General features: G+C 71.9%; 53 protein-coding genes and 2 pseudogenes (2 of these 55 cut by a window edge). 16 read left to right on the plus strand and 39 right to left on the minus strand.

What is annotated here, in order from left to right:
* Positions 1-433 carry the end of a multicopper oxidase family protein gene (locus VT52_RS06370; protein WP_071387414.1) on the plus strand. The gene continues 1,142 nt to the left of window position 1, outside the view, so only the last 433 of its 1,575 coding nucleotides appear in the window; its start codon lies off the left edge, out of view; it ends in the stop codon at positions 431-433.
* A gap of 60 nt (positions 434-493) precedes the next feature.
* Here the strand turns inward: VT52_RS06370 and icmF are convergent, their stop codons facing one another.
* On the minus strand, positions 494-3,724 hold the full coding sequence (icmF, locus tag VT52_RS06375) for a fused isobutyryl-CoA mutase/GTPase IcmF (protein ID WP_071387415.1): 3,231 nt from the start codon (positions 3,722-3,724) through the stop codon (positions 494-496).
* Between the two features lie 282 nt (positions 3,725-4,006).
* On the opposite strand from icmF, the gene VT52_RS06380 reads away from it, so the two are divergent.
* The 5 genes from VT52_RS06380 to VT52_RS06400 all read left to right on the plus strand — a co-directional run bounded on the left by VT52_RS06380 (position 4,007) and on the right by VT52_RS06400 (position 9,643).
* On the plus strand, positions 4,007-5,155 hold the full coding sequence (locus VT52_RS06380) for an acyl-CoA dehydrogenase family protein (protein WP_046425666.1): 1,149 nt from the start codon (positions 4,007-4,009) through the stop codon (positions 5,153-5,155).
* 77 nt (positions 5,156-5,232) lie between these two features.
* Positions 5,233-6,456: a TetR/AcrR family transcriptional regulator gene (locus VT52_RS06385; protein ID WP_053055647.1), complete on the plus strand. Its 1,224-nt coding sequence runs from the start codon at positions 5,233-5,235 to the stop codon at positions 6,454-6,456.
* A gap of 744 nt (positions 6,457-7,200) precedes the next feature.
* Complete coding sequence (locus VT52_RS06390) at positions 7,201-7,803, plus strand: nitroreductase family protein (RefSeq protein ID WP_046425692.1); 603 nt, start codon at positions 7,201-7,203, stop codon at positions 7,801-7,803.
* Positions 7,804-7,860: 57 nt separating this feature from the next.
* On the plus strand, positions 7,861-8,724 hold the full coding sequence (locus VT52_RS06395; RefSeq protein WP_143070840.1) for a hypothetical protein: 864 nt from the start codon (positions 7,861-7,863) through the stop codon (positions 8,722-8,724).
* Between the two features lie 103 nt (positions 8,725-8,827).
* Positions 8,828-9,643: a class I SAM-dependent methyltransferase gene (locus VT52_RS06400; RefSeq protein ID WP_079174871.1), complete on the plus strand. Its 816-nt coding sequence runs from the start codon at positions 8,828-8,830 to the stop codon at positions 9,641-9,643.
* A 6-nt stretch (positions 9,644-9,649) separates the two neighbouring features.
* Here the strand turns inward: VT52_RS06400 and VT52_RS39520 are convergent, their stop codons facing one another.
* The 3 genes from VT52_RS39520 to VT52_RS06415 all read right to left on the minus strand — a co-directional run bounded on the left by VT52_RS39520 (position 9,650) and on the right by VT52_RS06415 (position 11,975).
* The gene (locus VT52_RS39520) at positions 9,650-9,865 is read right to left on the minus strand and encodes a hypothetical protein (RefSeq protein ID WP_053055645.1); all 216 of its coding nucleotides are present in this window, start codon (positions 9,863-9,865) and stop codon (positions 9,650-9,652) included.
* Between the two features lie 676 nt (positions 9,866-10,541).
* Positions 10,542-11,489 carry an amidohydrolase family protein gene (locus tag VT52_RS06410; protein ID WP_079174872.1) on the minus strand — a complete coding sequence of 316 codons (948 nt, stop codon included), beginning with the start codon at positions 11,487-11,489 and terminating at the stop codon, positions 10,542-10,544.
* 33 nt (positions 11,490-11,522) lie between these two features.
* Entirely contained in the window at positions 11,523-11,975 is a 453-nt protein-coding gene (locus tag VT52_RS06415; protein WP_046425658.1) for a MarR family winged helix-turn-helix transcriptional regulator, read from the minus strand.
* 70 nt (positions 11,976-12,045) lie between these two features.
* Here VT52_RS06415 and VT52_RS06420 point away from each other — a divergent pair, with 70 nt between their 5' ends.
* Complete coding sequence (locus VT52_RS06420; protein ID WP_046425690.1) at positions 12,046-12,996, plus strand: NAD-dependent epimerase/dehydratase family protein; 951 nt, start codon at positions 12,046-12,048, stop codon at positions 12,994-12,996.
* 104 nt (positions 12,997-13,100) lie between these two features.
* Here the strand turns inward: VT52_RS06420 and VT52_RS06425 are convergent, their stop codons facing one another.
* The gene (locus VT52_RS06425; RefSeq protein WP_079174873.1) at positions 13,101-14,189 is read right to left on the minus strand and encodes an alcohol dehydrogenase catalytic domain-containing protein; all 1,089 of its coding nucleotides are present in this window, start codon (positions 14,187-14,189) and stop codon (positions 13,101-13,103) included.
* A gap of 91 nt (positions 14,190-14,280) precedes the next feature.
* Between VT52_RS06425 and VT52_RS06430 the strand changes: the two genes are divergently transcribed.
* A complete protein-coding gene (locus VT52_RS06430) occupies positions 14,281-15,174 on the plus strand; it encodes a LysR family transcriptional regulator (RefSeq protein WP_046425656.1) in 894 nt (297 codons plus the stop codon).
* Positions 15,175-15,262: 88 nt separating this feature from the next.
* On the opposite strand, the gene VT52_RS06435 is transcribed toward VT52_RS06430, so the two are convergent.
* The 7 genes and pseudogenes from VT52_RS06435 to VT52_RS06465 all read right to left on the minus strand — a co-directional run.
* A complete protein-coding gene (locus VT52_RS06435) occupies positions 15,263-16,162 on the minus strand; it encodes an STM4011 family radical SAM protein (protein ID WP_046425653.1) in 900 nt (299 codons plus the stop codon).
* A gap of 10 nt (positions 16,163-16,172) precedes the next feature.
* Positions 16,173-17,531: an STM4012 family radical SAM protein gene (locus VT52_RS06440; RefSeq protein WP_046425651.1), complete on the minus strand. Its 1,359-nt coding sequence runs from the start codon at positions 17,529-17,531 to the stop codon at positions 16,173-16,175.
* Positions 17,528-18,334, minus strand: a complete 807-nt coding sequence (locus VT52_RS06445) for an STM4013/SEN3800 family hydrolase (protein ID WP_046425650.1) — start codon at positions 18,332-18,334, stop codon at positions 17,528-17,530. Before VT52_RS06445 ends, VT52_RS06440 begins: the two co-directional genes overlap by 4 nt.
* A 1-nt stretch (position 18,335) precedes the next feature.
* Positions 18,336-19,556, minus strand: coding sequence for an STM4014 family protein (locus VT52_RS06450; protein WP_046425648.1), 1,221 nt, complete (start codon positions 19,554-19,556; stop codon positions 18,336-18,338).
* On the minus strand, positions 19,537-20,502 hold the full coding sequence (locus VT52_RS06455; protein WP_046425647.1) for an STM4015 family protein: 966 nt from the start codon (positions 20,500-20,502) through the stop codon (positions 19,537-19,539). Before VT52_RS06455 ends, VT52_RS06450 begins: the two co-directional genes overlap by 20 nt.
* Before the next feature lie 7 nt (positions 20,503-20,509).
* Positions 20,510-21,460, minus strand: a complete 951-nt coding sequence (locus tag VT52_RS06460; protein WP_046425645.1) for an STM4015 family protein — start codon at positions 21,458-21,460, stop codon at positions 20,510-20,512.
* A 222-nt stretch (positions 21,461-21,682) separates the two neighbouring features.
* Positions 21,683-22,927, minus strand: a pseudogene (locus VT52_RS06465) (MFS transporter); the annotation flags it as partial.
* A 131-nt stretch (positions 22,928-23,058) separates the two neighbouring features.
* Here VT52_RS06465 and VT52_RS06470 point away from each other — a divergent pair.
* Complete coding sequence (locus tag VT52_RS06470; protein WP_046425642.1) at positions 23,059-26,115, plus strand: Tn3 family transposase; 3,057 nt, start codon at positions 23,059-23,061, stop codon at positions 26,113-26,115.
* A 66-nt stretch (positions 26,116-26,181) separates the two neighbouring features.
* Here the strand turns inward: VT52_RS06470 and VT52_RS06475 are convergent, their stop codons facing one another.
* Positions 26,182-27,453 carry an MFS transporter gene (locus tag VT52_RS06475; protein ID WP_046425640.1) on the minus strand — a complete coding sequence of 424 codons (1,272 nt, stop codon included), beginning with the start codon at positions 27,451-27,453 and terminating at the stop codon, positions 26,182-26,184.
* Positions 27,454-27,485: 32 nt separating this feature from the next.
* Positions 27,486-28,079: a winged helix-turn-helix domain-containing protein gene (locus tag VT52_RS06480; RefSeq protein WP_046425638.1), complete on the minus strand. Its 594-nt coding sequence runs from the start codon at positions 28,077-28,079 to the stop codon at positions 27,486-27,488.
* Between the two features lie 243 nt (positions 28,080-28,322).
* On the opposite strand from VT52_RS06480, the gene VT52_RS06485 reads away from it, so the two are divergent.
* Positions 28,323-28,949: a hypothetical protein gene (locus tag VT52_RS06485; RefSeq protein WP_046425636.1), complete on the plus strand. Its 627-nt coding sequence runs from the start codon at positions 28,323-28,325 to the stop codon at positions 28,947-28,949.
* Positions 28,946-29,233 carry a hypothetical protein gene (locus VT52_RS06490; protein ID WP_046425634.1) on the plus strand — a complete coding sequence of 96 codons (288 nt, stop codon included), beginning with the start codon at positions 28,946-28,948 and terminating at the stop codon, positions 29,231-29,233. The genes VT52_RS06485 and VT52_RS06490 overlap by 4 nt, the downstream gene beginning before the upstream one ends.
* 75 nt (positions 29,234-29,308) lie before the next feature.
* On the opposite strand, the gene VT52_RS06495 is transcribed toward VT52_RS06490, so the two are convergent.
* Complete coding sequence (locus VT52_RS06495) at positions 29,309-29,671, minus strand: hypothetical protein (RefSeq protein ID WP_143070841.1); 363 nt, start codon at positions 29,669-29,671, stop codon at positions 29,309-29,311.
* Positions 29,672-29,792: 121 nt separating this feature from the next.
* Between VT52_RS06495 and VT52_RS06500 the strand changes: the two genes are divergently transcribed.
* Complete coding sequence (locus VT52_RS06500) at positions 29,793-30,185, plus strand: nuclear transport factor 2 family protein (RefSeq protein WP_046425629.1); 393 nt, start codon at positions 29,793-29,795, stop codon at positions 30,183-30,185.
* A 13-nt stretch (positions 30,186-30,198) separates the two neighbouring features.
* Here VT52_RS06500 and VT52_RS38610 read toward each other — a convergent pair whose 3' ends face one another.
* From VT52_RS38610 to VT52_RS06560, 13 genes and pseudogenes are all read right to left on the minus strand, one after another.
* The gene (locus tag VT52_RS38610; RefSeq protein ID WP_240509656.1) at positions 30,199-30,714 is read right to left on the minus strand and encodes a hypothetical protein; all 516 of its coding nucleotides are present in this window, start codon (positions 30,712-30,714) and stop codon (positions 30,199-30,201) included.
* A gap of 117 nt (positions 30,715-30,831) precedes the next feature.
* On the minus strand, positions 30,832-31,806 hold the full coding sequence (locus tag VT52_RS06510) for a tyrosine-type recombinase/integrase (protein WP_046425627.1): 975 nt from the start codon (positions 31,804-31,806) through the stop codon (positions 30,832-30,834).
* 325 nt (positions 31,807-32,131) lie between these two features.
* Positions 32,132-32,752 carry a HEAT repeat domain-containing protein gene (locus tag VT52_RS06515; RefSeq protein ID WP_046425625.1) on the minus strand — a complete coding sequence of 207 codons (621 nt, stop codon included), beginning with the start codon at positions 32,750-32,752 and terminating at the stop codon, positions 32,132-32,134.
* Positions 32,753-32,786: 34 nt separating this feature from the next.
* Positions 32,787-34,400: a hypothetical protein gene (locus VT52_RS06520; protein ID WP_079174875.1), complete on the minus strand. Its 1,614-nt coding sequence runs from the start codon at positions 34,398-34,400 to the stop codon at positions 32,787-32,789.
* 4 nt (positions 34,401-34,404) lie between these two features.
* On the minus strand, positions 34,405-34,737 hold the full coding sequence (locus tag VT52_RS06525) for a helix-turn-helix domain-containing protein (protein ID WP_046425623.1): 333 nt from the start codon (positions 34,735-34,737) through the stop codon (positions 34,405-34,407).
* Between the two features lie 166 nt (positions 34,738-34,903).
* Positions 34,904-35,413 (minus strand): GNAT family N-acetyltransferase, encoded by a 510-nt coding sequence (locus VT52_RS06530; RefSeq protein ID WP_046425622.1) that lies wholly within the window; start codon positions 35,411-35,413, stop codon positions 34,904-34,906.
* 25 nt (positions 35,414-35,438) lie between these two features.
* On the minus strand, positions 35,439-37,859 hold the full coding sequence (locus tag VT52_RS06535) for a hypothetical protein (protein WP_046425620.1): 2,421 nt from the start codon (positions 37,857-37,859) through the stop codon (positions 35,439-35,441).
* A complete protein-coding gene (locus tag VT52_RS06540) occupies positions 37,856-38,206 on the minus strand; it encodes a helix-turn-helix domain-containing protein (RefSeq protein ID WP_046425618.1) in 351 nt (116 codons plus the stop codon). Before VT52_RS06540 ends, VT52_RS06535 begins: the two co-directional genes overlap by 4 nt.
* A gap of 16 nt (positions 38,207-38,222) precedes the next feature.
* Positions 38,223-38,903 (minus strand): tyrosine-type recombinase/integrase, encoded by a 681-nt coding sequence (locus tag VT52_RS39525; RefSeq protein WP_338059182.1) that lies wholly within the window; start codon positions 38,901-38,903, stop codon positions 38,223-38,225.
* A gap of 15 nt (positions 38,904-38,918) precedes the next feature.
* On the minus strand, positions 38,919-39,323 hold the full coding sequence (locus VT52_RS39530; RefSeq protein WP_338059178.1) for a phage integrase N-terminal SAM-like domain-containing protein: 405 nt from the start codon (positions 39,321-39,323) through the stop codon (positions 38,919-38,921).
* 68 nt (positions 39,324-39,391) lie between these two features.
* Positions 39,392-40,486 (minus strand): tyrosine-type recombinase/integrase, encoded by a 1,095-nt coding sequence (locus VT52_RS06550; RefSeq protein ID WP_046425616.1) that lies wholly within the window; start codon positions 40,484-40,486, stop codon positions 39,392-39,394.
* Between the two features lie 166 nt (positions 40,487-40,652).
* Positions 40,653-40,841: pseudogene (locus VT52_RS06555) on the minus strand (MFS transporter); the annotation flags it as partial.
* A complete protein-coding gene (locus VT52_RS06560; RefSeq protein WP_046425679.1) occupies positions 40,834-41,304 on the minus strand; it encodes a MarR family winged helix-turn-helix transcriptional regulator in 471 nt (156 codons plus the stop codon). The pseudogene VT52_RS06555 and the gene VT52_RS06560, both read right to left, overlap by 8 nt.
* Positions 41,305-41,745: 441 nt before the next feature.
* On the opposite strand from VT52_RS06560, the gene VT52_RS06565 reads away from it, so the two are divergent.
* Together VT52_RS06565 and VT52_RS06570 are read left to right on the plus strand one after the other, a co-directional pair.
* Complete coding sequence (locus VT52_RS06565; protein WP_046425612.1) at positions 41,746-42,711, plus strand: DUF8017 domain-containing protein; 966 nt, start codon at positions 41,746-41,748, stop codon at positions 42,709-42,711.
* Between the two features lie 202 nt (positions 42,712-42,913).
* Positions 42,914-43,993, plus strand: coding sequence for a fatty acid desaturase family protein (locus VT52_RS06570; RefSeq protein ID WP_046425610.1), 1,080 nt, complete (start codon positions 42,914-42,916; stop codon positions 43,991-43,993).
* A gap of 56 nt (positions 43,994-44,049) precedes the next feature.
* On the opposite strand, the gene VT52_RS06575 is transcribed toward VT52_RS06570, so the two are convergent.
* Together VT52_RS06575 and VT52_RS06580 are read right to left on the minus strand one after the other, a co-directional pair.
* On the minus strand, positions 44,050-45,201 hold the full coding sequence (locus VT52_RS06575; protein WP_046425609.1) for a macrolide family glycosyltransferase: 1,152 nt from the start codon (positions 45,199-45,201) through the stop codon (positions 44,050-44,052).
* A 256-nt stretch (positions 45,202-45,457) separates the two neighbouring features.
* Positions 45,458-46,114 carry a CatB-related O-acetyltransferase gene (locus VT52_RS06580; protein ID WP_046425606.1) on the minus strand — a complete coding sequence of 219 codons (657 nt, stop codon included), beginning with the start codon at positions 46,112-46,114 and terminating at the stop codon, positions 45,458-45,460.
* A 370-nt stretch (positions 46,115-46,484) separates the two neighbouring features.
* On the opposite strand from VT52_RS06580, the gene VT52_RS06585 reads away from it, so the two are divergent.
* Positions 46,485-47,159, plus strand: coding sequence for a CBS domain-containing protein (locus VT52_RS06585; protein WP_046425604.1), 675 nt, complete (start codon positions 46,485-46,487; stop codon positions 47,157-47,159).
* A 161-nt stretch (positions 47,160-47,320) separates the two neighbouring features.
* Here the strand turns inward: VT52_RS06585 and VT52_RS06590 are convergent, their stop codons facing one another.
* Both VT52_RS06590 and VT52_RS35325 read right to left on the minus strand, forming a co-directional pair.
* Positions 47,321-48,316, minus strand: coding sequence for an Acg family FMN-binding oxidoreductase (locus VT52_RS06590; protein ID WP_046425602.1), 996 nt, complete (start codon positions 48,314-48,316; stop codon positions 47,321-47,323).
* Between the two features lie 34 nt (positions 48,317-48,350).
* On the minus strand, positions 48,351-49,262 hold the full coding sequence (locus tag VT52_RS35325; protein ID WP_079174876.1) for a universal stress protein: 912 nt from the start codon (positions 49,260-49,262) through the stop codon (positions 48,351-48,353).
* Between the two features lie 237 nt (positions 49,263-49,499).
* Between VT52_RS35325 and VT52_RS06600 the strand changes: the two genes are divergently transcribed.
* The gene (locus VT52_RS06600; RefSeq protein ID WP_046425600.1) at positions 49,500-49,922 is read left to right on the plus strand and encodes an Hsp20/alpha crystallin family protein; all 423 of its coding nucleotides are present in this window, start codon (positions 49,500-49,502) and stop codon (positions 49,920-49,922) included.
* A 96-nt stretch (positions 49,923-50,018) separates the two neighbouring features.
* Here VT52_RS06600 and VT52_RS06605 read toward each other — a convergent pair whose 3' ends face one another.
* The 7 genes from VT52_RS06605 to VT52_RS06635 all read right to left on the minus strand — a co-directional run.
* Positions 50,019-50,639 carry a V-type ATP synthase subunit D gene (locus tag VT52_RS06605; RefSeq protein WP_206306446.1) on the minus strand — a complete coding sequence of 207 codons (621 nt, stop codon included), beginning with the start codon at positions 50,637-50,639 and terminating at the stop codon, positions 50,019-50,021.
* Positions 50,636-52,075, minus strand: a complete 1,440-nt coding sequence (locus VT52_RS06610) for a V-type ATP synthase subunit B (RefSeq protein WP_046425599.1) — start codon at positions 52,073-52,075, stop codon at positions 50,636-50,638. The genes VT52_RS06605 and VT52_RS06610 overlap by 4 nt, the downstream gene beginning before the upstream one ends.
* On the minus strand, positions 52,072-53,811 hold the full coding sequence (locus VT52_RS06615) for a V-type ATP synthase subunit A (RefSeq protein ID WP_240509657.1): 1,740 nt from the start codon (positions 53,809-53,811) through the stop codon (positions 52,072-52,074). The genes VT52_RS06610 and VT52_RS06615 overlap by 4 nt, the downstream gene beginning before the upstream one ends.
* Positions 53,808-54,317: a V-type ATP synthase subunit E family protein gene (locus VT52_RS06620; protein WP_143070842.1), complete on the minus strand. Its 510-nt coding sequence runs from the start codon at positions 54,315-54,317 to the stop codon at positions 53,808-53,810. Before VT52_RS06620 ends, VT52_RS06615 begins: the two co-directional genes overlap by 4 nt.
* 277 nt (positions 54,318-54,594) lie before the next feature.
* Entirely contained in the window at positions 54,595-54,822 is a 228-nt protein-coding gene (locus VT52_RS06625; protein ID WP_240509658.1) for a V-type ATP synthase subunit F, read from the minus strand.
* 2 nt (positions 54,823-54,824) lie between these two features.
* Entirely contained in the window at positions 54,825-55,238 is a 414-nt protein-coding gene (locus VT52_RS06630; protein ID WP_046420309.1) for an ATP synthase subunit C, read from the minus strand.
* Positions 55,223-56,343, minus strand: the 3' portion of a protein-coding gene (locus tag VT52_RS06635; RefSeq protein WP_240509659.1) for a V-type ATPase 116kDa subunit family protein. 316 nt of this gene lie beyond the right edge of the window; the window shows 1,121 of its 1,437 coding nt (coding positions 317-1,437); its start codon lies beyond the right edge, outside the window; its stop codon occupies positions 55,223-55,225. The genes VT52_RS06630 and VT52_RS06635 overlap by 16 nt, the downstream gene beginning before the upstream one ends.

A 56,343-nucleotide genomic window follows, 5' to 3' on the forward strand; every position in this document is an offset into this window, starting at 1 on the left:
CAAGGAGCTGGACGGCATGATCATGAACGCGGCCGGGCTTAAGGCCGCCGCCGACGTCCGCCTGGACCGGAGGAGGACCGACCGCGTCCACCGGATCGAACTCACCGGCGGCATGAGCGCGTACGACTGGGGCATCAACGGCAGGCGGTACGACATGAAGCACCCCGCCGCCGACCCCGTCCTGGTCGAGCAGGGCCAGCGGGTCCGGCTGGACTTCGTCAACAGGACCGACATGTGGCACCCGATGCACCTGCACGGACACACGTACCAGCTCGGTACGGGCGGCCCGCGCAAGGACACCGCCATCGTGCTGCCCGGACGCACGGTGTCCGTGTACTTCGACGCGGACAACCCCGGCCAGTGGATGCTGCACTGCCACAACGCCTACCACGGTGCGGCGGGCATGATGGCGCTGCTGGCGTACACGGCCTGACGGCGCGGCGAGGGGGGAGCGGGCCCGGCCCGTTCCCCCCTCGCCGTATGTGCACGGACGTCAGACGTTGCGCCGGTACTGGCCGCCCACCTCGAAGAACGCCTCGGTGATCTGCTGGAGGGTGCACACCCGCGCGGCGTCCATGAGTACCGAGAACACGTTGCCGCCCTCGACCGCCGCCGTCTTCAGGGCGCCCAGCGCGGCATGCGCCTCCTGCTGGTGCCGGGCCTGGAAGTCATGCACCCGCTCCAGCTGCGAACGCTTCTCCTCCTCCGTGGCACGGGCCAGCTCGATGGTGCCCGGCTCGGCGCCCTCCGCGTGCGGGTTGCGGAAGGTGTTGACCCCGATGATCGGCAGCGAACCGTCGTGCTTGCGCTGCTCGTAGAGCATCGACTCGTCCTGGATCCGGCCGCGCTGGTAGCCGGTCTCCATCGCGCCGAGCACGCCGCCGCGCTCGCTGATCCGCTCGAACTCCAGCAGCACCGCCTCCTCGACCAGGTCGGTCAGCTCGTCGATGACGAACGACCCCTGGAGCGGGTTCTCGTTCATCGCGAGGCCCCACTCACGGTTGATGATCAGCTGGATGGCCAGGGCCCGGCGGACGGACTCCTCGGTCGGGGTGGTGACCGCCTCGTCGTAGGCGTTGGTGTGCAGGCTGTTGCAGTTGTCGTAGATGGCGATGAGCGCCTGGAGCGTGGTGCGGATGTCGTTGAAGTCCATCTCCTGGGCGTGCAGGGAGCGGCCCGAGGTCTGGACGTGGTACTTGAGCTTCTGGGAACGCTCGTTGGCGCCGTACTTCCGCTTCATCGCGACCGCCCAGATCCGGCGGGCCACCCGGCCGAGCACCGAGTACTCGGGGTCCATGCCGTTGGAGAAGAAGAACGACAGGTTCGGCGCGAAGTCGTCCACGTCCATGCCGCGCGCCAGGTACGCCTCCACGTAGGTGAAGCCGTTGGCGAGGGTGAAGGCCAGCTGGCTGATCGGGTTCGCGCCGGCCTCGGCGATGTGGTAGCCGGAGATGGACACCGAGTAGAAGTTGCGGACCTTCTGCGCGATGAACCACTCCTGGATGTCGGCCATCATCCGCAGCGAGAACTCGGTGGAGAACAGGCAGGTGTTCTGGCCCTGGTCCTCCTTGAGGATGTCGGCCTGGACCGTGCCCCGCACGCTCGCCAGCGCGTGGGCGCGCAGCCGCTCCGCCTCCTCGGCCGAGGGGTCGCGGCCCTCGGTGGCCCGGAACCGCTCGATCTGCTGGTCGATCGCGGTGTTGAGGAAGAACGCGAGCACGGTGGGCGCCGGGCCGTTGATCGTCATCGAGACGGAGGTCGTCGGGGCGATCAGGTCGAAGCCGTCGTACAGCGCCTTCATGTCGTCCAGGTTCGCGACCGAGACGCCGGAGGTGCCGACCTTGCCGTAGACGTCGGGCCGCTCGCCGGGGTCACGGCCGTAGAGGGTGACCGAGTCGAAGGCCGTGGACAGCCGGGTGGCGGGCTGGCCCTCGGAGAGCAGCTTGAAACGGCGGTTGGTGCGGAACGGGTCGCCCTCGCCGGCGAACATCCGCGCCGGGTCCTCGCCGTCGCGCTTGAAGGGGAACACGCCCGCGGTGAACGGGAAGTAGCCGGGCAGGTTCTCCCGACGCCAGAACCGCACCAGCTCGCCGTGGTCGGTGAAGCGGGGCAGCGCCACCCGGGGGACCTTGTTGCCCGACAGCGACTCGCGGGTCAGCTTGGTGCGGATCTCCCGGTCGCGGATCTTCACGACCTGCTCGTCGCCGGAGTACGACGCCACGACGGCGGGCCAGTTCTCGATCTGCTCGCCGACCTCGTGCGGGAGCTGCCTGCGGGCGTCGGTGAGCAGGGCGTCCACGTTGTCCGCGTCCGAACCGGCGGCGGTGAGTTCGCCCTTGACCAGGTCCAGGCGCTGCACCCGTCGGGCCGCCTCGGCGAGCACCTCGGTCTCGGCGTGGTAGGCGCGGACCGACTCGGTGATCTCCGCGAGGTAGCGCACCCGGTCGGCGGGCACCACCTGGCGGATGCCGGAGGAGTGGCGCACGCCGACGGGCGCGAGGGTGCCCTCCCGAAGGTGCAGCCCCTTCTCGTCCAGGGCCGACTTCAGGTGCTGGAAGAGCGCGGTGACCCCGTCGTCGTGGAAGGTCGCGGCCGAGGTGCCGTAGACCGGCATGTCCTCGGGCCTCTTGTCGAACGCCTCGCGGTTGCGCACCAGCTGGCGGCTCACGTCGCGCAGCGCGTCCTTGGCGCCGCGCCGCTCGAACTTGTTGACCGCGACCACGTCGGCGAAGTCGAGCATGTCGATCTTCTCCAGCTGGGACGCGGCGCCGAACTCCGGCGTCATCACGTACAGCGAGGTGTCGACGAACGGCACGATCGCCGCGTCGCCCTGGCCGATGCCCGGGGTCTCCACGATCACCAGGTCGTACCCGGCGGCCTTGACCACGTCGATCACCTCGGTGAGGTGCTCGGGCAGTTCATGGCTGCCGCGGGTGGCCAGGCTGCGGAAGAACACCCGGTTCCCGTCGAGGGAGTTCATCCGGATGCGGTCGCCGAGCAGGGCGCCGCCGCCACGCCGGCGGGTCGGGTCGACCGCGATCACCGCGATGCGCAGCTTGTCCTGCTGGTCCACGCGGAAGCGGCGCACCAGCTCGTCGGTCAGCGAGGACTTGCCGGAGCCGCCGGTGCCCGTGATGCCGAGCACCGGGACCACCCGTCCGGCCGCGGCGGTCCGCAGCCGGTCGAGGAACTGCGCCGGCAGCTTGCCGAGCTCGGCGCCCGTGATGGCTCGGGCGGTGGCGAACCGGTCGCCCGCGAGCACGGCGTCCGCGTCGGCGGGCTTGCCCTCCCACAGGTCGAAGTCGCAGTCCCGTACGACGGAGTTGATCATCCCGGCGAGGCCCATCCGCTGCCCGTCCTCGGGGGAGAAGATGGTCACCCCGTGCGCGCGCAGCCGGGTGATCTCCTCGGGCACGATCACGCCGCCCCCGCCGCCGACCACCCTGATGTGCTCCGCGCCCCGCTCGCGCAGCGACTCGACCAGGTACTCGAAGTACTCGACGTGGCCGCCCTGGTAGGAGGAGACGGCCACGCCGTGCGCGTCCTCCTCCAGCGCCGCGTTCACGACCTCCTGCACCGACCGGTTGTGCCCGAGATGGATCACTTCGGCGCCCTGGGACTGGAGGATCCGCCGCATGATGTTGATCGACGCGTCGTGCCCGTCGAACAGAGCGGATGCGGTGACCAGGCGTACGGGGTGCACGGGGGAGTGCAGTTCGCTCATCGGGGCCTTCCGGGACAGGTCGGGGGACGCTGACCAGAGAAATAGTAGGACGTCCTAGTAAAGCGCAGTAGTCGGACCCGATGTGAGCAGCGGCACAGTCGGCGGTTCCTGTTTGTGAATCCGGATCAGTGCACGGGTGCGGCGCGCCGGATCCGGCCACCCTGCTTCACCCGCCGTCACTTCACCACTTCCGCCTCAAGTGAATCCCGAGTAGTCTCCGCTGGCGCATTCGGTCGCACGACGGCACCGCCGCGTTTCTCGATCCCTCTGAGAAAGCTGGTCATGAAGCGAACCCTTTTCGAAGCCGAGCACGAGGCCTACCGCGAGAGCGTGCGTGCCTTCGTCACCAAGCACGTGGTGCCGCACTACGCGGACTGGGACAAGGCGGGCATCGTGCCCCGTGAGCTGTTCACCGCTCTGGGCGAACTCGGCGCGCTCGGTATCGCCGTGCCCGAGGAGTTCGGCGGCGCGGGGATCAAGGACTTCCGCTACAACACGATCCTGCACGAGGAGGGCGCGCGGGTGGGCGCCATCCCGGCGATCCTCGGGCCGACCCTGCACGCGGACGTGGTTCTGCCCTACTTCCTCGACCAGACCGACGACGCGCAGAAGGCGCGCTGGCTGCCCGGCATCGCCACCGGTGAGACGATCACGGCGGTCGCGATGACCGAGCCCGGCACCGGTTCCGACCTGTCCGGCATCCGCACCAAGGCCGTCCGTGACGGCGACCACTACGTCATCGACGGCGCGAAGACGTTCATCACCAACGGCATCAACGCGGACCTGGTCGTCGTCGCCGTGCGCACCGGTGAGCACTCGCACCGCGGGCTCAGCCTGATCGTCGTGGAGCGCGGCACCCCGGGCTTCGAGCGCGGCCGCAAGCTGGAGAAGGTCGGGCTGCACGCCCAGGACACCGCCGAGCTGGTCTTCACCGGCGCCCGGGTGCCGGCGGCCAACCTGCTCGGCGCGGAGGGCGAGGGCTTCTTCGCCCTGACGCGCAACCTCGCGCAGGAGCGGATGTCGGTCGCGATCGCCGGTCTGGCGCAGGCGGTGGCGGCCTTCGACTGGACCGTCGAGTACGTGCGCGAGCGCAATGCGTTCGGCAAGCCGATCGGCTCCCTCCAGGTGATCCGGCACCGCCTCGCCGAGCTGGACACCGAGATCGAGATCGCCCAGCACTACCTCGACCGGTGCGTACTGGCCCTGAACTCGGGCGAGTTGACGGTGGTCGACGCCGCCAAGGCCAAATGGTGGTGCACCGAGCTGCAGGGCCGGGTCATGGACGCCTGCGTCCAGCTGCACGGCGGATACGGCTACATGCTGGAGTACCCGATCGCGCGGGCCTGGCAGGACAGTAGGGTGAGCCGGATCTACGCGGGCACGACCGAGATCATGAAGGAGATCATCGGCCGTTCGCTGGAACTCGGCTAGAGCGCCGGTCCAGGAGGGAGCGGCTCGCCTGTCTGGAGGTGCCGGTGAGGGCCGAGGTCGAAACGGAGCCCGGGAGGGTGCGCGCCAAGGCGGCGGGGTCCGGTGCGGGGGAAGCCGCTCCGGGCGGCACGCCGCTCGTGCGGGCGACCCGTCCGCGCAACCGCCGGGAGCTGATCATCGCCGCCGCGCGGGAGCTGTTCTCCCGCGACGGCTACGCCAACGCGGCGATGAGCGACATCGCGGCGGCCGTGGGCATCGGCCCCTCGGCCCTCTACCGGCACTTCGGCGGCAAGCAGGAGCTGCTGCACGCCGTCGTCACCGAGGCCCTCGACTCCTGCCTGGCCGGCCTCTACCCGGCAGGACCCGGCGAACTCGACGTCCTGGTAAGGGACTTCGCCGCGTCCGCGCTGGCCCGCCGGGAGCTGGGCGTGCTGTGGCAGCGCGAGGCCCGGCACCTGCCCCGCGAGCAGTACGCGGAACTCAGCCGGCGGCTGCATGCCGCCCGGCGCACCCTCGCCGGGCAGCTGACCGCCGCCCGGCCGGGGCTGGACCCCGCCCACACCGAGCTGCTGTCCTGGGGCACGCTCGGCGTGGCGGCGAGCCTCGCCTACCAGCACGTGGAACTGACGACGCCCGACCTCGTCGCGCGTCTGATGCGCCGCGTCGCGACGTCGGCCCCGCCCGGACTCGGCGAGCCCCGGCCCGGCGCCCCCCGGGGCGCCCTGCGCCACCGTTCCCGCCGGGAGGCGCTGCTCGCCGCCGCGACCGAGCTGTTCGCCGAGCGCGGCTACGCCTCGGTCAGCCTGGAGGACACCGGCGCGGCCGTCGGGATCGCCGGACAGAGCATCTACCACCACTTCGCCAGCAAGCACGACCTCCTCGCCACCGCCGTGCACCGGGGCGTCGAACGGCTGTGGGTCGACCTGGCCGAGGTGCTCGCCTCGGCGCGGGACCACGCGGGCGCGCTACGACACCTGGTGTGGCGCTACATCCGCATGGCGCTGGTCTCCCGGCACCTGGTGACCGTGATCGCGACCGAGGCCGAGCACCTCCAGGAGGCGGACCGGCTGCGCACCCGGCAGTTCCAGCGCGACTACATCGCCGAGTGGCTGCATCTGCTGCACGCGGTCCACCCGGCCATGACCCCGGCGGAGGCCCGCGTCCGGGTGCAGACCGTCCTGACCGTCGTCAACGACGTGGCCCGCACCCCCCGGCTCGCCACCCGGCCGGGGATAGACCGGGCTCTGCGCCAACTGGGCTGCGAACTGCTGGAGCTGGACTCCGACCCGCTGCCGGAGTGACGGCCCCGGCCGCTTCCGGCCACCGCGATCCCGCCGCCGGCCGTGGACCCGCCTCGATGACGAGGTCCAGCAGGCCGGGCGACGCCTGGAGACCGTCGGTCGCGCGGCTGATCCGCTTTTGCTCCTCGCGCCGTCCCGCGCCGAGGCCCGCGCGGACCGGCACCAGCCGGACGCCGGTCCGGCACCTGGCCGGGACCGTCGTGGCGAGTTCGGCGCCGGAGACCGCGGGCGGCGACCGGGTGACCGCGACGTCCGCGCAGAGGGTCACCGCCCCGGGCACCCGGGCCGAACTGGTCCGTCTTCCGGGCCGCGGGTGCGGTGGGCGGTCCGGCCGTCCAACTGGCCCGGCACGCGGGCGTGTCGGCCGGCGCACCGGGGTCCCGCCCCGGACACACCGGCATCGCGCGGTAACTCGGCTCCCCGAACGTGGCGCACTCCGACGCGGACCTTCCCCGGGGCGTACGACTCGGTGCCCGGCACCGCGGGCCTCGACGCCACCAGGGTGGCTGCGAAGAACTACGCCCAGGAGAGCGGCGAGGGCCCGGCGGAACCGGTGGACCTGGTCGACGCGCGGGGCGGCTGAGGGCGCGGGTGGTCGCGCACCGCCCCCTGACGGAGGTCCGCGCGGCCCACGAGCGCTTCGAGGCGGGCGGACTGCCAAGCGAGGTCGTGCTGCTGTTCCGAGCCCACCGGTGGCTCGAACCGGGCGGGTCGCGCCGGGTGTTCGTGGCAGGATCTGCCGCCATGGAATTCTCCGAGGTGATCCGCCGCAGGCGCATGGTCAGGCATTACTCCGACAAGCCGCTGGAGCCCGAGGTGGTCGAGCGGATCCTCGCCTCCGCCCTCCGCGCTCCCTCGGCCGGCTTCTCCCAGGGCTGGGCCTTCCTCGCCCTGACCGACCCCGCGGACCGGGCCCGCTTCTGGCCCTTCGTCCCGGTGCGGGTGGAGAAGACGCCGACGATGCAGGACGCCCCGCTGGTCGTGGTGCCGCTGGCCCACAAGGAGGCGTACCTGGACCGCTACGCCGAGCCCGGCAAGGGCTGGGCGGACCGCTCCGAGGCCCGCTGGCCCGCGCCCTACTGGTATGTCGACACCGGAATGGCCTCCCTGCTCATGCTGCTGACCGCCGTCGACGAGGGCCTCGGCGCCTGCTTCTTCGGGATCATGCCCGAACACATCCAGCCGTTCCGCGAGGAGTTCGGCATCCCGGACGAGTACGCCCCTGTCGGAGCCCTCACCGTCGGTTACCGCGCCGCCGGCCTGCCCCCGCAGAACCCCGGTGTCGAGGCACGGCGCCGGAACCCGGAGGAGGTCGTCCACCGGGGGAACTGGGGGGTGTGCGGCTGACCCCGGTCACCGGATCCCCCTCGGCGCCGACCCCCGGTACGCCTACCATCTGAGGCCATGGGGGAGTCGAACACGGGGCCCATGGCCCAGGTCGTCCTGACCGGCGGCCGTACTCGGGTGTGGGTGGACCGGGGAGCCCTGCACTGGCGGCGGGGGCGAACGACGGTGGTCGTGCCCGGAGCGCGGATCCGCCGGGTCGAGGCCGTCGGACGGTCGCTGACCGTGACCGTCGCCGACGACGTGCGGACCGGCATTCCCCTGACGGTCCGGCATCGTCACGGTGATGTGGTCGCCGCGCTCGGCGCGGAGATCGAGGCCATCATGGGCGACGCCGACCCGTCGGGGAACCGGGACCGGGTGCGGCGGCGGGTGGCGCGGGCATGGCCCCCGCGCCTGGCGGCGGGTCTGCGTGACCGGGTGCTGCGCGGGAGCCCGTGGTGGCGGCGCGCGTGCTGGTACGTGGTGCTGGGGCTGTCCACGGCACTGCTGTCGCCGACGACACCCGGTCGACTGGGCCTCGCCGCGTGGGTGTCGCTTCCCGTCGGCCTCGCCCTGCCGCGGATGTGGGCGCGGGTGACCGAATTGGACAAGCGCTGGACGATGGGGCGGCGGGGGGTCACCGTGCGCGCCAAGTTCCAGTTCGTGTCGGACTCGGTCAAGGCCGACAGCCACCACTACGTCGTCCACTTCCGAACGCTCGACGGCCGGAAGGTCACGGCACGCACGGAAATGCGAGGGCACCGCGACGAGATCAGGTACGACCCCCGGAACCCCTCATGCGTCATCGCACCGACCCGGCTGGCCTGGCTGGGGGCCGCCCTGGCCGCGTTCCTGGAGATCGGCCTCTGGGGCGTCGCCTTCACCGCCCCGGCGGTCATCTGGCTGATCGAGGTGCTGGCCCTGCCGTTCGCGCGTTCCTGATGAGTCACCCCGCCCCGTGCATCCGGCTTCCGAGGGACTCTCCCCGCGATCACGCACCGCACGACCCAGGAACCGAGCCCCCGCCGCGCACGTCTCTCGCACCATGACTTCTCACGAGCCGCAGGAGCCGCACGAACACACGAGCCCCACCGAGCCCGCCTCGGCGTCCACGGTGGCCGGGGACGCGCCAGAGGTCAACGACTACACCGGTTTCGCCGAGGCGTACGCGGCCGACAACGAGACCAATCTGATCAACGCCCACTACGAGCGTCCCGCGATGCTGGCCCTCGCCGGAGACGTGGCGGGCCGGCGGATCCTGGACGCCGGCTGCGGTGCCGGGCCCCTGTCGGCGGCGCTCCGTGATCGTGGCGCCCTGGTGAGCGGCTTCGACGCCAGCGCGGGGATGGTGGAGCTGGCCAGGCGACGGCTCGGCGGCGACGCGGACCTCCGGGTGGCCGACCTCGGCAGCCCCCTCCCCTACGCCGACGACGCGTTCGACGACGTCGTGGCGTCCCTGGTGCTGCACTACCTGAAGGACTGGGGACCCGCCCTCGCCGAACTGCGGCGGGTGCTCAGGCCCGGCGGCCGGCTGATCGCGTCCGTGGAGCATCCCTTCGCGATGAACCTGATGCACCGCCAGGCAGGCCGGGAGGCCGAGTACAACTACTTCGACACCACCAACTGGACCGACGAGTGGACCATGGGCGGCCGGACCGCCCTGATGAGCCGCTGGCACAGGCCGCTGCACGCGATGAGCGACGCCTTCACCGCGGCGGGTTTCCACATCACGGCCATCAGCGAGCCGGCTCCCGATCCCGCCGCCCGCGACCTGTTCCCCGAAGCCATCGCGGCCGCGCCACGCTTCCTGTGCTTCCTCTTCTTCGTGCTGCGAGCCGGCCGGGCCGGTTTTGACGACTGACGCCGCTCACGCCAGGGCGACGGCCATGCCGCCGTCCGCCAGGGCTTCGAGGAGCAGGGCGAACAGGTCGCAGGGAACGCCGTCCGGGGTCAGGTCCCGGGACAGGTGCGCCCCCGCGGTCGCCGCGCTCCACGCTCCCGGACGAGGCCGAGCCAGGCCCCGCGCTGCCTGGCGCCGGGACCGGTCCAGGCTCCCGGGGTGTCCGGCGGCCCCGCGAGCCACCGCTCCCGGACGGGCCGCGCGTGTTCCGGGACGGGCGTGAAGCGGTCTTTGCCGAGCTCCAGGTCGATCAGGTCCGTCGTGCACGCGGACGGACGCCAGGCGACGACCTCGGTCCGCAACGGGCGGTCGGCGAGGGACCCACCCAGGCCGTCGGGTACCTCCAGCGCGGCTTCCTCCAGGTCCAGGGCACGCCGGGTCCCCTTCGGCAGCGCGTCCGCAGCCGGTCGGACGGGGCGAGCCCCCGCAGGACGAGCCGGGGCGCCGGCTGCCGGCCGGCTGGCAGGACCCGGGTGAACTCCCGGCAGGAGCCGAGCCGCCGCCGTCCGTCGCGCACGCCGACGAGCCCCGGTGTCCCTCGGGCGGACCCTCGTAGCCGTCAGGGCCCGTGAGCACGAGGCTGTCCGTCCCGGGGAACCGGCCCAGGTCCGGGCTCTCCGCGGCCGACTACGACCGCATGCGGTCCAACGGTACGCCGGGCAGGGGGCGTTGGGCGCTCCCGGGCGGCCGGCTCGCGGGGCCGTCGCGCTGCAGCCGGGGACAGGGGCGATGAGCCGGTTCCACGCCGTCGCGGTCACCGCCGCCGGCCGCAGCGCTCCGTCACCGGGTACGGGACCGGAGGCTCGGCGAGCGGGACCGGCGCCTCCGGACGCCTCACGGGCGTGCCGACGGACCGGCGTCATGCCGGTCCGAACAGCTTCGCCGCGTTGTGGTGGCAAACGGCCCGCAGCCACTCGTCGCCGAGGTCCAGCCGCTCCAGGGCGTGGAGCTGATGGAGGTAGGGGTAAGGGATGTTGGGGAAGTCGGAGCCGAGCAGGACGCGGTCGCCGAGGTCGGCGAGCCGGGGCAGGGCCCGGCCGGGGAACGGCATCAACGCCTCGGTGAAGTCGGTGAACGCCATCGTCGTGTCCAGCCGTATCTCCTGGTACCGCTCGGCGAGTACGAGGAAATCCTCGTACTCGGGCATCCCCAGGTGCGCGACGATCAGCCGCAGCTTCGGGTGCCGGGCCAGCACCCGTGCGATCGGCCCGGGGCCGGTGTGCGAGCCGGGCGCGGGCCCGGAGCCGCAGTGGATCACCACCGGGACCTGGGCCTCGGCCAGCAACCCCCAGGCGCGCTGGAGCAGTTCGTCGGCCGGGTCGTACGCCCCCACCTGCACATGCGCCTTGAACACACGCGCGCCCGACTCGACCGCCTCGCGGACATACGTCTCGACGCCCGGCTCGGGGAACAGGGTGGCGGTGTGCAGGCAGTCGGGGGTGCGCCGGGCGAAGTCGGCCGCCCAGCCGTTCAGCCACCGGGCCATGCCGGCCTTGTGCGGGTAGAGCATCGCGGTGAAGGCACGGACGCCGAACCGCCGCAGCACCGCCGCGCGTTCCGCCTCCCGCTGCCGGTAGCTGATCGGCCAGGCCAGCCCGCCGGTCAGCGGGCCCTGCGCGTCGAAGTACTCCCAGACCTTGTTCAGGACACGCTCGGGCATGAAGTGCGTATGGACGTCGATCAGACCGGGAAGCCCGAGCCGGCCCCAGAAACGGCGGACCTCGGCGGCCTCCTCCGCAAAGCGGTTCGCCGAGGCGGCTTCGACGGGGTCGGCAGGGCTGCCGGGGGCCACGTGGTGATCATCCATGCCGCCCACGATCGTCCCGCGCCGTCGCTCACGTCAATGGTGTCCCTCCGGGGGAGCGGCCACGGCTCGTAGCGCCTGCCGGAACAGCGCGGCCGTGGCCGCGTCCAGCGGGGCGAGGAACTCGGCCTCCGCCGCGAGGTACGCCGCGTCGGCCTTCCGGTAGAGCGCGAGCCCGGGGCCGGTCAGCTCGATGGCGTTGCGCCGGCGGTCGGCGGGATCGGGTTCGCGGGTGACGATGCCCTTGGCCTCGAAACCGTCGATCAGGGCGACCATCGTGGTGCGGTCGACGCCGAGCTTGGCCGCGACCGCCTGCTGCGACATCGGCTCGCGTCCGACGAGCACGCGCAGCACGCCGAAGTCCTTGCCGTCGATGCCGAGCGGGGCGAGCGCGGCGTCGGTCAGCGCCGTCAGCCGCAGGTGAGCGTGTTTGACGAGATACCCGAGCGCGTCGTGCGGCTCCATGGCGTGCGGGGCGGGGGTTGGCATACCGGCATCCTATCTCTAGGCTGATAATCAGTAACACTGACAATCAGCTGGGCCGACGAAAGAGGCAATGATGATTCTCGTGACAGGCGGAGCCGGCTTCATCGGTTCGCACACCGTGCGCGCGCTCCACGAGGCGGGAGAGCAATGCGTCCTCCTCCAGCGCCGCGCACCCGTGCTGCCGCCGCACCTGGCCGACGTGCCCGCGGCGATGGCGCGGGGAGACGTCGCCGACCTGGACAGCCTGCGTGCGGTGGGCCGCCGGAACACGATCACCGGGATCGTCCATCTCGCCATCACACCGCCGTGGTCGGTGGGCGACGATGACGAGATCGGGGCCGCCGGCCGCGCGCTCGACGGCTTCCTCAACACCGTGCGGGTCGCGAAGGAGTGGGGCGTACGGCGTGTCGTCGTCGCCAGCACCATCGGCGTCTACGGGGGCGTGACCGCCGGCGGCGCGCTGGGGGAGGACCTGCCACTGCCGATGCGGCACCTCCACGCCATCCCGACCCTGAAGAAGATCATCGAACTGCTGGCCGGGCAGCTCGCGGCCGAGTCGGGCATCGAGATCGTCAGCGCACGCGTCTCCGGCACCTGGGGTCCGGGCGGCCATCTGCCCGACCCCTTCTTCCCGGCCCCGTCGCTCGCCCACGCCGCCGCGGGCCGCACCACCCCCGACCTCTCCGGCCTCGCGCACCAGCCGTACGCCGAGGACTCCCTCGACCTCTGCTACGTCAAGGACACCGGCCGCGCCCTCGCGCTCCTCCAGCTGACGCCTCGGCTGCGCCACACCACCTACAACGTCGGCTCGGGCCGTGCGACGAGCAACGCCGAGGTGATCGCCGCGCTCGCCGCCACCGAGCCCGGCTTCCGCACCGAACTGCCCTCACGGGACACCCCGGCGCCGCGCCAGTGGCTCGACACGAGCCGGCTGCGCGAGGACACGGGATTCACCCCGAAGTACGACACCGCCGCGGCCGCCGCCGACTACGTCGCGTGGCTGCGCGCGGGCAACGGACGATAGGGCCGGGCATCCGGACGGTGGCCTGACGGGGCCTCCGAGCCGGCCCGGGGAGCGGGGAACCCGTTCTCCCGGTGGGGTCGGCTCGTGTGTGCGGCGTCCGGCCGTCAGACGGCGCGCGGGGTGAGGACCGTGCGGTCGAACGGGCCGCCGTGCGCGGCCGCGTACGCGATGGCGTCGTTCACGGCGTCGAGCGGGAAGGTCCGGACACGGTCGGGGGCGAGGTCGAGTGTGCCCGATCCGATGAGCCGGATCAGCCCGGTGTTCGCCGTGCGCGGGCCCAGCCACTGCCCGCGCACGGTGACCGAGTTGCGCATGAGCCACGGATAGGGGAGGGCGAGGTCCGCGCCGCCGAGCATGCCCACGCCGCCCATGAGGACGACGCGGCCGTACTCGCGGACGGTCATGGCCGCCGCCCGTGTCACCGAGCTGGGCGCGGAGGGCGGCAGCAGGTCGATCACCACGTCGATCGGGCCCCGGGCGGCCGCGGACATGGCGGCGCGGTCCGTTCCCTCGTCGCCGGTCAGCCCGACCGGCCGCACACGCCGGCCGAACCGGTCGGCGAGGAGGCCGAGTGCGGCGCGGTCGCGGCCCGGTGCGATCACACGGGCCGCGCCCATGGCGAGCGCCATGGCGACCGCGGCGCTGCCGAGGTTGCCGGTGGACCCGCTCACGAGCACCGTCTCCCCGGCTTCCAGGCCGGCGGCCAGCAGCCCGCCGTACGGGACGGCGTAGACAGTGAGCGAGGACCAGCGAGCCGTGTCGTCCCGCGCCTCGGGGGGAAGGGGGTGGACGTTCTCCGTGGGCACCCGCATGAACTCGGCGAACGCCCCGTCGGGCAGATGGCGGGCGAGCCTGGCGCCGCCCTCGCCCCGGGAACTCAGGCCCTGGAGCATGATGTCGGGGGTCAGCGCGTCGTCCCGGGAACGCACCGTCGGATCGCACCACACCAGGTCACCGACGCGCAGCCGGGTGGCGTCCGGGCCGACACGCACGATGCGTCCCACGCCACCGGGACCCGGCACCACCGGGGGTTCGAGCGGATAGTTCCGCCGGCCGCTGAAGACCTCCTCCGAGTACGGCAGGATGCACGTGGCCAGGACCTCGACCACGACCTCCCCGCCGCCGGCCCGTGGCTCGGGCACCGATCGCACGGTGAGCGGGGCACCGAACCGGGTCAGAACTGCTGCTCGCATCTGCGGCCTCCTCGATCGTCCGTCCCGAGGCTAGGCACCCCCAGGGCATGCGCCAAGCGACGATCTCGCACATCTGGTATGCGTAGTGCGCATGGACTTCTCCAGCACGGCTCTACGGGTTCTGCGGCAGGTCGCCGATTCGGGGAGCTTCACCGCGGCCGCCTCCCAGCTCGGCTACACCCAGTCGGCGATCTCCCGCCAGGCGGCGGCCCTCGAACGGAGTGCGGGTGCCGTCCTGTTCGAGCGACGCTCCGACGGGGTGCGGCTCACTCCCGCCGGTCTGACCCTGCTACGGCACGCGCGGACGATCCTGGAATCCGTCGCGGCGGCCGAGCAGGAGATCACCGCCTCCGCCGCGCCGACGGCCCTGGTACGCCTCGGGATGTTCCCCAGCGCGGGCGCGGTGCTCCTCCCCGGTGTGCTCGCCCGGCTGGCGACGGCCGCCCCGCACATCACGGTCACGACCCGCGAGGGCACCACTCCCGCCCTGCTCCGGGCCCTGCGCGCGGGCTCGATCGACATCGCCGTGCTCACGTCCCGCCCACCCCACCGGCCGTCCGACGGTGAGTCACCCCGGCTGCACATCGAGCCGGTCGAGGACACCGAGCTGCTGCTCGGGGCCCCGACGACCGGCCTGTTCGCCGGCCGCACCGCGGTGCACGTCGACGAACTCGTGGACGCCCCCTGGATCGCCGCGCCGTCCACGAGCACCGAACCCCTGCTCGGTGTCTGGCCCGGACTGCCGGGGAGGCCCCGGATCGTGCACACCACACGGGACTGGCTGACCAAACTCCAGCTCGTAGCGGGCGGCTTCGGCGTGACGACGATCCCGTCCCGCATGTCCGCGGTGCTGCCGCCCGGCGTGAGCGCGCTGCGCGTGCAGGGAGTGCCGCAAGAGGTCCGCCGGATTCTCACGGCCCGCCTCCCCGGCCGACCGGAGCCGGGGATCACCGAGGTCCTGCGCGCGGTCACCTCGGCTCTCTGAGCCCGGCTCCCGCCGCTGCCGCGACCCCGGCCGGGACGGGACGGGCCGAGGGCGGGTCCACGGGGTCGCCGCCTGCCCGCGGCGGTCGCTACGGCGTTGCGGCGACGATGCCGCCCCGACCGCCGCCGACCGGGTCCCGGCGCGGATCCGATGCCGGTATCCGCTCCAGCACCCCGCCCGCGAACACGTCGTACAGCGGAAGCGTCTCCAGGTGGACGTAGCCGATGTGGCAGTCGCAGACCGCGAGCGGACAGCTCCGGGGCCGCAACGCCTGCCGGTACGAGCCGTCGTACAGGTTTCCCAGCTCCGCGCGGACGAAGTGGCAGCGGCGCACCGTGCCCTCGCCGTCCACCGATATGACCGACTCCCCGGTACGGCAGGGCAGGCCCGCGCTGCGGTGCGGATGGCGGCTGTAGGGGAAGAGCGGGTCCAGCGCGGTCCACTCGTCCGCCTCGACGTCGGTGTAGGTGTGCCCCTCGGCCGCGTTGACCCAGAGATAGACCTGCTCGGGCAGCTCGGCGCGCAGCCGCCGGGCATGCTCCAGGTGTCCGGGCAGCCCGACGACACCGACGCTGTGCCGGACCCCGCGGGCGGCCAGGTCATGGCACTTGCCGAGGAAGCGGCCGTACGGCGTCTGCCCCGGATGGTAGGTGCACCACAGCGCGAGAGTGTCCAGGTCGGCGGCCGCCGTCCAGTCCGTGCGGCAGCTGAGATTGGTCTGGATCGCCACCCTGCGGATGTGCGGCGACCGGCTCAGTTCCACGAGCGCCCGCCGGTACCAGGACCGCACCAGCCCCTCGCCCCACGGGGTGAACAGCAGCGAGAGCCGGTCCCCTCGCTGCGCGGCCGCCCAGCCGGCGAACCGCTCCAACGCGGCCCGGTCGGCCGTCAGCCGGTCGCGGCTGTCGCGCCGCTTGGCGAACGGGCAGTACGGGCAGTCGTAGTCGCAGGACGCCAGCGGGCCCCGGTAGAGAATCGTCAGATCCATGTGCGTGCCGTCACCTCGCCTCGTACGCGGCCATCCGCGCCCGCACGGCGGCCGAGAACAGCTCGGGACCCACCGCGTCCGAATGCGCCAGCCCCTCGGGGCTCAGCCGCAGCAGCCCGGGACCCGCTGATTCGTCCAGCCAGCCCCGCCCGGCGAACCGGTCCAGTTCGGCGGCGAAGTCGTCGCCGGGCGCGCTGCCGAACCGCTCCCGGTACCCGGCCACCCCCATGCCCTCGGCCTGGAGCAGCGACTGGAGCAGATGACGGCGGCGGGCCTCGTCCCCGGTCATCTCCCAGCCGAAGTCCGCGTGCCGGAAGTCGTCGGCACCGCGGGCGGTGTACGCGTCGATGATCCCGCGTATGCGGTGCATGTCCACCGCGTAGTCGAACGAGTAGTGCAGCCGGGAGGTGTACGAGCGCGCGCCGCAGCCGAGACCGACCATGCCGTCCGTCTGGCACGCGTAGTCGCCCGCGCCGGCGTCCGGGGCGTCCGCGCGGCGGAACATGCGCATCGACACCTGCTCGTAGCCGTGCGCGAGCAGATGATCCCGGCCGTGCCGGTACAGCCGCAGCCGCTGTTCGTCCCACCGCGCGTCGGCGGCCACCGCCCGCTCGCGCCGCCGGCCGAGACCGGTGAGCGGGCGCACGTAGAGCGGGTAGAGATACAGCTCCTCCGGCCGCCAGGCGAGGGCCGCGTCCAGGGAACGGGTGAAGGACTCCTCGGTCTGGCCGTCGATGCCGTAGATCAGATCGATGTTGAGGACGGGGATGCCCGCATCGCGGATCCGGGCGAGGGCCGCCTCCACGTCCGCCCGCCGCTGCGGGCGTACGGCGGTGCGCGCCTCGGCGTCGTCGAAGCTCTGCACGCCCAGGCTCAGCCGGGTGGTGCCCCGCCCGGCCAGCACCGCCAGCCGGTCGGTACTCGCCGTGGCGGGCGAGGCCTCCACCGACAGCGGGACCGCGGCCAGGTCGGCGCCGAGTCCTTGCTCGGCCAAGTCGCACAGCCGCTCCAGCTCCGCCGCCTCCAGGAAGGTCGGAGTGCCGCCGCCGAAGGCCGCGTTCGCGAACCGTGCCCCCTCGCCCAGCGCCTCACGGACCGCCGACGCCTGCCGCTCCAGAGCGTCCAGATAGGCTCCGGTCAGGCCCTCCGGCGCGCCGATCCGGGTGAAGAGGTTGCAGAATCCGCAGCGCACCTCGCAGAACGGGATGTGGAAGTAGAGGGACAGGGCGCCCTTCGGCTCGTCCGCCCACATCTCGCCCAACGAGGCCCGCTCACAGGGCAGCGGGCGGTAGGCGGTCTTGTGCGGATAGGCGTAGACGTACTGCTCGTACGGGCGGACGGCGGTGGCCGTCGCGGTGGTGCCGGTCATCGGGCCTCGTCGACGAAGAAGTGGGCGTAGGGGACGGTCCAGACGACGTCATGGCCGATGCGGTGGCCCGTGTAGCCGTCCTCGCCGTACGCGGTGCCGTGGTCGGAGCAGACGATCGCGAGGCACGGGCGGCGGGCGGAGGCGGCGGCCAGGAGCCTGCCCATGTGCCGGTCCACGTACTCCAGGGCCGCCGCGTGGGACTCCCTGGTGTCGCCCGCCTCCTCGGTCGCGCCGGGCAGATGGAACCAGTTGGGCTGGTGCAGCGCCGCCACGTTCACGAAGAGGAACAGCGGCTGGTCCGCCGGGAGATCGGCCACGACCTTCTCCGCGCACGCCACCTGGGCCTCGAACGAGGTGGGGGAGGCCACCCCGAACTCCGGCTCCCAGTGGCTCTCCTGGAACATCCCCGGCAGCACCGAGCCCAGCGGGCCCCGCTTGTTGAAGAAGCCCACACCGCCGACGCACACCGTGCGATAGCCCACGGCGGCCAGACCGGAGACGAGATCGGGGGTGTCGTAGACGAACGTGCCCGTCGCGGTGGTCTCACTGCCCGCGAAACGGGCGGCGAACAGCCGCGGATGGGGACCCGGCGTGGCCGGTGTCGGCAGGAAACCCGCGAACATCGCCTGGTGGGAGGCGTAGGTGAAACTGCCGGGCGCGTGCCGCCGCTCCCACACGCCGCCCGGCAGCTGCCGCGCCAGGTTCGGGATGCGCCCGGCCGCCGCCAGTTTCCGCGCGACGTCGTAGCGCAGGGTGTCGAGCGTGACCAGCAGCAGATCGTGGCTGCCCACGATCTCGGTCATGTCAAGCGGGGATGTCATGGTGGTGCTCCTCGTGTTCCGGCCGCCGTACGGCGTGGTCCGGAGGTTGTACGACGTGCTCGGGCCGACCTGGTACCTGCTCCGTCGGCCCTGGGACGGTCCGGACCGCGGCGACCTGCGCGGCGTAGGTGTCCAGGTGTTCGGCGCCGCTGCCGGGGAGGCCGGTCAGCCCAGGGAGCAGGTCCCCGAAGGCGTTCACCTCGCCGACGGCGAAGCGGCGCCATCCGGTGGCCGGCAGGATGTCCACGCCGACGCACAGCGTGCCCGGGAAGCACCCGGCCGCCCGCTCGGCCACCTCCAGGACCTCGGCGAAGTCGCCGCCCGCGGCCCGGATCGCCGCGCGGACCGAGTCGAGATCGCCCCGGGCACCGCCGAGATGCAGATTGGTCATGGGGTGGCGGCTGGTCCGTACGACGGCATGCGTGGCGCGGCCCGCGACCACGACCACCCGCAGATCGGCCGCCCGGCCGCCCCGCATGGCCTTCGGCAGCCACCGCTCCACATGGACGCCGTCCGGGACCAGCGCGTCGACCAGGGCGGCGACCTCCCGCTCCGAGGTGTAGTCGCGCACCCGCAGCGAGTTGTACAGCCGGCCGTCCCCGGTCCGCTCCACGGACGTCGTCGCCTTGACCCGCCCCGGGCCCGCCACCGACAGCGCCACGACACCGGAGGCCGACGAGCCGTGCGCCGCCTTCACGAACGCCCGCGGGAAACGGGCCTCCTTCAGCTGCCGCCGAAGCCCGTCCCAGCCGTCGAACGGGCCGGTCAGCGCCGGCGGCACCGGGACGCCCGCGGCGGCCAGCCGGGCATGGCAGCGCCGCTTGTCGAACAGCACGGCGACCTCCTCCGGGTCCGCGCCCGTCACCGCGCCCGCCCGGTGCGCCGCGCGCGTCACCTCCCTCACCGCGGAGGTGAAACGCCGGTACCACAGCGCCGTGCCCTCGACCCGGGTCGGCTCGTCGACGTCCCGCAGGAGCCGGTCGACCTCGGCGTCCTCACCGGGCGAGTCGATCCGCACCCGTTCGCCCGGCGCGAAGGCGTAACGCCCGCGCAGCACGTCCCGCCAGGCGAGCACGCGCGGCGCGGGGTCACCCGCGGCGCGCACGGCGTCGGCGAACATGGTCGTCCGCCGGTTCTCGGGGTTGCCGACGACGGCGAACCGGAGGCCCGCACCGGGCACCGGATTACTCGGAGACGGCGACATGACGCCACTCCTCGTCCTGCCACCGGTGCGGCACCTGACGCTCCGAGAGGTCCACCTCGGTCCCGGCGGAGCCGAGGGCCGCCCCGATCCGCTCGGCCATGGCATCGCCGAGGAAATGGTGGTGCAGGTCCAGCCGCTTGAGATGGGTGAGCGGCCGGCCGCCCAGCAGGGCCTCGCCGCCGGCGTCGGTGAGGGTGCCCATCGACAGGTTCAGCGACTCCAGCTGGGCCACCACCGGCGCGGAGGCGACGGCCGCCGCGATCTCGTCCTGGATCTCGCTGTCCTGGAGGCCGAGGTGGCGCAACGCCGGGAGATGTACCCCGGCCAGGATCGGCGCGAGGTCGGCCACCGTCGTGTCGCCGCCGTACGCCTCCACGCCGAGCCACAGCTCCAGCCGCTCCAGGGCGGGCAGTTCGCAGGCGCCGACCGCCCGCACCACCTGTGCCGGCAGGCCGCCCGACTCGAACCGCAGCACCCGCAGCGCCTCGTGCCGCACGGGCCGCAGCGACAGCGGCTCCTCGCCGAGGCCGCACGAGTCGCCGCCGCGCACGGCCAGTTCCTCCAGCAGCGGGAAGGTCTCCAGGACGGGGGTGACGTCGGTGAGCTGGAGCCAGGAGATCTCGCACTCCTCGCCGGTGACGTCGGCGAGGAACAGGGCGCGCAGCGCGGGGAAACGTCCGGCGTCGGACAGGATCAACTCCAGCACCGGGCGAAGTTCGCTGTACTCGTCCTCCCACCAGGGCCCGATGACGAGTGCCCGGACCTCCGCGCTCGGTACCCGGTCCGTGAAGCTCTGCCACACCTCGGGGAACGGGATGTCCCCGGCCTCGAAGCAGTCCAGCCGCCAGGCCACGTCGCCCGCGGCCGGCAGCGCCTCCTCGCCCGGTTCGGGCAGGGTGCGGACGGGCAGTCCGTGAAAGGTCTCGAAGTGATCGGCGAAGGTCATGTCGGCCTCACTCCGCGACCGCGGTGTAGCGGTGCACGACGCCGTCGTGCTCCCAGGTGTCGCCGGGCTCGGACATGTCGACCTCGACACCGGACGGCTCCAGCGCCGCCCGGACCCGCTCGGCGATCGGCTCGGTGAGGTAGTTGTGGTGCAGGTCGAGCTTGGTCAGATGGGTGAGCGGCTGCCCGTCGAGCAGCGCGACCACGCCCTCGTCGGTCAGCACGCCCATGGACAGGTCGAGCGAGGTCAGCTGGGCGACGACCGGGGCCCCCGCGACGGCGGCGGCGATCTCGTCCTGGAACTCGCTGTTGCGCAGGCCGAGGTGGCGCAGCGCCGGGAAGCCGCCGCCCGCGAGGAACGGGGCGAGGTCGGCCACCGTCGCGTCGCCGCCGTACTCCGACACACCGAGCCATATGTCGAGGTTCTCCAGCGCGGGCAGTTCGCTCCCGGCGACACCGCGCACGACCTCGCCGGGCAGACCGCCGGTCTCGAGACGGAGCGTGCGCAGACGCTCGTGGCGCACCGCCGGGAAACGCAGTTCGGAGCCGCCGCGGACCCCGAACTCCTCCAGCAGCGGATAGGCGCGCAGGACCGGGGTGACATCGGACTGCTGGATCCAGGAGATCTCCGCCTCCTCCATCTCCAGGTCACCGATGAACACGGCCCGCAGACCGGTCAGCCGCTCCCGGGCCTTCACCAGGCAGTCCACGACGAGTCCGGAGTCGCTCTCGTAGGCCTCGCCCCACGGGCCCACGACGATCGCGAGTACACCGGCGGGATCCACCGTCTCCAGGAAGTGGTCCCACCGCTCCTCGAAATCCACGTCCGAGTCACCGTACGCATCGACGGCGATCCGCCACGCCACGGCGTCCGCCGCCGGCAGCTCCCGCTTCGACCCGGGTTCGAACTCGAAGGCCGGAAGGCCGTGCAGTTCCTTCAGATGTTCGACGTTCGACATGACGCGCTGGCCTCCAGGGACCGTGATCGTGCGGTGGTTGCAAGAATTTCTACCAACCCGCACTGACAACGCGGATGACGGGCCGTGGGAAGCCGCTCGCGGGGCCGAGGCCGAGCAGGCGCCGGAGGGGACGGCGACCCTGGTGGCCGAGGCCGGCGGCCCGGATCGCGGTGTGCGGTGTGCGGTGTGCGGTGCAGGACGGTGGGGGAGCGGGCCCGGGGGCTACTTCGCCGCCGGGATGTCCGGGGCCGGCGCCCGGCCGAGGGAGCGGTCGAGAGCGGTCAGCAGCAGGTAGAGCACGTCGGCGCCGAGCATGATCCAGGCGAGGTGGTGCAGGCCGCCGGTGTCGATGCGCTGCCCGAAGGACGCGGCGGCCGCGGAGGAGGCGATCATCGAGCCGATGTAGGCGAAGGTGCGCAGCAGCCCGGCCGAGGACGCGATCCGCTCGGGATCGGCCTGGAAGTAGACGGAGTTCTGCAGGGCCAGATTGTTCAGTCCCTGCGGGATGCCGAAGACCAGGGTGACGAGGAAGAGCGTCCACAGCGGGCCGGCCCCGCCGAGCGTGAGCATCAGCAGGCAGGCGACGATCTGCCCCGCCGCACCGACCAGCAGCTTCCCGCGCACGCCAGGCCGCCGCCCGGAGACGACGGAGACCCCGATCGCCACCAGGAACGTGGGGGTCTGCACCAGCCCGGCGCGGAAGGGGGACAGCCCGTAGCCCTCCTCGGTCCACTGGCTGAAGCCGTAGAGGAAGGCGTACGCGACGACGTACGCGAGGAGTGCGCGCATGTACGTGAGCAGGAGCGGCGTGTTGCCGCCGAACACCCGCAGGTCGATGAAGGGGGTGCCGGCCCGTAGCTCCCGTACCGCGAACCCGGCGCCGAGGGCGGCGGCGACCGCGAGCAGGTAGCCGTCACGCGGGTGGGGGTTCATCAGGAACAGCAGCAGCGAGGTGAGCGTCGCGGCGAACAGGACCATGCCGGGCAGGTCCAGCCGGGAGGCCAGGCGACCGCGCCGACCGGCCGGATCACCCGTCACGGGGGCCGACTCGGGCAGCCGGAGCAGGCCCAGCACCACGGAGGCGACGGACAGCGGCACGTTCAGCGCGAAGGTGGCGCGCCAGCCGCCCACCGCGATGAGCAGACCGCCGAGGAGTGGGCCGATGACGGCGACGGTCTGGTTGGCGACCGCCAGCGCGGTCAGCACCCCGCCGGGACTGTCCCGCCCGGTGCGCTCGGTCTCGCCGCGCACCAGCGCCATCGCGGCCGGATAGCCCGAACAGGTACCGAATCCGAGCAGGACACGGGCGACGATCAGCACCGCCATGTTCGGGGCCAGGGCGCCGACCACGCCGGCGACCCCGACGAGGCTGGTGCTCGCGAGGAAGAGCCTGCGCGGCCCGAAGAGGTCGATGAGCCGCCCCACGACCGGCTGCCCCAGAGAGGTGGCCAGATAGAGGGCGGAGACGGGGGCTGAGGAACATCCGAACGAAAACCGGCGCTAAGCCCTTCGCGGGCCTGAGAGCGCTTTGACCTGGGGCTCTGCGGGGGCGGAGCCTTCGGCAGTCGTGTTGATCATTGACTGTCTGGAGGCCCGGGGTGCCGGTCGAGTTTCTGACGGATTCGCAGGCTGCGGCGTACGCGGCGTACGACGGGGCGCCGTCGCGTACCGAGTTGGAGCGGTTCTTCTTCCTGGACGACGCGGATCGGGCGCTGATTGAGCCGAAGCGGCGGGCGCACAACCGGCTGGGCTTCGCGGCCCAGCTCACGACCGCGCGGTATCTCGGGGTGTTCCTGGACGACCCGACCGACGTGCCGGCGGAGGTCGCCGACTATCTCGCTGAGCAGCTCGGCATCGCGGACGTGTCGGTGCTGAAGACGTACGGCGATCGGGAGAACACCCGGCTCGATCACGTCCGTGAGCTGCGGCGCGTTCTGGAGTACACGGAGTTCGCCGAGGCGGAGGCGGAGCTGCGGGTGTGGGTGGACGCGCGGGCCTGGACAACCGGGGAGGGCCCGAAGGCGCTGTTCGATGCGTCGGTGGGGTGGCTGCGGGAGCGTCGGGTGCTGCTGCCCGGGGTGACGACGCTGGCCCGGCTGGTGGCCTCAGTGCGGGAGGCAGCGAACCAGAGGCTGTGGGAGACCCTCTATGGGCTGCTGAGCACTGGTCAGCGGGCCGTGCTCGATTCTCTGCTGACGGTGCCGCCGGGGGCCCGGGTGTCGGAGTTGGACCGGCTGCGGCGGGGCCCGGTCCGGATCTCCGGGCCTCAGATGAAGTGGGCGCTCGCGCGGGCGGCGGAGATTGCCGACTTCGGTATGGCCGAGGTGGACGTGTCCGCGATACCGCCGCGGCGGCTGGCGGAGCTGTCGCGGTACGGGGTGGACGGCAAGGCGTCACTGCTGCGTCGGCACGGCGACTCGCGGCGCCTGGCCACGCTGCTGGCCACCGCGGCCTATCTGACGACCCGCGCGGTCGACGACGCCCTGGATCTGTTGGAGGTGCTGATCGCGACGAAGCTGCTGGCCAGGGCGGAGCGGGAGACGGCGAAGGAGAAGCTGAAGACGCTGCCGAGGGTGGAGCGGGCGGGCGCGAAGCTGGCCGCCGCGTTCCAGGTCGTGTTCGACACTACGAGCGAGCAGGTCGACACCGACAGCGGGGAGATCACTCCACCGAAGGTGGAGACCCTGGAGGCGATGTGGGCGGAGATCGAGCAGGTCGTGCCGCGTGACGAGCTGGCTGCCGCGCTTGCCGCGCTGTTCGAGCTGACTCCGCCGCTCGACTCCGATGCGGACGAGGCATGGCGGAGCCAGCTCCTGACCCGGTTCGGCACCGTACGGCCGTTCCTGGGGCTCCTGGTCCAGGTCGTCGACTTCGGGGCGACGCCGGAGGGGCTGCCGGTCCTGAGGGCGCTGAAGACCCTGCCCGACCTGATGGGCAGGAAGAAGGTCGGCCCTGCCGAGATCGACACCGGCCTGCTCAATGGGTCGTGGCGGCGCCTGGTGCTGTCGGCGCCGCACCTGGAGCCGGGCACGGTGGACTGGAAGGCGTACGCGTTTTGCGTGCTGGAACAGCTGCACCGGATGCTGCGCCGGCGGGAGGTGTTCGCGAAGAACTCCTCCAAGTGGGGTGACCCGCGGGCGAAGCTGCTGGACGGAGCGGCGCGGGAGCAGGCCAAGCCCACCGTGCTGGCGTCGCTCAACCTGCCCGCTGAAGCGGGCGAGCACCTGACGGCGCGGGCCGCGCTGCTGGACGGCACCTACCGTGAGGTCGCCGGGCGGGTGCCTGCGAACTCCCAGATCGTGTTCGACGACGACGGACGGCTGCACTTCGCTGCCCTGGAGCCGGAGCCCGAACCGGCCTCGCTGCGCGACCTGCGGGAAGCGGTGGAGGCGATGCTGCCCAGGGTCGACCTGCCCGAGGTGCTGCTGGAGGTGTTCTCGTGGACCGGCGCCGACCAGGCGTTCACGTCCGTCACCGGCGGCGAGGCGAGGCTGAAGGACCTGAACGTGACGATCGCCGCGCTGCTGGTGGCGCACGCGTGCAACGTCGGCTACACCCCGGTCATCGGCTCTGCGGACGCGCTGAAGTACGGGCGCTTGTCGCACGTCGACCAGACCTATCTGCGCCTGGCGACGTACCGGGCCGCGAACGCGGCGCTGATCGACTACCAGGCATCGATCCCGCTCGCGCAGGCGTGGGGCGGCGGGCTGGTGGCCTCCGTGGACGGCATGCGGTTCGTCGTGCCGGTGCCGAGCGTGTACGCGCGGCCGAACCCCAAGTACTTCGGGCGCCGAGGCGGCGCCACCTGGCTCAACATGATCAATGACCAGGCGGCGGGGCTGGGCGGGAAGGTGGTGGCCGGCACTCCGCGCGACTCGCTGTACGTGCTGGACGTCCTCTACGACCGCGACGGCGGCAAGCGCCCCGAGACGATCGTCACCGACACCGCCTCCTACAGCGACATTGTCTTCGGCCTGCTCACCCTCGCCGGGTTCGCGTACGCGCCGCAGCTCGCTGACCTGCCCGACCAGAAGATGTGGCGCATCGACCGCACCGCGGACTATGGCGCCTTCCAGGACGCCGCCCGCGGCCGGGTCGACCTCGCCCGCATCGAACGGCACTGGGAGGACATCCTGCGGATCACCGGTTCCATCCACACCGGCGCGGTGCGCGCGTACGACGTGATCCGGATGCTGTCGCGCGACGGGCGCCCCACCCCGCTCGGCGACGCGATCGCGCACTACGGCCGGATCGCCAAGACCCTGCACATCCTGCGCCTGGCCGACGAACCCGGCTACCGCCGCCAGATCAAGGTGCAGGCCAACCTTCAGGAGGGCCGCCACTCCCTCGCCCGGAAGATCTTCCACGGCCGCTCGGGGCAGCTCTACCAGCGTTACCAGGACGGCATGGAAGACCAGCTCGGCGCGCTCGGCCTGGTCCTCAACGCCCTCGTGCTGTTCACGACGCGGTACACGGACGCCGCGGTGAACCAGCTGCGCACGGACGGCTTCGACGTCCGCGACGAGGACGTGGCCCGCCTCTCACCCTTCGTGCGGCACCACATCAACATGCTCGGCCGCTACTCCTTCCAGCTCCCCGACCTGCCCGGAGGCTTGCGACCACTGCGTGATCCGGATGCCGTAGACGGCGAGTGACCGCCACGCGGGAGACGCCGACCAGCCCCTGCTGCGGGCTGGTCGGCGGGGCTGCGGTTGGGTTGCTTAGATGGTCACGCCTGGCTGCCGCCGGGGCAGTTCGGCGTGCCGCACCGCCTTGGAGGCTAGGGCGATGCCCACGCCCAGGCTGGCGAAGATGCCGCAGCCGACGAACACCGGGGCGGCTCCCCAGGCTCCGATAGCGGCGCCGACCAGCGGGTAGCTGAGGGGGGCGAGACCGACCATGGTGAGCATGACGACGGAGGTGACCCGGCCGAGATAGGCCGGATCCGCCGCAGTCTGTATGAGGGCGTTATCCAGACTGCCGAAGACACCCGCGTTCAGTCCGATGACCGCGGCCAGCACCACGGCGAGCCACAGGGTCGGCACCATCGCGATCGTGGCCGCGCCCGCGCAGCCCACGAGCAGCGTCCCGGCCATCATCAGGCCTGCACGGGGCAGCCAACCGGCGATCGCGAGCAGCGCGGCGCTGGCTGCGGCACCTGCGCTGAAGCTGCTGACTATCCAGCCGTAGCCGGAAGGGCCCCAGCCGCGTTCGGCGTTGAGGAGCACCATGCCGACGTTGAGGGTGCCGGTGAGGCCGAGTTCGCAGATGGCGCCGGCGGCGACGAGCGGGCCGATGAGGCGGTGGCGGCGGATGTAGCGCAGGCCGTCGAGCAGCTCCTGTCGCGCGGTGCTGGGCTCCGTCTGCTCGGCGCCGTTCGCCACGAGGGGCCGTATCCGTATCGTCAGCAGGAGCGGCAGGGACAGAGCGATGAGCAGTCCGGCGACGGTGAAGGCGGCCGCGGGTCCGCCGAGTCCCATGGCAAGGCCGCCGATCGGCGGGCCCGCGATCTGGCTGAGGCGCGTCGACAGCGTGCGCATGCCGGTGATCCGGGCCAGTTGGTCAGGGGCGGTGATCCGGGGCGGGAGGGCACCGACAGCGGGTACGAACAGCGCGTCGACGGCGCCGAAGACGAGCGCCACCGTGACCAGGATCCACAAGGCCGGCGCCGTCAGTGCGATACCGGCGGCCACCGCCAGGATGAGGAGGCAGCGCAGCGTGTCACTGCCGAGAATCACCCGGCGGGGGTCGAACCGGTCGGCCACCACGCCCCCACCGAGCATGAGTAACGCCCGTGGTAACGCTCCGGAGGCCATGACGAGGCCGACTTCGGTAGGACCGGCGGCCTTCTGGGCGGACCAGCCCAGGGCGACGAAGTACACGCTGTCGCCGATGAGGGAGACGGTGTATGCGGTCAGCCAACGCAGCACGTTGCCGTCGCGGTGGGCCGGTGTGGAGGCGTGTTCGGGCAGGACTGTCTCTGAGGTGGCCATCGTGGGCTCCAGTACGTCGGGATCCGGCTGAGTCAGGGCCGGAAGGGAAAGCCGTAGAGGTGCACGGACACGTGCTCGCGGTCCTCGGTGTCGTCGGCCGCCTTGGCGGCCTTGCCCCGCTCCCGCCAGCGCCGTGCCAGCGCCTCAAGCTCATCGCTCATCTCGGCGAGTTCGGCCGGGGTGAGGTCGAGCAGCCACTCGGAGCTGAAGGACGCATCGGTCCACGCCTTCCCCCAGGCGGACTTCTGGTCGAGATACGTGCGGTACTGGGCGACGCGGGTGTCGAAGATCCCTCGGGTCACCGCGCCGACGGCGGCGGCTCCCTCGGGCGTGTCCGCGAAGTCCGAGTCGCGGAAGCCCCAGCCCTCTTCGGATGCCACCTGCCACCACCGCTCACGGCCGTCGGCGCCCTGACCGCTCGCCTGCGTCACGAAGCCGTGCTCGGCCAGCTTGCGCAAGTGGTAGCTGACCAGCGACGGCGTTTCATCGACATGCTCGGCGAGCTGAGAAGCCGTCGCGGTGCCCGCGGCGTACAGCAGCCGGTACAGCTGCATCCGCAGCGGATTCATGAACGCCCTCAACCGTGACAGGTCGGTGATCTGCTCAGGCTCGTGCTTCGGTCGCATGCACTCACCGTAGATATGAAGCGAAAACTTCGCAATAACCGCTTCAGAATTGGGAGGCGCAAGCAACCCGGCTCCATGCGCAGGGGACTTGAGACAGCCCAACCCGGCTCGACTTGACTGCCGCTGACGACGAGGGATCGCGCCCGGCCAGGGAAAGTCCCACCGGGCCTTCCCCAGCCCTGGCTCGTTGACCAGCACAGACGACACGGTGAACAGGGTGTCGGTGAGAGCAGGGAGAGGGAGATGACGGTAGAGGTCGCTCCGGAGGTCCGGGCCGCGCAGCGGCGGATCGTCAGCACGATCAACGCGTCCGGGAGGCTGAACGCCGACGGGCTGGCACTGTGGCGGGAGGTCAACTGCGGCGAGTGGAAGGCCACCGCGGCCGACATCAGTCGGGACCTGGACCTGCTCCAGGTCCCGCACACCATCGTGACGGCTTTCCGCTTCCCGCTCGCCACCGCGTACAGCAAGGCCATGCGCGAGGGCGAGGAGGTCCGTATCCTGCGCAAGGACCTGGCTCACCTGGTGCCGTGGATGCCCTCGATGGAGCAGACCGTCGCCGACATCCCCGAGGACGCCCCGCACTGGGACTTCACGGTGTTCCAGCCCCGGGCCGACGGCATGGTCATCGCCAAGCTGGCGCTGTCGGCGGAGTGGCCCGCATGGTCGAAGAAGCAGGCCCGTGCCGCCCGGCTGGTCTGCGCGGAGTGCGACTACGACCTGCGCGAGTTCAAGGACGAGGCCCGGATGCCGTTCGACGTCCGGCTGCCCGAGCGGCCCAAGGCTCGGCGGCTGGTGTGCGGACAGTGCTGCAATGACGGCGTGGACGAGATGGAGCGCCTGGCCGCGCTCGCGGGAAAGCCGTCTTGAGCACCGTCGAGCCGGGGACGGACAGACTGCTGGTCGCGGAGCTGGTGGGACTGCTCAACGATGCCGAGCACTACGACGGCCCCGGCTCCACCCCCGACAGCCGTCTGGCCTACGTCGACCGCCGGGCGGCCCTGCTGCACCGGCTCGTCGACGCCCTCGGTGACGAGTCCTCCCGCTACCTCGCCCAGGACGCCGAGGACCGCGCCGAAGACGTACGGGCCGAGGCCGAGGCCTTGGCGCGGGAGTGCGGAGACCCACCGCCCGCACCGCGCCAGTTGCAGTGATGCGGGTACCACAAGGGTGCTGGACAGTCCGTGATGCGGATCTACCCGGGCCTGCGCCGGTGCCTGGTCTGACGGTCAGGCAGCGCGCAGTCGAGGGGGGTCAGTCTGCTCCGGCTCGGCCTCTGCAACAACCGTGAGGGGAACGGGGGTCTCGGCGTCGGTGGGCTCCTCCGCCCGGCGGCGCAGCTTCGACTTAAGGCTGATCAGCCCGCTCTTGACGTGCGGCGCGACAACGACCCCCAACGCGAAGCACGTGCCGGCGATCGCCAGGACTGTCTTGGTGCCGTCGAACAGCACGGCGTGCGTGACGAGCGTGTTGTCGTCATCCCGAGCCAGCGGGCTCTCTCCGCCCGGAGTGCTCGACTTCGAGAAGTGTGTGTCGGAGGGACGCCTCGTCAGCATCAGCTCCCAGATCCAGTCACCCCGGTTGAACTCCATGACGCAACTGTAGAGGCGACCAGGCACGCCGCGGCCCGGAATGCCATGCTCTCCGCCTTGGTCAGAGGACGGGGCCCGAAGGCCCTTTGCCCAGGGCTCCGGGGCGGGAGAGGATGCGTCCATGATCGACACGGCTGAGAACCCCGAGGAACAGGTCGCGATCGCCGCGGCGAAGGACGGTGAACTACGCCTGCACGACCCCGCCGTCCGCGCCTCCGCCGTCGGCGTCCAGCTGTTCGACCCAGAGTTCGTCGAGGTCGGCGCCTCCGGGCGGCGCTGGACGTACGAGGAGATGGTCGCGGCCCTGCCCACCCTGCACGGCGGAGCGGACAGCCCGCGCATCGAGGCCTCCGGCATGCGCGGGGTGCTCCTCGCCCCGGACCTCGTGCACCTGACGTACGAGAGCGTCATCGCCGGCCGCCGGGCCCGCCGCAGCTCCCTGTGGCGCAAGGGCGAGGGCGACACCGGATGGCGGCTCTACTACCACCAGGGCACCCCCGTCCCCGAGGGCTGAACCGTCCCCGGCTCTACTCCTGAACGATGTCGTAGACAGCCCGTTGAGGGTCGGTTTTGGCGATGAGCCCGTCCGCGCACAGGTCGCGCAGGATCTGCCGGACCCGTTTCTCCGCTGCCCGTTGGTCTTCCCACGTGTGACCGTGGTCGCCCAGAGCCTTGATGGCACGCTGCGGGTCCCAGGTGCCGCCGAGGGCGCGAATCGCCTGGGCGAGGACATGCCGGTCGGGATGATCCTTCTTGCGATGGTTGGCGATGCTGGCAGGGGCGCCGCTGTAGTTGCAGTCGGCACACTTCTCCCACGAGCAGTCCGGATCGGTGACGGCGGCGTGGCGGACGGAATGGTGCGAGCCGAAGCCGTGAGCGTGGAGCAGTTGAGCGACGGACCCGTCGTACTTGAGGGCCATGAGCGCCGCTTCGGCGATCTTGTCGTGGCCGGCGGCGAAGAACTTGCCCAGGCCGACGTCCTTCCCGCAGCCGCACCAGCACTTGCCGGTCGGGATGAGGCGAGGCTTCTCATTGCTTGGCATGAACCCAAGCTATCAATCCTTGAGTTGAAGTCAAGACATAAATCCAAGGATTGCACTCAAGGGTTGCGTTGGTGCAAGTAGGTGTACAGCCGCAAGCCGACCTCATGCACAGCAGGTTCAGCGGCGCGCGTCGCCGGGGGCGAGCAGGCTGGTCAGCTCAGAGATCGCTTCGGAGGACGGCTTGAAGTAGCGGCGGACGTTCTCCGGCTTCTTGTGCCGGGACTTGGCCATCAGCATCAGCAGGGAGGCGCCCTGCTCTCCGAGGTGGGTGAGGGCGGAATGGCGGTACTCGTGCAGGTCCCAGCCTGACCCCGGTCCGCGCACGGCGGTGTGCTCATCGAGCAGAGCGCGGGCCTGTCCGTAGGAGAGACGGGCCAGTCCGGTGTCTGGGCAGACGTCGCGCGGGCTGACCACCTTCCCCGGGCCGGGACGGCGATGGGTGACGAACACCGGGCCACGGGTGCGGCCCCGCAGCAGGCGAGGCAGGAGCCGGGCGGTGCCGGCGTCCCAATAGACCGTCTCCAGCACGAAGTCCTCGCGCGCCTGTCCTCGGCGGCGGACCTTGCTGCGGGCGCCCTTGGCCTTGACCAGGCAGCGGCGGGCGGCGAGGTCCAGGTCCTCGATGTTCACGCCGAGGATCTCCTTGGACCGCCCAGCGGTCTCGTAGAGCATCCGCCATAGTGTCTTCTCCCGCAGGTGGACCTCGCGCCGGGCGATGAGCCGGTCCACGGCCATCTTCGAGCGGGCCGGGGTCTCGGAGTCCGGCACTGCCAGCCGCTTCGTCCAGGCCGGGACCGCTGGGCCGTCATATCCGTACGACTCGCACCAGCCCAGCCACGACAGCACCGCCGCCCGGCGGGCGTTCCAGGTGTTGACCGCTGCGGTGCCCCACAGCAGTTCCAGGGCCTCGCCGATCTCGTCGTCCGCGACGGACCCGAGCGGGCGGGCCTCTCCGATCCGCTCAGCGGTCTTGCCGACGCCGGTCGAGTAGCTGCGGACCGTGTTCGGGTTGCGGAGCGAGTCGAGGAAGGCGTCGGCCGCCGCGCGGACGGTCAACGCCTTCCCGGTCGGCAGTTGCACGATGGTGGGCACCGCTTCCCCCTTGCCGCAGATAACAGGGCCGCTTCATGTTCGGCCCGGAGAACGTCACCGCAGGTGACGAACCAAGCTTCCGCAGATAATAGGGCGTTATCTGCGGGAAGACTTCAGACGGGTTCGGTCGCCGATGCTCCGTCAGCCGCCCATCAGGGCCGACGAAGGCTTAGCGCCGGTTTTCGTTCCGATGTTCCTCAACCCCCGAGAGCCCCGTGAGTTCGTGAAAACTGAAGGGTTCTCGACAGGAACCCACGGGTCCAGCAGCAGATCTTCCGGTGAGAAGGCGCGGGTTCACGACAAACCTGCTGGGGTGCGGGGCCAGTTACAGAGGTCGGTAGGTGCCGTAGTCCCCGGTGAGAGAGTTAGTGGCGGCTTCGACGACATCGGATCGGGGGCTGGAAACGCACGAGGTAAGGAAGTCGTGCACTCGCTGTCCTGTCCAGCCCGCCGCGGCAACAGCGGGCCAGAAGTAGATCCCATCGTATGGGGACCTGGCTTCGATGAAGTCGAGGACGTTGGTCACGGTCTCCTGATCCAGGACAAGCCGGAGCATGGCCACGGCCTGCAACGCTCCGCCCACAAGCGTCTCGTTACCGGTACTCAGGCACCAGCGAATCGCCTCGGCGTGGGAGTGCTCCATGTGGCTCAGCCGGACGATGGCATCGCCCCCGGCAGTGTGAACTGCATGGAGTGTTTCGCGCCGAAGGACGAGGTCTCGCAGGTAGGAGAGGTCGGACGGGGAGCCGCAAGCACCGAGTGCCATCGTCATCTGGTACTGGGTTTCCCAGGTCCGCGAATCCCTCACCTCATTTTTCAAGGCTTCGAGCAGGGCAGGACCAGCGGATGGGTCACTCAGCTTTCGAAGGCGCTTCGCGGCCGAGCGGCGCTTGGCGGAACTTCGGTCTCGAAGCTGACTGATCGCCTCAACGGCGTCGAGAGCCACGGTCTCTCCTACTGGATGCGGACGTCACCGGACCCTATTCGGCTTCTCTGACAGTCCCACCAGGGGTCTCACCGGGCGAGGCCAGAAGCAACTGACGGGCCGAGTCCGCGTAGCGCATCGCGGTCTTCTCATCGAGCCCGAACACCTCGGCGAGGTGGAGCGGGTCCGGGCCCTGAGTCATTGCTTCTTCGAGCTGTCGGTCGACGCGGAGCCGCTCCAGCGTTGCGGCCTGTCCGCGCATTGAGGTGCTGATCCAGTGGTTGCTGGCTCGGGTGGTCCTGTTCGCGGTCTGGTTGTTGATCAGCAGGTGGAGGTTCGCCGTGTTCGGCCAGCGGGTGCGCCGGTGCTCCAGCCAGTCCAGCAACAGCTTCAAGGTGAGATCGTCGAGCGGCCGGACGCGGCCGGCGATGGTCAGCCGCCGGTTGCCGATGTCGACGTCATCGAGCATGAGTGTGCCAATCTGGGCGACCCGGGCGGCGTGGACCGCGGCGAAGGCGAGGATGAGTCGTGTCGCCGGGGTCGTGGCCGCCGCGACGGCCCGGTCGACCTGTTCAGGGACGAGTGGCTGCAGCACGCCGTACTCGTACTGCCCGACCTTGATCCGGCTGGTGGGGTTGCGGAAGATGAGTCCGTTCCGCTTGGCCCAGCCGAACAGCGAACGCAGGGCGACGAGTTGGCTGTGGCGTTGGCGCCCGTGCAGAGCCTTGAGATAGGTGAGGACGTCGTCGCGGGTCACCTCCCGGAGGTGGTCGTAGCGGTCCGACCACTCCAGCAGGGCCGGACGGACCCCGTTGAGGTAGAGCCAGACCGTTCCCTCTCGGCGAGGCAGGCTGCGCGGGCCACCCTCGTGCAGGACCCGAGTCCAGCGTTCGGCCTCCGAGCGGATGCCGGGTGCGAGGCCCTCCAACCGCTCGGCGAGCCAGCGTTCAAAGGAGGGTTCGCTGTCGTCCTCGAAGATGCCCATCTCCTCCAGGACGGTGACGATGTGGCCGACGCTCAGGTCGAGGGCCCTCAAGGGAACGAAGATCTCCGTGTGGCGGATGACGTCGCCTTCGACGTAGCCGGTGAGCACGAAGGCCAGACCCCGGTTGACGGCGAAGCGGATGTTGCGGCCCCAGCCGCGGGCCTCGGCCAGCTGGTAGGCCAGATGTTTCGCCCAGGCCAGCCACGGGCTGGCCAGATCGGCGTCGGCCGGGTCGAGGCGGCTGTAGTCGCGCGGGACCTGGTCGAAGAGCGATAGCTGCCTCCAGCCGGGATCCGGGCGCCAGGCCGGCAGGGGCGGCGGCTTGCGCGGGGCTCCCCGCCGGCCTCGGGGTCGTGGAGGAGGAGGCGTCGATCGCCTGCGGTAGTGCATGCCGACGAAGAAGAGCTGGTGGTGGCGGACAGCTCCGAGCCGTGATCTCACGTCCGTCTCGTCCAGGGGCCGGCTGGCTGTGGACTTGGTGCTGAGGCGGGCCTGGCACCAGCACAGTCGGCAGTAGCCCCACTTCGCTGGCTGGACGCGATGGCAACCGGTGCAGGGGGCTTCGTCGTGGCTGCGGCCGACCATGTAGCACGTCGGACAGCGGCGACCGCTGAAGTTCCCCCAGGCCAGGCAGCTGTCGCAGGAGTCGGTCGGCTTGACGTACCCCTTCGGGAAGCGGGCCACCGGGTCACTCCGGCGGCAGCGAGCGGCCGTCCCGGCGCTTGGGGACCACCGTCGGTGGGGTGGTCGCCGCGCCGACCGCGATCCGCCCGGTCTCGTTGTCCTGGCCTGGGCGGGGGACCTTCTGCGGCTCGGGGATCAGCAGGTCGCCGATCTCGCAGCCGAGAGCGACGCAGATGACGTCCAGGTCCTCCAGCTTCAGGGAGACCGGCTGGCCGGACCACAAGCCGGACATCTTCCCGGCCGAGATGACCAGGCCGTGCTCGGCAAGGCTCCGCTGCAGCTCGGAGGCCTTCCAGATGCCCTTGTTGGCAGCGGTTAGCCGAAGGTTCCACTTCATCCCATTAGTCCTTCCAGCCGCTTCGCGGCGCGCTGCTGCCCGGCGGCCCAAGCGTCTTCCACCCGGGTTTGCTGGACGTGTAATGGTGGAGTCGGGTATTGGAACTCTCTGAATGCCTCCCGCTCCCGAAGCTCTGCGCGGGGCTCCGGCGTGCTGCGGACCTGTATCAGGTCAGGTCGGTGCGAGGGTCGATAGCCCAGTGGTTGGTTTGCAGGACTCGACCGGCGAAGGGCACGTCTTGCTTGCCCAGGAATCGGAAGCCGAGGGCTCGGCAGATGCCGTTGGACGGGGCGTTGGTTGTTGCCGGAAATGCGTGTATCAACCCCCACCGGCCGTCGTCGCGGGCCAGCTCAAGCAGCGTGCGGACGCCCTGCTTCCCGAGCCCCTGTCCCTGGTACTCCGGCAGCACCATCCAGCCGATCTCGGAGATGCGCTCGCCGTCTGCGTCGTGGGGCCACAACGTCACGGTTCCCGCGACCACGTCCAGCTCGGCCTCATCGGGCACGATCATCTTTGTCCAGTCGGTGTCCGCTGCCACCCGTTGAACATCACGTTGGACCTTCGCCTCCATGCCTTCGCGAGCCAGCGGGCCGCCCAGCTCGGCCATCATGACCGGGTCGCATCGCATCCGGACGTAGGCGTCGACGTCACCGTACTCAACATCACGTAGCAGCATCTGTGTTGCTCCCTTGCTTTTGGATTCAGACGTCATGGTGACGGCGGCTGACCTCGGCCGCGTAGGCGCCCCAGTCCCCGGCGGCGGCTCTCTGCCATTTGACGGCGACGGTGATGTCGATGCCGAGGGTGCGGGCGAGGACGGCGGCGGGCAGCTCGGTGGCGAGCTGGAACAGCGCGGTCGAGCGGGCTTCCGCGAGCCGGATGCCGAGTTTGCGGAGTCGTTCGCCCATGGCCCAGGCACTGATCGGACGGCCGGGCTGACCGCCGGGAAAGAGCCAGGGTGTCTCTGTCCGGCCGAGGACAGCATGGCTGCGGCGAACCGCGACCTGTTGCAGGGCCAGGTCAGCGACGGGTGCGGGAAGCTCGACCGGGACGGCGCCGAGGCGGATGCGGACGGCTCCGTCCGTCTCCTCGATGTGGTCGATGGTGAGGCGGGAGATCGCCGCGGGCCACTGGGCATAGAGGAGCAACAGCAGTCCGGCCAGGCGGTCCTCGGGCTTGACGGTGTCGTCGTGCAGCAGGCGACGGGCGGTGTCCCAGCGGGCCTCGTCGTCCATGGCCTGGGAGGGGCCGTTCCATCGCTCGGCCGGGAAGCTGAGATTGCGGGCGATCTTCTGGGAAAGGGCCCAGCGCACAAAGTGGCCCGCCTCCCGGCGGTGGCGGATATCGTCGCTGGTCATCCAGCGTTCGAGGTCAGCCTGACGGCAGGTGGCAATGCTCAAATTCTGGTCTTCGAGCCAGTCCAGGAGATGGACGGCCGCTCGCAGATGTTGCCGTGCGCCCGCAAGTTGGTAGTGCGTGATCTCCTTGCCGCGGCTGCGTCGGCGAAGCCGGCGCAGGAGATGCCACGTCGCGTACCGGTGCAGGATCTTCCGTCCCTCGGCCGTCGCATGGGAGGAGACGAGGTCCTTCACGTGCCGTTCGAGACGGACCATCTGCTCATCTCGCTGGGGCAGGACTCCGGTGGCGACGAGGACGCTGCGGATGTGCTCGACGACCTTGCCTTCAGGAAGCTCGTCCAGGGCCTCATGGGCGAGAGGCCGGCGACCGGAACCAAGATCGGACAGGACGGTGGAGACGATGCCCTTGGAGAGCCAGCGCATCGCGGTGCCGGCCCGTTCGGTGTCGGCCAGGGCGTCGTGAAGGGACTGGAGCTTCGGGTTTATGGAACCTGTGTCATCGGCGAGGAGTTCGTGGAGCCGCTGCTTGAGGCTGCAGCGGGGGCACGGGCCCGGCGCGTGCAGCCGTTCGGCTTGTCCGCAGGTGGGACAGGGGCGCCAGAGCTCGGCATCCGGCGTGGTGCAGGGGCCGCAGACGGGGGCGTCCGCGGTGCCGGAGTGAATGCCGCGCATTCGTCCGCAGACGGTGCAGTGACCTTGGCGCCTGTCACAGCCGCCGCAGCGGGGCAAGCCGGTGAGCTTCGAGAGCATGCAGGGTGCAGTGCGGCCGCAGATCGAGCAAAGCAGGATGGGCAGGGGACGGCAGTTCGGGCAGATCGGCCCGTCCGCGGTGCGGTTGCTGACCATGCGTGACTCGCCGCAGACGATGCAGGTCTCCAGGTTCGCCGGGTCCTTGACCAGGCAGCTCGGACACAGCGGTCGCCCCTCGGCGTCGCGGGTGGCCGGCTCGCGCCGAGCACCGCAGCGTACGCATTCTTCGAAGCGGGACTTGGCGATGCAGTTGCGGCAGACGCGCTGCCCGCCGAGCGGCTTGTCGATGCGGACGACTCGGTGGCAGCGAGGGCAGGCGGGCCGGACGATCCCGGCGACGCCGGCCTCGTGCAGCAGGTCGATGAACCGCAGGATGGCGCGATGCGGCGCCAGGAATCCCTTCCCTGTCAGCAGACGAGGGTTCTCCTCCAGAGCCCAGACCAGTCTCTGTCGGTAGGTGGGACGGTTGGGTGCCGTGCGGCGAAGGGCTTCGGCGATCACATCGCGGTCGGCGCCCGGGCCGATCGCGGTGATCAGTTCGTGGACGACCGCGGCAGGATCACGGTCGTCATTGTCGGGACACATCTTGCAGCGGGGCAGGCCCTTGCGGTCACGGAAGCTGACGCGTCGGACGTTTCCGCAGGCGGTGCACTCGGCTCTCTCCTGCCCGCAGACCGAGCAGTACCAGTCCTGGCCCTTGCGCTGGAGGGTTCGCAGCTTCTTGCCGCACTCCGCGCAGACCGGTGCCGCGATCGCCGAGGCGCCGGCCTTGCGGAGCTCGATGAGCAGATCACCGATCGCCCGGGGTGCTGGGGACCGGCCGTCGGTCAGGAGCGCGGGTCGCATCGCCAGGGCCTTGGCCAGGCTCCGCGACTTCGCGCGGCCGCCCGCGACCGCGGTGACCACGGCCCGGATCCTCTCGGCGTCGAGTTCCTTCTCGACATCGGTGACGAGGTCTGTGATCAGGCCGATTGGGTCCGCGACGGCGCGATCCAGCTGGTCAGCCGTGGTCAAGGCCGGTCAACTCCTCTGATGCGAGCACGCTTTGGACGCAGTCCGCCGAGCCCCTCCGACTCGGGCACCGAGCCACCAGCGGCTGCCTTCTTCGGCTTCTTCACGGCCCCGGCCACTGCGATGGGCTCGATGAGGTCGTCCATGGTGCAGTCGAGGATGTCGAGCAGGGCCATGAGGATTTTCAGGCTCAGTCGCTCCGGTCGCTCGACGACGAGCCGGTAGACCTGGCTCGTGGACAGCGTGATGCCGCGTTCGGCTAGCGGAGGGAGGAGGTCGGTGGTGGAGAACATCCCGCGGTCTGCCATGACCTTGCGCAGGTGCCAGTGGTAGTCGAGCTTGGCGGCCATCGCCGGATCCCTCCTGTCAGGCCCCGGCGAACGCCGGGGCCAGTGCCTTGTGCAGGAAAGTGTTCATGAAGTCGTCGCTGACGTGCGTGTAGATGGCCAGGGAGCTGTCGCACTCGTGGCCGACCTGCTGCTGGATGAAGCGCCGGTCCACCCCGTCCTCGGTCAGGTGCGTGACATACGAATGCCGAAGACTGTGCGGGGTCAGCTCTTTCGTCAGCCCGAGAGCGTCCCGGTATGCCTCGAACCGGTCGTTGATCGAGCCGGGCTGCAGGCGGCCACCGCGCTCGGTGATCCACAGAGCAGGGTGATCGGGGAACCCGAAGCGCGGGCGGACGTTCTCGACGTAGTCGGCAACCGCCTCGACGGCCCAGTCCATCACCGACAGCACGTTCCGCCGGCGCGGCGGCTGCCCCTTCTTCGCCTTGCCGTAACGGACGTTGAGCGTGCCGTACCGGCCGAACTGGCGGGCCTGCGGGTTGCGTCCGAAGTCGACCACATCGAGCTTGGAGGTCTCGGTCCGCCGAAGTCCCCACCCGTAGATCACCTTGAAGAGGGTGGCGTCGCGGTAGGCCGCGAGGGCTCCCTTGCGTTTCGCCCGTACCGCTCGTTCGACCTGGTCGTCGGCGTAGTCGAGGAAGAGCTGCAGCTCTTCCCGCGTGAAGGGCCTGGCCTCGGGGTCTCCCTCGTAATCCTGCAGGTGAGGGAGAGTATTCTACTCATGGCAGATCGCCACCGGGAAGGTGCCGAAGGCTTCCTCGCAGGCCGGGACCCAGCCGTAGCGGGCGTCGATGAGGAGCTCGGTGAACAGTCGGACGATGCCCTGGTAGCTACGGACCGTGGACGGCGCCAAGTGTCTCTCGCTCGTCAACGAGGCGGACCACTCGTCCAGATGGGCGGGCGTCCATCGCCACGGGTACTCGTTCGTGAAGTCCAGAAACCGGCGGATCAACCGTTCCCTCGGGTCGATCGTGTCGTCCTTCAGCCCTCGCGACTTCTGCTGAGCACGCCAGCCCCGCAGCATCGCGTCGAACATCGCGTCCTCGGGACGCAGCTGGACCACCCCGGAGACGAGCTCCAGTTGAGCCGACCCGGCCAGGGCCACCTTGCGCTGATGCACCACCCCAGATCCTCCCTTCTGGAGGGCAGATCATGCATCAGAAGGGATCAACTCGGCAACATGCCTGCTCAGGCAGCCAGTCCATAGACCCTACGAACTCGTTCCACTTCCCGCATCGACCAGGCCACCTGCAGTTCCTCGCCCGCCTGATGCAATTCCCGAGGGTTGACATATCGCATCGTCGTGGCGATCCAGGAATGTCCCAAAACCTCCTGAATTGCGATCAGATCCAGGCCTCCCGTATAGAGCTCGGACGCACAGAAGTGCCGCAGGACGTGCGGTGTCAACTTCTCTTCCCAGCCAGGAAGATGAGCCACGACCGCAGCGGCCAGGCCGTTCCGCAGGGCGTCGTCGCCGACTCGGCGCGAGGACCCGTCGGTGTTCTTGCGCTCGGAGGGGAACAGCGGGGTGCCGGGGCGGGTGTGGTCGTCGTCGAACTGGCCCCAGACGTCCTCGATGAACCACCGCAGCGTTCGGTCCGCGCCGTTGATGAGCGGCACCATCCGCTCGCGCGGCCCCGAGCCGCGGGCGCCCTTGCCGAGGCGGACGTGGAGCTTGCCGAACCGGCCCAGGTGCCACTTGATGTCGTCCAGGTCGAGGCCGCATGCCTCGCTCACCCGCAGTCCGACCTGGGACATCAGCTTCGCGGCGGTGTAGTTCCTGGCGGTTGGGGCGAACTTGCGGCAGGTCGCCAGCTCGCCGCCCCAGCCGGTGAACAGCCGGCCGACCTCAGGGGCGGTCGGCGGGATCCGCAGCTGGGCGTCCTTCGAGCCACGCGGGCGGTTCATCTCATCGATCGGGCACTCGACGACCCGGCCGGTCATCCGGTGGATCTCGACCTTGTGCCGCAGCTCCACGAACAGGAAGTACGTGCTCAGGGCCTGGGATCGGGCCAGGCGGGTGCCGCTGGGCGAGCCCCGCAGCACCCGCCCGAAGTACGCGTCCGCGTCGGCTGGCTCCATGTCCCACAGCGGTCGGCCGAACCAGGTCCGCACCTGCTCCAGGTGCCCGACGTCCCCGCGGATCGTTCCGTCCGTCAGCCCCGCCGATGCCCGAGCCAGCACGAAGCCGGCCAGCACGTCGGTCTCGAACCGCTCCAGCTCCTCCGCCGAGACCGGATCCCGGTACTCGCGTAGGTCCCGCACCACCGCCAGCGCCGCCAACTCGCGCCTCCTCGCCTTCGACCGGACCGCAGATCGGTCGCACGAGCTGAGAACGCTTCAGGAATCCCGAAGTTACGTCACAGACCGGAGGAGCACTCGAAGGAGGAAGAAGCCCCTGGCCACAGCCGCGGTCACTCAGCAGGGCTCAAGAGAACTCGCGGGATGTCGCACAGACCAGCCACGCCGTCTGCGAGGCCGGCGCGCCCAGGGCCTTGCCGATGGGGACCAGCGCGACGGAGATGATGGTGGAGTTGACGGGGTTCAGGACCGAGCCCAGCAGCATCGGCGGCAGCAGCCGCCGGTCGAATCCGGGCCGGCCCTTCTCCCGTATCGCCCCGGGCTCCGTGTCAGTCACGGGTCAGCCGTTCCAGCACGGCCATGGCGGCGATCACATCGCGGCGTTCCTCTTCCGTGCACCGCTCCTGCAACCGGCCGGCGAGCCATTCCGTGCGCGCCTGCCGCCCCTCCTCCACCCGGCGCCGGCCCACCGCGGTCAGCTCGATGAGCAGGCGTCGCCCGTCCTCCGGGTCGGGAGCGCGCTCCACCAGCCCCAGCGCGACGAGCGCGGCGACCATCGCCGTCATCGACTGGTGCCGCACCCCCTCGGCCGTGGCCAGCTCGCTCGCCGTGACACGGCCCCTGTCGGCCAGCCGGGCCAGCACGGACGCCTGCCCCAATGTGATGTCCTCGGCCTCGGAAGCCTTCAGGATGCGCCGCCGCAACCGGCTGATCACCGCGCGGACCTCACGCGACGCCTCGACCGCCGACGGCGACGGCGGTGACGACGGCGGTGGCGGCGGACTCGGATGCTCACTCATGCCGTGCACTCTAATCTGTACAGGTTCGGATGTACAGCTTCACCTGCATGAATGTGGCGCCACGCGAATGCCACCGCCCGGCCGGCCGTACCGGGCGGTTCGTGGGCAGGGTGTTGTCCCCTCCTGGCGGAAGGTGCCCATGTCTTCTCGGCCGGTCCCGCCGCGATGAGTCGCTCCCAGGCGGACGGTGTCCGGGTTCCGTGCCGGGGCCGTGACGGTCGTACACCCCGGCGATGCCCGCCGCCTGCCCGTTCTCGTCCGTCGGCGGGTCAACTTTCTTTCTCTGTAACGATGTTGATGCCGTGGTAGGTGTGTGTCGAGTCCGATCCGCGACCTTTCGGCGCGGTATGCCCGGTACTGGGTCGACGTGTGTGGAGACCGGCCCCCGTGGCGATCACCCCTGCACGGGGAGCGAGGACGCCCGCCGTATCGTTGCCTCGCATGTGGCCAGGAGAGCAGCCACCGGGGGGCGGACAGAACCCGCAGCAGCCCCCGGTCGAACATCAGCCGAATCCGTATCAGCAGGCCGGGTACCACCAGCCGAACCCTTACCAGCAGCCCTGGAACGCCGACGGCCGGCCGGGCGGCGCGCCCGTGCCCCCGCCCGCGGGTGGCGGTCCCGGCCGGGACCGTACCAAGCTCGTCGCCGTCATCGCCGCCGCGGCCGTCGTCGTCGCCGCGGGTGTCACCGGCTTCGTGCTGCTCGGCGGCGACAGGCACGACCGGGTGGACCCGGGCCCCGCCCCCGCCCCGACCGGGGCGTCGCAGCAGAGCACGGACAACCCGCGCGGACCCGACAGCCGTACCGCCACGGTCAAGGGCTGGAAGGTGGTCACGAACCCGACCCAGGGCATCGCCTTCGACGTCCCGCCGCAGTGGAAGCTCCAGACCCCCGACTGGGTCACCTACGTCGCCAGGAACGACGACCCGGAGGAGAAACCGCTCATCGGGGTCCAGGCCCCCGCGTCCCTCCAGCCGAAATGGTGCTCCGCCGACACGGACAAGGACGGCACCGTGGAGGACACCGCCCTGGCCACTGCGGGCAGCAGGCGCAACAACGGAGCCCGCGGCACCGAGGAGATCGCCGGCGCCGATCCGAGGACCTGGGTCTACGGCGCCTACACCCAGCCCGACAGGACCAAGGTGAAGTCCGGCACCGTCGAACCCTTCACCACTGCCTCGGGGCTCAAGGGCGATCTGGGCAGCGCCTGGTCCGTGGGGGTGAAGAAGTCCCAGAAGTGCGCGACGGACGGCAAGGCATGGACCTTCGCCTTCAAGAACGGTCAGGGTGACCTGGTCTCCTGGTCCTTCTTCGGCGCCAAGGGCGTCTCCGGCGAGGTGACGGACGAGACGGTACGGAAGATCGCCGCCACGGTGCGCCTGTACAAGCCCCCGTCCGACTCCTGACGAGCCCCACCAGCCGTCTCCGGAGCGGCCCGTCCTCGCCGAAGGGCCACTCCGGGGCGGTGGCCCCCTGCCCTGACCGGGAAGACAACCCCCCTGCCCTGACCGGGGGGCAACCCCCCTGGTCAGACCGGGGGGGCAGCCCCCCGTCGGGCCGGTGGCTGGCAGGCTGTCTCGGGCGGACGGCCGTCGGGAGACTCGACGCATGACGACTTCCACCGACGCGTCCGTGGTCACTGGACCACCTGCCGCGCCTTCCCGCACCTCTCCGTCCCGGGCCGGCAGCGACTTCGCCGAGCTCTCCCGGCGTATCACCGAGGCGGGTCTGCTGAAGCGGCGCCCCGGTTACTACACGGTGCGGACAGGCCTGGTGATCGCGCTGCTGGCGGCGGGCTGGGGAACGTTCGCCGCTCTCGGCGACACCTGGTGGCAGCTCGCGGTCGCCGCCTTCCTGTCCCTTGCCTTCGGTCAAGTCGCCCTGCTGGCACACGACCTGGCACACCGGCAGGTCTTCCGGCGGCGCCGGCCGAGCGAGACATGGGGTCGGCTCTTCGGCAACCTCGGCATCGGCATGAGCTACGGCTGGTGGATGAACAAGCACACCCGCCACCACGCCAACCCCAACCACGAGGAACTCGACCCCGATGTCGCCCCTGACATCCTGGTCTGGTCCACCGGCCAGGCCCGCAACAGCAGGGGCGTGGCCCGCCTCATCGGTGGTCACCAGGCATTCCTGTTCTTCCCGCTGCTGACGCTGGAGGGCTTCAACCTGCATGTCGCGAGCGTGCGCGCGCTGCGCTCGCCGTCGACGAAGAACCGTCTTCTGGAGGGCTCCCTGCTCCTCCTCCACATAGCGGCCTACCTGTCCGCGCTGTTCCTGGTGCTCTCCCCCGGCAGGGCGGTGGCGTTCCTCGTCGTGCACCAGTGCCTGTTCGGCGTCTACCTGGGCTGCACCTTCGCGCCGAACCACAAGGGCATGCCGACCCTCAGCGGGGACGAACGGCCCGACTTCCTGCGCCGCCAGGTGCTCACCTCCCGCAATGTGCGCGGCGGCCTGCTCACCGACGTGCTGCTCGGCGGGCTCAACCACCAGATCGAGCACCACTTGTTCCCGAGCATGCCCGCGCCCCATCTGCGACGGGCCCGGACCGTCGTGCGGGCGTACTGCGCGGAGATAGGCGTGTCGTACCACGAGACCGGACTGATCCGGTCCTATCGCGAGGCGCTCACCCATATGCACCGGGTGGGGGAGCCGATCAGGCGGCAGCGCGGGGCGACGTCCTGACGTACGGCCACCGGGGCCGCACACTCCCGGCGTGCGGCCCCGAGGACCTGCGGAGGTCAGCCCAGCAACTCCTCGATGAGGTCGGCGGCACGTCCGGTGCCGCCCTCGGCCCGTGCCTCGGCACTCAGCAGCGCCGAGCGGCGTGCCACCTCCGGGTCCCCGACCAGGTCCAGCAGTGCTGCGCGGAGGGCGTCGGCGGTGGCGTCCGCGGTGTCGATGCGGCGGGCCACGCCCAGTTCCACCAGCCGGTCGGCGTTCATGAACTGCTCGGCGGCCTGGGGCACGGCGATCATCGGGACCCCGGCCCGCAGGCCCTCGCCGCAGCCGCCCATGCCCGCGTGGGTCACGAAGGCGTCCGCCCGGTCGAGGACCGCCCGCTGCGGCACCCAGGAGTGGACCTCGACACCGGGCGGGACGGTGCCGAGTTCGAGAGGATCCGTGTACTTGCCGATCTGGAGGACGACATGCCAGCCGGGCAGATCACCGTAGGCCGCGACGCACCGGCGGTAGAACTCCGGTTGCCGGGTGAACGCCGAGCCCAGGGAGACCAGCAGCACCTTCTCCGCGCCGGCCGGTCGGGTCCACTCCTCCGTGGCGGCCGTCGTCCGGTCGAAGCAAGGCCCGACAAAGGTCACGGTGCTGGTGTCGACCCGGTCATAGTGCGGCTGCATCGCGCGGGAGATGAGGGCCAGGGCACGTGCGGGAGGACCGGAGAAGGAGTCCACATCCGTCGTGGCCGCCCCGCACCCGGCGAGCCACTCGGCGAACCTCGCCCGGTATGCGTCGGCACCCGGCAACTGCCGGATGTGCGCCCCGACTTCCTCGCCGTAGCCCTCCCAGGCCACGAACGTCGGGGACAGCTGGAGCACCGGCCGGCCCTGCGACTCGGCGAGAGCGCGGCCGGCATACGCGCCGATGTCGTACAGATACAGGTCCGCCGGGTCCCGGTCGTAGGCGGCGCGCAGCCGGGGGAGCGTCCGGACGGCGTCGGAGAGGAAGAGGTCCATCGTGGCGATGGGGTCCTGCGGCCAGGTGTTGTCGGCGAAGGGCAGCCCGGACGCACAGGGGACGAGTTCGGCGCCCGCGCCGGTGACCAGGCCGGCGACCGCAGGGTCGTTGGCGTACGTCACCCGGTGGCCGCGCGCCACCAGTTCACGGATGACCGGGAGGCTCGGCAGGACATGGCTGACGAGCGGGATGCCGACCATGGCGACATGGGCAGGACGGCGCGACGCGGAAGGCAGGGAAGGCAAGGGGACTCACTCGTTTCTGGTCTACGGCGAAAGGGGTGCGGCAGGCCGGCGCGTCGATGGAACTCGGTCGTCCCGGCGGGCGCGCTGAGGCATGCGGAGGGGAACCGGGGCGCTGCCCCGACCCGTTCAGCCGTAGATCTGAGTGAAGTGATGCATGCCCGTGACTCTAGCCGGGCCCGGTCCTCGCGGCACCGTATTTGTCCTCCGGCGTCTATCCTCCGGCGCCGTGCGCACGCGGGGCGGCCGCCTCCAGTTCGGCGACGCTCCCCGCCATGATGGTGCGGACGTGCTCGGTGATGTGCTCCGCGGGCCAGTCCCACCAGGCCACCGCGAGCAGCCGGGCGACGTCCTCGGCGGCGTAGCGGCTGCGGATGAGGCGGGCGGGGTTACCGCCGACGATGCCGTAGTCGGGCACGTCCGCGGTGACCACGGCGCCGGTCGCGATGATCGCGCCGTGGCCGATCCGCACACCGGGCATCACCGTCGCGCCGTGCCCGAACCAGACGTCGTTGCCGACGACGGTGTCCCCCCGGCCGGGCAGACCGGTGAGCAGGTCGAAGTGCGCGGACCAGGAGCCTCCCATGGTGGGGAAGGGGAAGGTCGAGGGGCCGTCCATGCGGTGGTTGGCGCCGTTCATGATGAACCGCACGCCGGTGCCGAGCGCGCAGAACCTGCCGATGACGAGTTTCTCCGGCCCGTAGTGGTAGAGCACGTTGCGCGTCTCGAAGGCGGTCGCGTCGTCGGGGTCGTCGTAGTACGAGTACTCGCCGACCTCGATCAGCGGGGACTTCACCAGGGGCTTCAGCAGGACGACGCGCGGCTGCTCGGGCATAGGGTGCAGGACGGTCGGATCGGCCGGTGCGGGCATGGCGCGGGTCTCCTGGACGGGCTCGGCTGTGACGGACCGTCCCATGATCGTGGCGCGGCGCCGCCCTGGACACCGATTTGCGCGGCCCCGCCGTCCGGGGCCCGCCCGGCGTTCCGCCCACCGACGGCGCGCCGGCGGCCCGCCGGGGGCTGTGCCGCGTGGACCGCGTCGGGACCCGGGACCCCGGCCCCGGCCGCGGGCCGAGCGGCCACGACTCACCCCGACGCCGAGCCGGACGCCGGGTGAGCTCGCATGATCGCCGTACTCTCCGCAGAATGGTGCTGTATCCGACCTGCCACGCGGGCCTCACCGCCGTACGGGGCCGCAGCCCGGTCTCCGCGAGGTGGGCGCCCCGTATCCGGGAGGCGACATGCACCACCGCACGGTCGAGGAGCTCATGACCCGGGACGTCGTCCGGGCCCGGCGCGACACCTCGTTCAAGGAGCTCGCGAGGTTGCTGGAGGAGAACGACGTCACCGCCGTACCCGTGGTGGACGAGATGGACCGTCCGATCGGCGTCGTCTCCGAGGCGGATCTGCTGCGCAAGAGCGCCGACCAGGCCGACCCGTCGGGACTGACCCCCGTCCCGCATCTGGAGGCATGGGAGCGGGCCAAGGCCGAGGGCGCCCGCGCCGAGGAGCTGATGTCCGCCCCCGCGGTGTGCGCCCGGCCCGGGTGGACCGTGGTGGAGGCGGCCCGGCTCATGGAGGTCCAGCACGTCAAACGCCTGCCCGTGGTGGACGAGGCGGACCGGCTCGTCGGCATCGTCGCCCGCGCCGACCTGCTGCGGATCTTCCTGCGCCGGGACGAGGCGATCCGAGAGGAGATCAACCGGGATCTGCTGCGGGGCACGCTGCTCCTGGACCCCCGCGATGTGACGGCGGACGTGCGCGACGGCCGGGTCACCCTCTCGGGCATCGTCGAGTTCAAGAGCCAGATCCCCGTTGTCGAGCAACTGTGCCGCGGGGTCGACGGAGTGGTCTCGGTGTCCGGGGACCTCACCTTCCGGACGGACGACGGCCGGGAGGCGCCCACCGGGACGTGAGCGCCGGTTTCGGCCGAAGGGCGGTCGCGGTTCCGCGCCGCGCGCGTGATCTCCGGCTGTCGCTGCCCGGCCCGTACGGCGGACCGGCCGCCGGCCGCGCCGACGAGCCCGGCCGGGCGGGACGGGGCCACCACCGTTCCCCGCCGCGTCCCGGTGCCCGCTCAGACGATTTCGAGCACGTCGGCCACCGGCCGCCGGGGACTCGCGGGACCCTCGGGGCCGTAGCCGAGCCGGAGCACCATCTGGACGTAGGCCATGGCCGAGACGGGGTCGCGGACGGCCCAGCGGATCTCGGACCACTCCAGGGGCTGGGAGGTGAGCGAGGCGACCAGCCCGTCGGCGGTGGCCCGGAGCAGGACCCGTTCCAGTGCCTGACCGGCGCACAGCCAGTCCACCGGGGCGTCCTCGGCGGTGCCCAGCAGCGCGATCTTCGGGTTCTCCTCGAAGACCGCCCGGCCGCGACCGGGCACCGGACGGCCCGCGGCGAAGTCGCGCACCGGGACCGAGGCGCCCTGCTGCCGGGGCCCGAAGGCCTCGGCGGGGATGCCGTCGGACGGCCCGGCGGCGTCCGGCGCGGCCGGTCGCAGGCGCGTCCACCGCTCCGTCTCCGCGCGCCAGGCCGCGTCGCCGGCCTCCCGGCACTCGGCGTCCCGCACCAGGTCCAGGATCGACTGGACGTGCCAGACGCCCGGGAACACCAGCTGGGCGCCCTCGGCACGCGCCGCCTCGGCCAGCCGTTCCCGCACCTCGGCGGAGATGTCGTCCTCACGGAACGGGAAGCGGCTGCAGTGCCGCCTCGGGACGGCCGGGTGCAGTGCGGCCAGCGCGTCGTCGGGTGACCCGGTGCCGGACAGGCGCACCTCGGCGAGGAGCTCGGGCCGCGCCGGATCGGGCAGCAGCCGCACCTCTGGGGCGAGCCCCGCCGCGGCGGCGGACACCCGCAGGTTCAGCAGCGCCGCCCCGCAGCCCAGGTGCAGGCCCCGGTTCTCCGGGTCGGCGCGCGGGAGCACGCGCTCCAGATCGGCGTACAGCCGCAGCACGCCGCTGTCCCGCGGGTAGCGGAACGCCCAGGGCTGTGCGTTGCCCAGGGAGGGCGCCGCGGTGGCGTCCGCGACGAGCGCGGTGACCGTGCTCACGGCGAGGGGCTCTGCGGTCACGGTGGCTCCCTTCGTACCGGCTCGGTGCTCCGGCTCACCCGTGGGTCGGGACCGCGATCACGGGGCAGCGGGCGTGGTGCAGCACGCCCTGGCTCACCGAGCCCAGCAGCATGCCGGCGAACCCGCCGCGGCCGCGCGTGCCCACCACCAGGCCCAGCGCGTGTTCCGAGGCCTCGGTGAGCACCTGGACCGGATGGCCCGCGACCACTTCGTGGTGCAGGTCCACCTCGGGGTAGCGGGCATGGCGGCCCGCCACGATCTCGGAGAGGAGCCGGCGGGACTCCTCCTGCGGCCCGCGCTCGTCGAAGACCCGCAGCGGACCGTGCTCCCACACGAGCAGGGCCCGCAGCCTCGCGCCGCGCAGCGCCGCCTCCTCGAAGGCCACGTCCACCGCCGCCGCGGAGCGTTCGCTGCCGTCGACGCCGACGACGTAGTACGGCGGGTCCTGGGTGGTGTGTTCCGGCTCGGGCACGACCACCAGGGGGCAGTGCGTACGGGCCATCACAGGGAGGGCGATGGACGCGGAGCCGAACACCTCCTGGCGCCGGCTCAGGTGGTGCGAGCCGAGGACGAGCGAGGTGGCGTCGCGGCTCTGCTCGCACAGCGTCCACACCGGATCGCCCTCGGCGAGCAGCGTGTCCACCTCCAGGTCCGGGTGCCGGACCCGGACGAACTCCGCGGCCTCCGCCAGCACCTTCTTCCCGGCCTCGTGCAGTGCCTCGTTCCACCCCTCCCAGGAGGGCGGAACCGCCGTTCTGCGGTCGCCGGGGGTCGGTACACCCTCGACGTGGACCAGACGCAGCGGCAGCCGGCGGCGGGCCGCCTCGTCCGCGGCCCAGGCCGGTGCCGTACGACGGGCGGGGTCGGGGTCGAGCCCCACCACGATCGGCCGGCGGCCGGGGCCGGGGTTCCGGTCGTCCTTGCTCGCGGGTACGGGAGCGGACATCGCCCCATCTCCTCCCTGCGGCGGAGCGCCGCCGCGACTTCCATGAAAGCCCGGAACCGTGGGCCCTGCCAGGGGACCATCGGCCCCCGGCGGTGCTCCTCGGCCCGGCGGCGGGGAACCGGGACGAAAGGGACCTCCGGGCCGGGGGCATGGGCTGTTCGGCCTCAGCGTCACGGGGCTCCGCGCGCTGAACTGGAGGTGTCCGCGGACGGGACGACACCCCGAGGAGGTACGGCGATGACGACACTGGCCCGCAGGCAGAGGTTCGCGTTCCCGGAGATGCCGGACTGGTTCGAGAGCCTTCCGGCACGGTTCGCGATGCCCACGATGGGCGACCTGTACACGGTCAGGATCGAGGACTACACACAGGACGACCGCTATGTGATGCGGGCGGAGCTCCCGGGCATGGCGCCCGAGGACATCGACGTCCTCATCGGTGACGGCGTGCTGACGGTCCAGGCCGAGCGCACCGAGCGCGACATCACGAAGAACCACAGCGAGATCCGGTACGGCTCCATGAGCCGCAGCGTCTCGCTGCCGCCCGGCGCCGACGAGGACGACGTCAAGGCCGACTACACCGACGGCATGCTGACGGTCAGCGTGGGCCTGGGCACGCGGAAGCAGGAGGCGAAGCACGTGGAGATCAAGCACGGCAGCTGACCGACCGCCCCGTGCCGGTGATCGGCGGGCCCGGTACCGGGCCCGCTGTCGGCGCGCCCCCCGGACGGTCCGCCGGCGGACCGCGCGGGGCGGATGTCACCCGCCGCTGCGGGTGGCGGCCCACCTGCGTCGTACCGCCTCCTCGTGCTCCGACTCCTCCAGCGCCAGTTCCAGGGCGTTCAGTTCGTCCCGCAGCCGGGGGATCCAGTGGCGGCGCAGGGCGCGCACCCGTTGCCGGGTCCGCGCGGACTCGGCGGCCAGCAGGTCGGCGGCCGTCCGGTGTACGGCGAGTTCCGCCGCGGCGCGGAGCGCGGCACGGTAGGCCGTCTCGGCGTGAGCCAGCGCGGTGTTGGGCGCGGTCGGCTCCGCGGGGGCGCGGACCGCGTCCGTCCAGGCCACCGCCGCCGGGTGGGGTACGCCCATGAGGGCCGCCCACCGGACCTCGACGCGCGCCCGGTTCGCCGGTGTCGCCTGGGCCGGCGCGCTCTCACCGCCGAGGAGCACCCCGCGCACCAGCCAGGTCTCCGCCTCGGTCAGCCGCGCCCGCCACACCCGGTCCGCTTCCTGTGCCGCCACCCGTGCCGTTCGTTCCCGGTCCAGCAGGAGCCGTAGTTTGCGTTCCAGCAGGTCAGCTCCGCGCCGGGCGGTGGCGAGGCTGCGGCGCAGCCGAAGCCGCCCGGCCCGCCCGGTAGGCGCCCGGCGCGCACGCGGGCTCACCGGGCCCCCTCGTCCGCCGCCGGGGCGTGGGCGTCGAGCAGGTCGGCCGGGATCATGCCGAGCTGACTGCGCGGCAGGGTCAGCAGCACCTCCCAGGCCCGGTCCAGGGAGTCCTCCAGCGGCCGGTTCTCGTCCGTGCCCTGGGCGAGGAACCGGCGGCGGAAGGCGTCCGCCAGCTCCAGATGAGCCAGGTCGGCCGGGCTCAGCGCGGACCGGCCGACCAGGTCGGCGAGATCCGCCACCTGCCGGGAGCGGGCCAGCGCGGCGATCAGCTGGGCGGCGAGGGCCGGATGATCGGCACGGGTCCGCCCGGGGCCGGTGCCCTTGCGCATCAGCCGTGACAGCGAGGCGAGCGGGTCCAGCGGCGGACCGACGCCGGACGCCTGGACATCGGCGGACAGCACGATCTGGCCCTCCGTGATGTAGCCGGTCAGGTCGGGCACGGGATGGGTGATGTCACCGGCGGGCATGGTGAGCACCGGCAGGACGGTGACCGACCCCGGCCGCCCCCTGATCCTGCCGCAGCGCTCGTAGAGGGAGGCGAGGTCGCTGTACAGATAGCCGGGGTAGGCGCGCCGGGCCGGTATCTCACCGCGCGCCGCGGACACCTCGCGCAGCGCCTCCGCGTAGGCCGTCATGTCCGTCATCACCACCAGGACATGGCGCCCCTCGGTGAAGGCGAGGTGCTCGGCGACGGTCAGGGCCAGCCGCGGGGTGAGCATCCGTTCGATCACCGGGTCGTCGGCGGTGTTGACGAACAGCGCCAGCTCCCGCGCGGCGGAACGCGCGGCCAGTCCGTCCCGTACGAAGGCCACGTCGGCGTGGGTGAGCCCCATCCCGGCGAACACCACGGCGAAGGGCTCGCCCCCGCAGGTCGCCTGGGCCGCGATCTGCACCGCGAGTTCCAGGTGCGGCAGCCCGGCCGCCGAGAAAACCGGCAGCTTCTGGCCGCGCACCAGGGTGGTCAGCACGTCGAGGGCGCCCACGCCGGTGAGGACCGGCTCGTCGGGCGGTTCCCGGCGCACCGGGTTGATCGGCGCGCCGCCTACCGCTGCGGACGCCGCGCCGAGCACCGGCGGGCCGCCGTCGGCCGCCTCCCCGCGCCCGTTGCAGACCCGTCCCAGCCAGCCGGTGCCCACCGGGATCCGCAGCGGCGACCCCGAGAAGGCCACCCGGGTGCCGGCGCGGTTCATCCCGGCGGTGTCCTCCAGGACCTGCACCACCGCGAGGTCGCCGTCCACCTCCAGCACCAGCCCGTGCCGGCGTTCACCGGAGTCGAGGACGATCGTGGCGAACTCGTCCCAGCCGACACCGCTCACCCCTTCGACGACGACCAGCGGGCCGCGCAGCTCGCGCACGCCCGTGAACTCGACCGGAACGGGACCGGTCGTGCCGCCTCCCCGGGTCACGCCGCCGTCGGGCGGTGATGCCGTCATGCCGCCTCCTCCAGCCGGGCGAGCACGGTGTCCCGGGCCGCCGTCACCGGGGCGGTCTCGGCCGGGGCCGCCGTCTCCCGCGCCCGCAGCAGCGGGGTGAAGTCGACCGCCTCGACGGCGTCCACCGCCGTACCGGCGTCCACCAGTTCCAGACAGCGGTCGATCACGGTCAGCGCGGCCTCCACCAGGGCCGTGGTCTTCCCGGGGGTGCTGTAGGCGTCCGCCGGGCTCAGCGCGTTCTGCTGGATCACGGCCTCGCGCAGCAGCCGCCCGGCCAGTACGTCGATCCGCTCCCGGGGCGGCAGCGCGGTACTGCCGACCAGCTCCACCAGGTCGGCGAGCCGGTCCGCCGACGCCAGTTGCCGCGCCACCCGTCCGCGCCGCTCGGCCCAGCCGGGGTCGCCGGCTCGCGCGTGCGCGGTGCCCAGCACGGTGGCGTCACGGGAGAACGACTCGGACCAGGACACGGCCGGATAGTGCCGCGCGTAGGCGAGTTCGCGGTCCAGGCTCCACAGGCAGCGCACGACCCGTTCGGTGTGGGCGGTGACCGGCTCGGTGCGGTCGCCGCCCGGCGGGGACACCGCGCCGATCACCGTGACCGAACCGGCGGCTCCGCCCAGTGTGCGTACCGCCGCCGCCCGCTCGTAGAACGCGGCCAGCCGGGAGGCGAGCCCCGCCGGATAGCCCTCCTCGGCGGGCAGTTCGCCCATCCGGGAGGCGAACTCGCGCAGCGCCTCCGCCCAGCGGGAGGTCGAGTCGGCGATCAGGACGACGTCGAGGCCCATGTCACGGAAGTACTCGGCGACGGTCGCCCCCGTGTGCACGCTCGCCTCGCGGGCCATCATCGGCATGTTGGAGGTGTTCGCGATCGTCACCGTCCGTTCGGCCAGCCTGCCCCCGCCGCGCGGATCGGTCAGCTCGCCCAGCTCCTCGATGACGTCCGCCATCTCGTTGCCGCGCTCACCGCAGCCGACATAGACGATCACGTCCGCGTCGCACCACTTGGCGATCTGCTGGAGCAGCATGGTCTTGCCGGTGCCGAAGCCGCCGGGGACGGCGACCGTGCTGCCCCGGGCCACGGGAAAGAGCAGGTCGACGGCCCGCTGACCGGTGTTCAGAGGGGCGTTTGCCGGCAGCCGCCGCGCGACCGGGCGCGGTCTGCGCACCGGCCAGCGCTGCGCCATCCGCACCTCCCGCCCGCCCACCTCGGCGAGCACCGCGTCCGAGGCGTGCCCGCCCGTCGGCGCGACCCATCCCACCTCGCCCGCGAGACCGGGCGGCACCAGCAACCGCAACGGGACCCGCCCGCCGATCTCCCCGAGAACCGCGCCGGCCGCGACCCGGCTGCCCCGCGCCACCCGTGGCGTGAACGGCCAGGACGGGCCTGCGGACGCGGCGGTCGCGGGGCCGCCGGTGGTGAGCAGGTCGCCGCTGTCGGCCAGCGGGCGCAGCAGACCGTCGAAGACCCCGCCGAGCAGGTCCGGCGCGAGGCGCACCGACAGCGGCGTGCCCAGCGGCTCCGCGATGTGCCCGGGGGCCAGCCCGCCGGTGTACTCGTACGCCTGGACGGTGGCCCTGTCGCCACGGATGGCGACCACCTCGCCCGGCAGCCGGTCGGCGCCCAGCGCGATCAGATCGTGCATGGCGACCCCGGCGGGACAGCGGATCTCCACGAGGGGGCCGGACACGCGCAGGATCCGGGAGCGGTCCGCCCCCGTGCCACCGAGGGCGGTCACGGCGGCTCCCAGAGCGTCTCGGCCCGCACCCCCAGCCGTTCCAGGGCGCGGTCGGCGAGGGCGTCCGCCGACAGGTCGACCCGGCGGCCGGACAGTTCGGCCGACACATCGCCCGCCGCCGTGGCCGTGACCCGGGCCCCTGGCCCCAGCGCCTCCCGTGCCGCGGCGGTGACGGCCGACCGCGCGTCCGGGTCCTCTGCCAGCGCCCGCCGCACCCCCGCGCGGACCGCGTCGCGCAACGCGTCGTAGACCTCGCCACGGGCCGCGAGTTCCGCCGCCCACGCGTCCTGCGCCGCGCCCGTCCGCTCCCGCGCCGCCCCGGCGGCGGCATCGGCGGTACCGAGCTGCCGGGCCCGCGCAAGCACCGCGTCGGCCGTGGCCCTCGCCTCGCGCAGCACGGCGCCGGCATCGGCCCGCGCCCGCTCCAGCACGGCGTCGGCCGAGGCCCGCGCCGCTCGCAGCAGCTCGGCACGGACCGGGTCCAGGGAGTCCGGGGGCGCGCTCACCACAGGACCACCGCCGTCCGGGGGCGGGCCGCGGCGCGGACCGGACCCAGGGAGCCGGGCAGCGGGCGCCGGGTCCGGCGGGCGGCGCGGTCCGGCCTTCGTGCCGGGTGCCCCGGCCGGGCACGGGGCGGGGCACCCCGGTCGCGGGCGGGTGGGGTCGCCCGGGGGCCGTTCGCGACAGGGCCGGGGCGGTCCCGGTCGCGGACGGCACGCGTCGCCGCCCGTGCCGCACGCCCCGGCTCCGCACGGGCCGCGACCGGGGCGGCCACGGACCCGGTCATGACGGCATCACCACCGTCAGCGGCCGGTTCGGCGCCGGCGCCGTCGTCCCCGCCCCCAGGGCTTTCGCTGCCGCGCGCGTGAGCACGACCAGCGTGACCGTGCCGGGCAGGGCCTGCCACGCCCGGCGTACCGCCCGCGGGTCCTCGGCGACACACACCTCCACCCCGGCCAGGGCCAGCCCGGTCACCTCGGCGCGGGCACCGATCGCGGCGACGGTGCCCATCGTCAGGCCTTCCCGATCAGCAGGATCGCGACCACCAGCCCGTACACCGCGATGCCCTCCGCCAGACCGACGATCACCATCGCCCGGCCGAACATCTCCGGCCGTTCGCTCAGCGCGGCCAGCGCGGCGGCACCCGTGTAGGCGACGGCGATCGCGGCCCCGATCGAGGCGCCGGCCACCGCGACGGCCGCCCCGATCAGCGCGGCCCCGTTGGTCGCGCCGCCCGCCGCGGCCTGCGCCGAGGCGTGGGCCGGACCCGAGAGCGCCGTGCCCAGGACGGCCAGGGCACCGCCCAGCAGGACGACATTCATGGCGAGGAGCCACCTGAAGGCGTGTCCGGCGCGGCGCCGGCGCAGCAGCCGGACGGCGCCGAACACCGCGACCAGGACCGGCAGCACGATCAGCCAGGTGAGCATGGGACCACCTTCGCAGCGGGGTCGGCGGATTCCGCCCGGGGAACCCGCCAGGGACGGAACGGACGGCCCTCCGCCCCGAAGAGCCGGGAGAAGAGCTCGTAGAACTCCAGCCGCAGGGCCTGCACACCGGCCACCAGGGCCTCCAGACCGAAGGTGACGGCCGTCCCCACGACGAACAGCGGCACGGCGCCCACGGCTCCCGCGCCGCCCCGCCCCGCCAGTGCCGTGGTGCCGTGCCACACCAGGGCGGCCAGCGCGGCATGGGTGAGCCCGAAGGCCGCGAGCCGGGCGAAGGACAGGGTGTTGGTGCCCGCGCGCACGACCACGTCGAACAGCCGTACCGCCGTCTCGGCGACACCCGGGCCGCCGCCCGCGGTGCCCCGGAACAGCCCGACAGCCACCAGCGCCAGCCCCACCACCGCGAGCGCGGCACCGGCGACGGCCACCGGCGGCCGGTGCAGGGCGAGGCCGCCCGCCGCCGACACGAGACCCAGGTAGAACAGCAGCCCGGCGCCGCCGGAGGCCGCGTAGAGCCCCGCGCCCCAGCCGCCCTCACGCACCCGGTTGACCGCCCCCGACAGGTGCGCGAGCGCCAGCAGACCCGCGCCGAGAAGCACGGCGGCGGCCAGCAGCCGGGCGGGCTCGGCCGTCGGGCTCAGCCACAGCACCGGCAGCAGCCCGGTCGGCCCGAAGAACTCCCCGTAGGCCGCGCCCGCGAGCATGGCGGCGACCCCAGCGCCCGCCAGGAAGGGCCACAGCCGGCGCAGCCGGGCCAGCCGGCGGGGCCGGCCCAGGCGCAACGCGAGCGCGCCGAGCACCAGCAGCGCCCCGTGCCCCACGTCACCGAACATGATCCCGAACATCGCGACATAGGTCAGCCCGGCGGGCCAGGACGGATCGAGGTCCGCGTACGCCGGGGTGCCGTACGTCGTGACCAGCGGGGTGAAGGACGCGGTCCGGTGCGGCCGCAGCTGGGTCGGGGGATCGGTGCCGCGCGGCGAGGGCAGCGGCAGCAGCGCGCCGCCCACCGCGGCCAGCCGCCCCGCGACCCGGGGCAGCTCGGCGGCCGGGCACCATCCGGCCAGGGCGACGGCCTCCCCCTCGC

The organism is Streptomyces malaysiense (assembly GCF_000980885.2).
Taxonomy (GTDB): Bacteria; Actinomycetota; Actinomycetes; order Streptomycetales; family Streptomycetaceae; genus Streptomyces; species Streptomyces malaysiense.

Bases quoted from the DNA above. Each gene is read 5' to 3' on its own strand.
- VT52_RS06440 (WP_046425651.1), bottom strand. From the start codon at position 17,531: ATGACCGGCACCACCGCGACGGCCACCGCCGTCCGCCCGTACGAGCAG.
- VT52_RS06600 (WP_046425600.1), top strand. From the start codon at position 49,500: ATGACGACACTGGCCCGCAGGCAGAGGTTCGCGTTCCCGGAGATGCCG.
- VT52_RS06540 (WP_046425618.1), bottom strand. From the start codon at position 38,206: ATGGCCGCCAAGCTCGACTACCACTGGCACCTGCGCAAGGTCATGGCA.
- VT52_RS06580 (WP_046425606.1), bottom strand. From the start codon at position 46,114: ATGCCCGCACCGGCCGATCCGACCGTCCTGCACCCTATGCCCGAGCAG.
- VT52_RS06480 (WP_046425638.1), bottom strand. From the start codon at position 28,079: ATGCGACCGAAGCACGAGCCTGAGCAGATCACCGACCTGTCACGGTTG.
- VT52_RS06525 (WP_046425623.1), bottom strand. From the start codon at position 34,737: ATGAAGTGGAACCTTCGGCTAACCGCTGCCAACAAGGGCATCTGGAAG.
- VT52_RS06610 (WP_046425599.1), bottom strand. From the start codon at position 52,075: ATGACGGCATCACCGCCCGACGGCGGCGTGACCCGGGGAGGCGGCACG.
- VT52_RS06395 (WP_143070840.1), top strand. From the start codon at position 7,861: ATGGGGGAGTCGAACACGGGGCCCATGGCCCAGGTCGTCCTGACCGGC.
- VT52_RS06425 (WP_079174873.1), bottom strand. From the start codon at position 14,189: ATGCGAGCAGCAGTTCTGACCCGGTTCGGTGCCCCGCTCACCGTGCGA.
- VT52_RS06495 (WP_143070841.1), bottom strand. From the start codon at position 29,671: ATGGAGTTCAACCGGGGTGACTGGATCTGGGAGCTGATGCTGACGAGG.
- VT52_RS06445 (WP_046425650.1), bottom strand. From the start codon at position 18,334: ATGACCGAGATCGTGGGCAGCCACGATCTGCTGCTGGTCACGCTCGAC.
- VT52_RS06410 (WP_079174872.1), bottom strand. From the start codon at position 11,489: ATGGATGATCACCACGTGGCCCCCGGCAGCCCTGCCGACCCCGTCGAA.
- VT52_RS06625 (WP_240509658.1), bottom strand. From the start codon at position 54,822: ATGGGCACCGTCGCCGCGATCGGTGCCCGCGCCGAGGTGACCGGGCTG.
- VT52_RS06420 (WP_046425690.1), top strand. From the start codon at position 12,046: ATGATTCTCGTGACAGGCGGAGCCGGCTTCATCGGTTCGCACACCGTG.
- VT52_RS06475 (WP_046425640.1), bottom strand. From the start codon at position 27,453: ATGGCCACCTCAGAGACAGTCCTGCCCGAACACGCCTCCACACCGGCC.
- VT52_RS06415 (WP_046425658.1), bottom strand. From the start codon at position 11,975: ATGCCAACCCCCGCCCCGCACGCCATGGAGCCGCACGACGCGCTCGGG.
- VT52_RS06575 (WP_046425609.1), bottom strand. From the start codon at position 45,201: ATGGTCGGCATCCCGCTCGTCAGCCATGTCCTGCCGAGCCTCCCGGTC.
- VT52_RS06585 (WP_046425604.1), top strand. From the start codon at position 46,485: ATGCACCACCGCACGGTCGAGGAGCTCATGACCCGGGACGTCGTCCGG.
- VT52_RS06390 (WP_046425692.1), top strand. From the start codon at position 7,201: ATGGAATTCTCCGAGGTGATCCGCCGCAGGCGCATGGTCAGGCATTAC.
- VT52_RS06560 (WP_046425679.1), bottom strand. From the start codon at position 41,304: ATGAGTGAGCATCCGAGTCCGCCGCCACCGCCGTCGTCACCGCCGTCG.
- VT52_RS06450 (WP_046425648.1), bottom strand. From the start codon at position 19,556: ATGTCGCCGTCTCCGAGTAATCCGGTGCCCGGTGCGGGCCTCCGGTTC.
- VT52_RS38610 (WP_240509656.1), bottom strand. From the start codon at position 30,714: ATGCCAAGCAATGAGAAGCCTCGCCTCATCCCGACCGGCAAGTGCTGG.
- VT52_RS06435 (WP_046425653.1), bottom strand. From the start codon at position 16,162: ATGGATCTGACGATTCTCTACCGGGGCCCGCTGGCGTCCTGCGACTAC.
- VT52_RS06500 (WP_046425629.1), top strand. From the start codon at position 29,793: ATGATCGACACGGCTGAGAACCCCGAGGAACAGGTCGCGATCGCCGCG.
- VT52_RS06570 (WP_046425610.1), top strand. From the start codon at position 42,914: ATGACGACTTCCACCGACGCGTCCGTGGTCACTGGACCACCTGCCGCG.
- VT52_RS06485 (WP_046425636.1), top strand. From the start codon at position 28,323: ATGACGGTAGAGGTCGCTCCGGAGGTCCGGGCCGCGCAGCGGCGGATC.
- VT52_RS06630 (WP_046420309.1), bottom strand. From the start codon at position 55,238: ATGCTCACCTGGCTGATCGTGCTGCCGGTCCTGGTCGCGGTGTTCGGC.
- VT52_RS06530 (WP_046425622.1), bottom strand. From the start codon at position 35,413: ATGCTGCTACGTGATGTTGAGTACGGTGACGTCGACGCCTACGTCCGG.
- icmF (WP_071387415.1), bottom strand. From the start codon at position 3,724: ATGAGCGAACTGCACTCCCCCGTGCACCCCGTACGCCTGGTCACCGCA.
- VT52_RS35325 (WP_079174876.1), bottom strand. From the start codon at position 49,262: ATGTCCGCTCCCGTACCCGCGAGCAAGGACGACCGGAACCCCGGCCCC.
- VT52_RS06455 (WP_046425647.1), bottom strand. From the start codon at position 20,502: ATGACCTTCGCCGATCACTTCGAGACCTTTCACGGACTGCCCGTCCGC.
- VT52_RS06460 (WP_046425645.1), bottom strand. From the start codon at position 21,460: ATGTCGAACGTCGAACATCTGAAGGAACTGCACGGCCTTCCGGCCTTC.
- VT52_RS06400 (WP_079174871.1), top strand. From the start codon at position 8,828: ATGACTTCTCACGAGCCGCAGGAGCCGCACGAACACACGAGCCCCACC.
- VT52_RS06565 (WP_046425612.1), top strand. From the start codon at position 41,746: ATGTGGCCAGGAGAGCAGCCACCGGGGGGCGGACAGAACCCGCAGCAG.
- VT52_RS06380 (WP_046425666.1), top strand. From the start codon at position 4,007: ATGAAGCGAACCCTTTTCGAAGCCGAGCACGAGGCCTACCGCGAGAGC.
- VT52_RS06430 (WP_046425656.1), top strand. From the start codon at position 14,281: ATGGACTTCTCCAGCACGGCTCTACGGGTTCTGCGGCAGGTCGCCGAT.